59 protein-coding genes (2 of these 59 only partly in view) are annotated in these 55015 nt (G+C 71.1%); 25 read left to right on the top strand and 34 right to left on the bottom strand.

The window, feature by feature from the left end; all coding sequences use genetic code 11:
- On the top strand, window positions 1–899 hold the 3' portion of the coding sequence (locus ACFC0D_RS09565; RefSeq protein WP_376432902.1) for a CAP domain-containing protein. The gene continues 31 nt to the left of window position 1, outside the view; only the last 899 of its 930 coding nucleotides appear in the window; its start codon lies off the left edge, out of view; it ends in the stop codon at window positions 897–899.
- Between the two features lie 331 nt (window positions 900–1230).
- Here the strand turns inward: ACFC0D_RS09565 and ACFC0D_RS09560 are convergent, their stop codons facing one another.
- Window positions 1231–1815 carry a flavodoxin family protein gene (locus ACFC0D_RS09560; RefSeq protein ID WP_376432900.1) on the bottom strand — a complete coding sequence of 195 codons (585 nt, stop codon included), beginning with the start codon at window positions 1813–1815 and terminating at the stop codon, window positions 1231–1233.
- A 119-nt stretch (window positions 1816–1934) separates the two neighbouring features.
- Here ACFC0D_RS09560 and ACFC0D_RS09555 point away from each other — a divergent pair, with 119 nt between their 5' ends.
- Window positions 1935–2321, top strand: a complete 387-nt coding sequence (locus ACFC0D_RS09555; RefSeq protein WP_376432898.1) for a winged helix-turn-helix transcriptional regulator — start codon at window positions 1935–1937, stop codon at window positions 2319–2321.
- Between the two features lie 36 nt (window positions 2322–2357).
- Here ACFC0D_RS09555 and mutM read toward each other — a convergent pair whose 3' ends face one another.
- The 9 genes from mutM to ACFC0D_RS09510 all read right to left on the bottom strand — a co-directional run bounded on the left by mutM (window position 2358) and on the right by ACFC0D_RS09510 (window position 11437).
- The gene (gene mutM / locus ACFC0D_RS09550) at window positions 2358–3218 is read right to left on the bottom strand and encodes a bifunctional DNA-formamidopyrimidine glycosylase/DNA-(apurinic or apyrimidinic site) lyase (protein WP_376432896.1); all 861 of its coding nucleotides are present in this window, start codon (window positions 3216–3218) and stop codon (window positions 2358–2360) included.
- A 154-nt stretch (window positions 3219–3372) separates the two neighbouring features.
- On the bottom strand, window positions 3373–4185 hold the full coding sequence (gene rnc / locus ACFC0D_RS09545) for a ribonuclease III (RefSeq protein ID WP_376432894.1): 813 nt from the start codon (window positions 4183–4185) through the stop codon (window positions 3373–3375).
- Between the two features lie 19 nt (window positions 4186–4204).
- Window positions 4205–4378 (bottom strand): 50S ribosomal protein L32, encoded by a 174-nt coding sequence (rpmF, locus tag ACFC0D_RS09540; RefSeq protein WP_015036448.1) that lies wholly within the window; start codon window positions 4376–4378, stop codon window positions 4205–4207.
- 2 nt (window positions 4379–4380) lie between these two features.
- Window positions 4381–4986 (bottom strand): DUF177 domain-containing protein, encoded by a 606-nt coding sequence (locus ACFC0D_RS09535; RefSeq protein ID WP_376432891.1) that lies wholly within the window; start codon window positions 4984–4986, stop codon window positions 4381–4383.
- A 184-nt stretch (window positions 4987–5170) separates the two neighbouring features.
- A complete protein-coding gene (locus ACFC0D_RS09530) occupies window positions 5171–6211 on the bottom strand; it encodes a cell division initiation protein (protein ID WP_376432889.1) in 1041 nt (346 codons plus the stop codon).
- A 121-nt stretch (window positions 6212–6332) separates the two neighbouring features.
- Window positions 6333–6824 (bottom strand): pantetheine-phosphate adenylyltransferase, encoded by a 492-nt coding sequence (gene coaD / locus ACFC0D_RS09525; protein WP_329125343.1) that lies wholly within the window; start codon window positions 6822–6824, stop codon window positions 6333–6335.
- 26 nt (window positions 6825–6850) lie between these two features.
- Window positions 6851–7435 carry a 16S rRNA (guanine(966)-N(2))-methyltransferase RsmD gene (rsmD, locus tag ACFC0D_RS09520; RefSeq protein WP_376432887.1) on the bottom strand — a complete coding sequence of 195 codons (585 nt, stop codon included), beginning with the start codon at window positions 7433–7435 and terminating at the stop codon, window positions 6851–6853.
- 75 nt (window positions 7436–7510) lie between these two features.
- Entirely contained in the window at window positions 7511–9733 is a 2223-nt protein-coding gene (gene recG, locus ACFC0D_RS09515) for an ATP-dependent DNA helicase RecG (protein WP_376432885.1), read from the bottom strand.
- 111 nt (window positions 9734–9844) lie between these two features.
- Window positions 9845–11437 carry a DAK2 domain-containing protein gene (locus ACFC0D_RS09510; RefSeq protein WP_376432883.1) on the bottom strand — a complete coding sequence of 531 codons (1593 nt, stop codon included), beginning with the start codon at window positions 11435–11437 and terminating at the stop codon, window positions 9845–9847.
- Between the two features lie 239 nt (window positions 11438–11676).
- Here ACFC0D_RS09510 and rpmB point away from each other — a divergent pair, with 239 nt between their 5' ends.
- Window positions 11677–11862 (top strand): 50S ribosomal protein L28, encoded by a 186-nt coding sequence (gene rpmB / locus ACFC0D_RS09505; protein WP_003957616.1) that lies wholly within the window; start codon window positions 11677–11679, stop codon window positions 11860–11862.
- Window positions 11863–11969: 107 nt separating this feature from the next.
- Here rpmB and thiD read toward each other — a convergent pair whose 3' ends face one another.
- Entirely contained in the window at window positions 11970–12761 is a 792-nt protein-coding gene (gene thiD, locus ACFC0D_RS09500) for a bifunctional hydroxymethylpyrimidine kinase/phosphomethylpyrimidine kinase (protein ID WP_376432881.1), read from the bottom strand.
- Complete coding sequence (locus tag ACFC0D_RS09495; RefSeq protein ID WP_376432879.1) at window positions 12758–13720, bottom strand: thiamine-phosphate kinase; 963 nt, start codon at window positions 13718–13720, stop codon at window positions 12758–12760. Before ACFC0D_RS09495 ends, thiD begins: the two co-directional genes overlap by 4 nt.
- 230 nt (window positions 13721–13950) lie before the next feature.
- Between ACFC0D_RS09495 and ACFC0D_RS09490 the strand changes: the two genes are divergently transcribed.
- A complete protein-coding gene (locus ACFC0D_RS09490; RefSeq protein WP_028802415.1) occupies window positions 13951–14184 on the top strand; it encodes an Lrp/AsnC family transcriptional regulator in 234 nt (77 codons plus the stop codon).
- A gap of 20 nt (window positions 14185–14204) precedes the next feature.
- The gene (locus ACFC0D_RS09485; protein ID WP_376432875.1) at window positions 14205–14699 is read left to right on the top strand and encodes a DUF3515 domain-containing protein; all 495 of its coding nucleotides are present in this window, start codon (window positions 14205–14207) and stop codon (window positions 14697–14699) included.
- 10 nt (window positions 14700–14709) lie between these two features.
- Here the strand turns inward: ACFC0D_RS09485 and ACFC0D_RS09480 are convergent, their stop codons facing one another.
- From ACFC0D_RS09480 to ACFC0D_RS09470, 3 genes are all read right to left on the bottom strand, one after another.
- Complete coding sequence (locus ACFC0D_RS09480; protein ID WP_376432873.1) at window positions 14710–15849, bottom strand: D-alanine--D-alanine ligase family protein; 1140 nt, start codon at window positions 15847–15849, stop codon at window positions 14710–14712.
- A gap of 78 nt (window positions 15850–15927) precedes the next feature.
- Window positions 15928–16929: an NAD(P)H-dependent glycerol-3-phosphate dehydrogenase gene (locus tag ACFC0D_RS09475; protein WP_376432871.1), complete on the bottom strand. Its 1002-nt coding sequence runs from the start codon at window positions 16927–16929 to the stop codon at window positions 15928–15930.
- Complete coding sequence (locus tag ACFC0D_RS09470; protein WP_329115488.1) at window positions 16926–17678, bottom strand: lysophospholipid acyltransferase family protein; 753 nt, start codon at window positions 17676–17678, stop codon at window positions 16926–16928. Before ACFC0D_RS09470 ends, ACFC0D_RS09475 begins: the two co-directional genes overlap by 4 nt.
- 162 nt (window positions 17679–17840) lie before the next feature.
- Here ACFC0D_RS09470 and cofC point away from each other — a divergent pair, with 162 nt between their 5' ends.
- The 11 genes from cofC (at window position 17841) to ACFC0D_RS09415 (ending at window position 29171) form a co-directional block, all read left to right on the top strand.
- Window positions 17841–18488: a 2-phospho-L-lactate guanylyltransferase gene (cofC, locus tag ACFC0D_RS09465; protein ID WP_376432868.1), complete on the top strand. Its 648-nt coding sequence runs from the start codon at window positions 17841–17843 to the stop codon at window positions 18486–18488.
- Between the two features lie 10 nt (window positions 18489–18498).
- Window positions 18499–18711 carry a hypothetical protein gene (locus tag ACFC0D_RS09460; RefSeq protein ID WP_376432866.1) on the top strand — a complete coding sequence of 71 codons (213 nt, stop codon included), beginning with the start codon at window positions 18499–18501 and terminating at the stop codon, window positions 18709–18711.
- Window positions 18712–18781: 70 nt separating this feature from the next.
- Window positions 18782–19879 carry a hypothetical protein gene (locus ACFC0D_RS09455; RefSeq protein WP_376432864.1) on the top strand — a complete coding sequence of 366 codons (1098 nt, stop codon included), beginning with the start codon at window positions 18782–18784 and terminating at the stop codon, window positions 19877–19879.
- Between the two features lie 116 nt (window positions 19880–19995).
- Entirely contained in the window at window positions 19996–21216 is a 1221-nt protein-coding gene (locus ACFC0D_RS09450; RefSeq protein ID WP_376432862.1) for a M20 family metallopeptidase, read from the top strand.
- 266 nt (window positions 21217–21482) lie between these two features.
- Window positions 21483–22520 carry a BMP family protein gene (locus ACFC0D_RS09445; protein ID WP_376432860.1) on the top strand — a complete coding sequence of 346 codons (1038 nt, stop codon included), beginning with the start codon at window positions 21483–21485 and terminating at the stop codon, window positions 22518–22520.
- Between the two features lie 196 nt (window positions 22521–22716).
- Window positions 22717–24309: an ABC transporter ATP-binding protein gene (locus ACFC0D_RS09440; RefSeq protein ID WP_376432921.1), complete on the top strand. Its 1593-nt coding sequence runs from the start codon at window positions 22717–22719 to the stop codon at window positions 24307–24309.
- Entirely contained in the window at window positions 24306–25418 is a 1113-nt protein-coding gene (locus ACFC0D_RS09435) for an ABC transporter permease (RefSeq protein WP_376432858.1), read from the top strand. The genes ACFC0D_RS09440 and ACFC0D_RS09435 overlap by 4 nt, the downstream gene beginning before the upstream one ends.
- Window positions 25415–26704: an ABC transporter permease gene (locus ACFC0D_RS09430; protein ID WP_376432856.1), complete on the top strand. Its 1290-nt coding sequence runs from the start codon at window positions 25415–25417 to the stop codon at window positions 26702–26704. The genes ACFC0D_RS09435 and ACFC0D_RS09430 overlap by 4 nt, the downstream gene beginning before the upstream one ends.
- Window positions 26701–27105, top strand: a complete 405-nt coding sequence (locus ACFC0D_RS09425; protein ID WP_376432854.1) for a cytidine deaminase — start codon at window positions 26701–26703, stop codon at window positions 27103–27105. Before ACFC0D_RS09430 ends, ACFC0D_RS09425 begins: the two co-directional genes overlap by 4 nt.
- Window positions 27106–27186: 81 nt before the next feature.
- The gene (locus ACFC0D_RS09420; protein ID WP_376432852.1) at window positions 27187–28464 is read left to right on the top strand and encodes a thymidine phosphorylase; all 1278 of its coding nucleotides are present in this window, start codon (window positions 27187–27189) and stop codon (window positions 28462–28464) included.
- A gap of 116 nt (window positions 28465–28580) precedes the next feature.
- A complete protein-coding gene (locus tag ACFC0D_RS09415) occupies window positions 28581–29171 on the top strand; it encodes a Uma2 family endonuclease (RefSeq protein ID WP_376432849.1) in 591 nt (196 codons plus the stop codon).
- A gap of 43 nt (window positions 29172–29214) precedes the next feature.
- Here the strand turns inward: ACFC0D_RS09415 and ACFC0D_RS09410 are convergent, their stop codons facing one another.
- Complete coding sequence (locus ACFC0D_RS09410) at window positions 29215–29862, bottom strand: HAD family hydrolase (RefSeq protein WP_376432847.1); 648 nt, start codon at window positions 29860–29862, stop codon at window positions 29215–29217.
- A gap of 55 nt (window positions 29863–29917) precedes the next feature.
- On the opposite strand from ACFC0D_RS09410, the gene ACFC0D_RS09405 reads away from it, so the two are divergent.
- A complete protein-coding gene (locus ACFC0D_RS09405) occupies window positions 29918–30190 on the top strand; it encodes an STAS domain-containing protein (RefSeq protein WP_376432845.1) in 273 nt (90 codons plus the stop codon).
- Window positions 30191–30214: 24 nt separating this feature from the next.
- Here the strand turns inward: ACFC0D_RS09405 and ACFC0D_RS09400 are convergent, their stop codons facing one another.
- The 3 genes from ACFC0D_RS09400 to ACFC0D_RS09390 form a co-directional block, all read right to left on the bottom strand.
- Window positions 30215–31189, bottom strand: a complete 975-nt coding sequence (locus tag ACFC0D_RS09400) for a sigma-70 family RNA polymerase sigma factor (RefSeq protein WP_376432843.1) — start codon at window positions 31187–31189, stop codon at window positions 30215–30217.
- A gap of 82 nt (window positions 31190–31271) precedes the next feature.
- Window positions 31272–31919, bottom strand: a complete 648-nt coding sequence (locus ACFC0D_RS09395) for a L,D-transpeptidase family protein (RefSeq protein ID WP_376432919.1) — start codon at window positions 31917–31919, stop codon at window positions 31272–31274.
- A 125-nt stretch (window positions 31920–32044) separates the two neighbouring features.
- Window positions 32045–33319 (bottom strand): MFS transporter, encoded by a 1275-nt coding sequence (locus tag ACFC0D_RS09390; protein WP_376432840.1) that lies wholly within the window; start codon window positions 33317–33319, stop codon window positions 32045–32047.
- 62 nt (window positions 33320–33381) lie between these two features.
- On the opposite strand from ACFC0D_RS09390, the gene ACFC0D_RS09385 reads away from it, so the two are divergent.
- The gene (locus tag ACFC0D_RS09385; protein ID WP_329116829.1) at window positions 33382–34335 is read left to right on the top strand and encodes a LysR family transcriptional regulator; all 954 of its coding nucleotides are present in this window, start codon (window positions 33382–33384) and stop codon (window positions 34333–34335) included.
- Window positions 34336–34339: 4 nt separating this feature from the next.
- Here ACFC0D_RS09385 and ACFC0D_RS09380 read toward each other — a convergent pair whose 3' ends face one another.
- A complete protein-coding gene (locus ACFC0D_RS09380) occupies window positions 34340–35116 on the bottom strand; it encodes an alpha/beta hydrolase (RefSeq protein WP_376432836.1) in 777 nt (258 codons plus the stop codon).
- 115 nt (window positions 35117–35231) lie between these two features.
- Between ACFC0D_RS09380 and ACFC0D_RS09375 the strand changes: the two genes are divergently transcribed.
- Together ACFC0D_RS09375 and ACFC0D_RS09370 are read left to right on the top strand one after the other, a co-directional pair.
- Window positions 35232–36386: an adenosine deaminase gene (locus tag ACFC0D_RS09375; protein WP_376432834.1), complete on the top strand. Its 1155-nt coding sequence runs from the start codon at window positions 35232–35234 to the stop codon at window positions 36384–36386.
- Window positions 36387–36571: 185 nt separating this feature from the next.
- Complete coding sequence (locus tag ACFC0D_RS09370) at window positions 36572–36925, top strand: hypothetical protein (protein WP_376432832.1); 354 nt, start codon at window positions 36572–36574, stop codon at window positions 36923–36925.
- Window positions 36926–37007: 82 nt separating this feature from the next.
- Here ACFC0D_RS09370 and ACFC0D_RS09365 read toward each other — a convergent pair whose 3' ends face one another.
- The 5 genes from ACFC0D_RS09365 to afsQ1 all read right to left on the bottom strand — a co-directional run bounded on the left by ACFC0D_RS09365 (window position 37008) and on the right by afsQ1 (window position 40803).
- A complete protein-coding gene (locus ACFC0D_RS09365; RefSeq protein ID WP_329116821.1) occupies window positions 37008–37208 on the bottom strand; it encodes a PspC domain-containing protein in 201 nt (66 codons plus the stop codon).
- 93 nt (window positions 37209–37301) lie between these two features.
- Entirely contained in the window at window positions 37302–37850 is a 549-nt protein-coding gene (locus ACFC0D_RS09360) for a VanZ family protein (RefSeq protein WP_376432830.1), read from the bottom strand.
- 147 nt (window positions 37851–37997) lie between these two features.
- Window positions 37998–38612: a hypothetical protein gene (locus ACFC0D_RS09355; protein WP_376432828.1), complete on the bottom strand. Its 615-nt coding sequence runs from the start codon at window positions 38610–38612 to the stop codon at window positions 37998–38000.
- On the bottom strand, window positions 38609–40117 hold the full coding sequence (locus ACFC0D_RS09350) for an ATP-binding protein (protein WP_376432917.1): 1509 nt from the start codon (window positions 40115–40117) through the stop codon (window positions 38609–38611). The genes ACFC0D_RS09355 and ACFC0D_RS09350 overlap by 4 nt, the downstream gene beginning before the upstream one ends.
- Window positions 40118–40125: 8 nt before the next feature.
- A complete protein-coding gene (gene afsQ1 / locus ACFC0D_RS09345) occupies window positions 40126–40803 on the bottom strand; it encodes a two-component system response regulator AfsQ1 (protein WP_175439295.1) in 678 nt (225 codons plus the stop codon).
- 159 nt (window positions 40804–40962) lie between these two features.
- Here afsQ1 and ACFC0D_RS09340 point away from each other — a divergent pair, with 159 nt between their 5' ends.
- A complete protein-coding gene (locus ACFC0D_RS09340; RefSeq protein WP_329116813.1) occupies window positions 40963–41688 on the top strand; it encodes a SigE family RNA polymerase sigma factor in 726 nt (241 codons plus the stop codon).
- A 120-nt stretch (window positions 41689–41808) separates the two neighbouring features.
- On the opposite strand, the gene ACFC0D_RS09335 is transcribed toward ACFC0D_RS09340, so the two are convergent.
- Window positions 41809–42507, bottom strand: a complete 699-nt coding sequence (locus ACFC0D_RS09335) for a uridine kinase (protein WP_376432825.1) — start codon at window positions 42505–42507, stop codon at window positions 41809–41811.
- Between the two features lie 54 nt (window positions 42508–42561).
- Here ACFC0D_RS09335 and ACFC0D_RS09330 point away from each other — a divergent pair, with 54 nt between their 5' ends.
- Window positions 42562–42954 (top strand): hypothetical protein, encoded by a 393-nt coding sequence (locus ACFC0D_RS09330; RefSeq protein WP_376432823.1) that lies wholly within the window; start codon window positions 42562–42564, stop codon window positions 42952–42954.
- On the opposite strand, the gene ACFC0D_RS09325 is transcribed toward ACFC0D_RS09330, so the two are convergent.
- Together ACFC0D_RS09325 and ACFC0D_RS09320 are read right to left on the bottom strand one after the other, a co-directional pair.
- A complete protein-coding gene (locus tag ACFC0D_RS09325) occupies window positions 42884–44482 on the bottom strand; it encodes an MDR family MFS transporter (RefSeq protein ID WP_376432821.1) in 1599 nt (532 codons plus the stop codon). The genes ACFC0D_RS09330 and ACFC0D_RS09325 overlap by 71 nt on opposite strands.
- 3 nt (window positions 44483–44485) lie before the next feature.
- Window positions 44486–45073, bottom strand: coding sequence for an NADPH-dependent FMN reductase (locus ACFC0D_RS09320; RefSeq protein ID WP_376432817.1), 588 nt, complete (start codon window positions 45071–45073; stop codon window positions 44486–44488).
- Window positions 45074–45185: 112 nt separating this feature from the next.
- Between ACFC0D_RS09320 and ACFC0D_RS09315 the strand changes: the two genes are divergently transcribed.
- On the top strand, window positions 45186–45920 hold the full coding sequence (locus tag ACFC0D_RS09315) for a TetR/AcrR family transcriptional regulator (RefSeq protein WP_376432815.1): 735 nt from the start codon (window positions 45186–45188) through the stop codon (window positions 45918–45920).
- Window positions 45921–45974: 54 nt separating this feature from the next.
- Here ACFC0D_RS09315 and ACFC0D_RS09310 read toward each other — a convergent pair whose 3' ends face one another.
- From ACFC0D_RS09310 to deoC, 3 genes are read right to left on the bottom strand one after another with little or no spacing between them, the layout of a single operon-like run.
- On the bottom strand, window positions 45975–46859 hold the full coding sequence (locus ACFC0D_RS09310) for an aldehyde dehydrogenase family protein (RefSeq protein WP_376432813.1): 885 nt from the start codon (window positions 46857–46859) through the stop codon (window positions 45975–45977).
- On the bottom strand, window positions 46852–48288 hold the full coding sequence (locus ACFC0D_RS09305) for an aldehyde dehydrogenase family protein (protein ID WP_376432811.1): 1437 nt from the start codon (window positions 48286–48288) through the stop codon (window positions 46852–46854). Before ACFC0D_RS09305 ends, ACFC0D_RS09310 begins: the two co-directional genes overlap by 8 nt.
- Before the next feature lie 5 nt (window positions 48289–48293).
- The gene (gene deoC, locus ACFC0D_RS09300; protein ID WP_376432808.1) at window positions 48294–49250 is read right to left on the bottom strand and encodes a deoxyribose-phosphate aldolase; all 957 of its coding nucleotides are present in this window, start codon (window positions 49248–49250) and stop codon (window positions 48294–48296) included.
- A 204-nt stretch (window positions 49251–49454) separates the two neighbouring features.
- Between deoC and ACFC0D_RS09295 the strand changes: the two genes are divergently transcribed.
- Window positions 49455–50093 carry a PH domain-containing protein gene (locus ACFC0D_RS09295; protein ID WP_376432806.1) on the top strand — a complete coding sequence of 213 codons (639 nt, stop codon included), beginning with the start codon at window positions 49455–49457 and terminating at the stop codon, window positions 50091–50093.
- 115 nt (window positions 50094–50208) lie between these two features.
- Here the strand turns inward: ACFC0D_RS09295 and ACFC0D_RS09290 are convergent, their stop codons facing one another.
- From ACFC0D_RS09290 to ACFC0D_RS09280, 3 genes are all read right to left on the bottom strand, one after another.
- Window positions 50209–51912, bottom strand: a complete 1704-nt coding sequence (locus ACFC0D_RS09290; protein ID WP_376432804.1) for a phospho-sugar mutase — start codon at window positions 51910–51912, stop codon at window positions 50209–50211.
- Between the two features lie 386 nt (window positions 51913–52298).
- Window positions 52299–53102 carry a purine-nucleoside phosphorylase gene (locus ACFC0D_RS09285; RefSeq protein WP_260231530.1) on the bottom strand — a complete coding sequence of 268 codons (804 nt, stop codon included), beginning with the start codon at window positions 53100–53102 and terminating at the stop codon, window positions 52299–52301.
- A gap of 229 nt (window positions 53103–53331) precedes the next feature.
- Complete coding sequence (locus ACFC0D_RS09280) at window positions 53332–53769, bottom strand: gamma-glutamylcyclotransferase (protein WP_329116791.1); 438 nt, start codon at window positions 53767–53769, stop codon at window positions 53332–53334.
- A gap of 197 nt (window positions 53770–53966) precedes the next feature.
- On the opposite strand from ACFC0D_RS09280, the gene ACFC0D_RS09275 reads away from it, so the two are divergent.
- Window positions 53967–55015: the 5' portion of an NAD(P)H-quinone dehydrogenase gene (locus tag ACFC0D_RS09275; protein ID WP_329116789.1), read on the top strand. It continues 391 nt past the right edge of the window; only the first 1049 of its 1440 coding nucleotides appear in the window; the start codon lies at window positions 53967–53969; its stop codon lies off the right edge, out of view.

Genomic DNA, 55015 nt, shown 5'->3' with positions numbered 1-55015 from the left:
CCGCCGCAGAAGATTACGCGGCGGGTTCGGACCGCCGGCACCGGGGTGAACGCCGCAGGAAGCGCGGCATGCGTACGGGACTGATCGGCGCCTCGGCCGCGGTGGCCGTCGGCGCGGTCGCCGTCGCCTCGGGCCTTCTGCCCGGCGGGGACACCCTGACCGTGGGCAGTGCCGGCTCCGGAGAGCAGCAGACCACCCAGTCCCGGCAGACGCCGGAGCTGACGACGCAGGGCGGCTCGTCCGCGACCCCGTCGAGCCAGTCGTCGAGCCCGTCGACGGGTACGGGTACGGGCAAGGCCACCGGCAAGGCCACCGGCAACGCGACCGACAAGGCCTCGTCCTCCCCTTCCGCGACCCCGTCGCCGAAGCCGTCGAAGACCACCGCGTCCCCGGCGCCGAAGAAGCCGGCCCCGCAGCCGTCGAGGACGACGGCGAAGCCGAAGCCCAAGCCGGCGCCCACGACCGAGAAGCCCGTCGTGCGCACCCCGGCCCCGGCGCCGACCCCGTCCGTGCCCAGCCGCGCCGCGGCGGCCGAGGCGGAGGTCGTACGGCTGGTCAACGTGGAGCGGGCCAAGGTCGGCTGCACCCCGGTCCGGTCGGACGGCGCCCTCGCCGCACTGGCGGGAGCGTTCAGCCAGGACATGGCGCAGCGCAGCTTCTTCGACCACACGGACCCGGACGGCGACACCCCCTGGGACCGCGCCGACCAGGCGGGCGTCACGGGCATGGGCGGCGAGAACATCGCCCGCGGCCAAGTGGACGCGGCAGCCGTGATGGCGTCGTGGATGAACAGCGACGGCCACCGCGCGAACATCCTGAACTGCGACTACAAGACCCTGGGCGTCGGCGTGCACTTCGCGGACGGCGGCCCGTGGTGGACGCAGGACTTCGGCTTCTGACATTTCCGCAGGTCGGCCACCTGTGAGCTTTCGTGGGCCGTCTCGGTCGCCATCGGCGACGGGGGCGGCCCGCACTGCGTCTACCGTGGCAGGGGTACGAGCGGGGAATGTCCCCGCCCAAGCCCACGGTGCGGGTCCACGCCGCTCAGCTTCCGAACACGCCCAGCCATTGCCCGATGGCGAGCGCCTGTGGCGACCGGGCGTCGCACAGCACAAGGCCCCTGACTGTTTCGCCAAGTCAGGGGCCGTTCACATGCGGTGGGGGCGGGATCCGAACCGTTCGAAAGGCCCCGTCACCGAGTGGCGACGGGGCCTTTCGCGCGTTGCGCGGTCAGGCGGCGGCGCGGCCCGTTGCGAAGGTGCGGGCGGTCGTGGCGACGCGGCGGCCGAGGTGTTCGGCGGTGGCGAGGTCGGCCTTGTGGACGCCCTCGGGGCCCAGGTCGTTGTGGGTCTGGGCGGCGGCGCCGGAGAAGAAGCCGAGGCGGTTGATGTCGTTCTCCGACGCCTCGGTGGTGTTCCAGCCCGGCTTCAGGCCCAGGTTCACCCAGGTCATGCCGTGCTGGGCGGCGAGGATCTGGAAGAACTGCAGCGTGTGCAGCTTGTCGCCGCTCTTGGAGGCGGAGTTGGTGAAGCCCGCGGCCAGCTTGTCGATCCAGGCGTCCGTGAACCAGCGCTTCGAGCTGTCCTCGGCGAACTTGTGGAACGCGCCCGAGGCCGTACCCATGTACGTCGGCGAGCCGAAGACGATCGCGTCGGAGGCGTCCAGCAGCTCCCACTGGGCGTCGGTGATCTCGTCGACCTTGATCAGGTGGACGGTGGCCCCCGCGTCGAGGGCACCGGCACGGACGGCCTCGGCGACGACGGCGGTGTGGCCGTAGCCGGAGTGGTAGGCGATGGAGACGACGGGCGTGGACATGGTGGGACTCCTCATCGGCGGGGGGAACGACAAGAAGTAGAGCACTAACTTTCCGAAAGTGCAATCCATGAGTAAGCGCACTCCCTTGGTTAGCGCTGTGCGCGAGTATGGTAGAGGGCATGACTGACGACCTCGTGTTCAACGTGTTCGCCCGGGCCTGCACCTCGCGCGAGACGCTGGAGCATGTGACGGGCCGGTGGGGCACGCTCACGCTCGGCGCGCTCCACGAGGGCACGTTCCGGTTCAACGAGCTGCGCCGCCGGGTCGACGGGGTCAGCGAGAAGATGCTGGCGCAGACCCTGCACGCGCTGGAGCGCGACGGGCTCGTCCACCGCGAGGCGCAGCCGACCAACCCGCCGCGGGTGGACTACCGGCTGACGCCGCTGGGCCGCGAGATCGCGGAGCGGCTGCGTGCGCTGATCGACCTGGTCGAGGGCCGGATGCCGGACGTCCTCTCGGCGCGCGAGAGCTACGACGAGGAGCGCGCGGCCGCGGCGAGCGCCTGAGCGACCGCGGCGCGCGCGTGAGAGCGACCGCGAGCGTCAGGCCGTCGCGCGCGGCGGACGCTGGCAGCGCGGGCAGAAGTAGCTGGACCGGTTCATCCACGGCCGGCGCCGCATCGGCGTACCGCAGCGGCGGCACGGCTCGTCCTCACGCCCATAGGCGTCCAGCGACCGGTCGAAGTAGCCCGACTCCCCGTTCACATTGACGTAGAGGCTGTCGAAGCTGGTGCCTCCAGCGGCAAGAGCCGCGTTCATGACGTCCCGTACATGGCCGAGAAGCTCGGCGGAGCGCGGACGGGTCAGCGTCGCGGTGGGGCGTTCGTAGTGCAGCTTCGCGCGCCACAGCGCCTCGTCGGCATAGATGTTGCCGACCCCGCTGATCAGCGTCTGGTCGAGCAGCGCACGCTTGACGGTCGTACGGCGCAGGCGCAGCGCCGTCTGGAAGGCCGCGTCGTCGAACGCCGGGTCCAGCGGATCGCGGGCGATGTGCGCGATGACGTCGGGAAGGCCGTCCGCCGTGTTGTCGTGGATCGAGAGCCCGCCGAAGGTCCGCTGGTCGACGAAGCGCAGCTCGGTGCCGAGGCCGTCCTGGAAACGGACGCGGATCCGCAGGTGCTTCTCGTCGGAGGCGTCCTCGGGCTGGACGAGCAGCTGCCCGCTCATGCCGAGATGGCCAAGGACGGAGACGTCGGAGTCCGCGAGCGGAATCCACAGGTACTTGCCGCGCCGGCGCGCCGTCCCGAAGCGGTGCCCCTTGAGCCGGGCGGCGAAGTCCGCCCCGCCGGCCGGGTGCCGGCGCACGGCCCGCGGATGGAGCACCTCGACCTCGCCCACGGTGCGCCCGCCGACCCAGCGCTCAAGACCGCGTCGTACGACCTCGACCTCGGGCAACTCGGGCACGGGACTCCTCCGGAGGGGTACGGGACAGGCGACGCCCGAAGCCTACCGCCCGGACCGGGACGACCGAAGGGAAGCGGAAGACCCCGCCCGGAGACCCTCGCGGGGCCCCCGGGCGGGGTCGTCAAGAAGCAGTGCCGTCAGGAAGGGGAGGGCTTCAGGCCGAGGCCTGGTCCGCGGGGGAAGGGGTGTCGGCGACCTCTTCCGGCGTCGTTTCGGCCGCCTCGTCCGCCGCGGCCTTCGCCGCCGCGAGACGCTCGTCCGCCGCCGCGCGAATCGCGCGCCATGCGGACTCCGCCGCCTGCTGCTCCGCTTCCTTCTTGCTGCGGCCGGTGCCGGTGCCGTACGAGACACCACCGACGCGGGCGGCAGCAGTGAAGGTCTTCTCGTGGTCCGGACCCGTCTCCGTGACGAGGTACTCCGGAACACCCAGGCCCTCGGCCGCGGTCAGTTCCTGGAGGCTGGTCTTCCAGTCCAGTCCTGCACCGAGGTTCGAGGACTTCTCGATCAGCGGGTCGAAGAGCCGGTGCACCAGCTCCGAGGCCGCGTCGAGGCCCTGGTCGAGATAGACCGCACCGATCACCGCTTCAAGGGTGTCGGCGAGGATGGACGCCTTGTCCCGGCCACCCGTGCCCTCTTCGCCCCGGCCGAGCCGGATGAAGGAGCCGAGTTCGAGGCCGCGACCGACCTCCGCCAGCGCACGCGAATTGACCACCGCGGCCCGCAGCTTGGCCAGCTGGCCTTCGGGCAGGTCGGGGTGGGTACGGTACAGCGTGTCCGTGACGACCAGACCGAGCACGGAGTCCCCGAGGAACTCGAGGCGCTCGTTGGTGGGCAGACCGCCGTTCTCGTACGCGTACGAGCGGTGCGTCAGCGCACGCACCAGAAGGGCGGACTCGAGCTGATACCCGAGCCGCCCTTCCAGAAGCGTGTGGGACGAGGCATTGTCCGTCTTGTTGGACTCAGACATTGCGCCTCTCACCAGCCACTCAGACCGAGAGGACCTGGCGCTTGTTGTAGGTGCCGCAGCTCGGGCACGCGATGTGCTGCAGCTTCGGCTCCTGGCAACGCTCACACGAAACCAGGGTGGGGACCGCAGCCTTCCACTGCGACCGGCGGTGGCGCGTGTTGCTGCGCGACATCTTCCGCTTCGGAACAGCCACGGCTACTTCTCCTGCTTCTCGTCGACGCCAGCTTCGGCGCCGCTCATGTTGTCCTTCTCATCGGTTCCCAGCGAACCGGCGAGTCCCTGCAGTGCCGCCCAACGAATGTCGACGGCGTCATGGTGGTGGTCCGGGTTGTCGTTCAGGTTGGTTCCGCATTCGGAACACAGACCCGCACAGTCCTCCCGGCACACCGGCTGCATCGGCAGTGCGAGCACCACCGCATCACGCAGCACGGGTTCGAGGTCGAACATGCCGTCCTCGAGGGGGATCATGTCCTCGTCGTCCTCGGCTTCGTCGTCCGCGGCCGCCTTGGAGCGGCCCCGGTCGTCGGAGTCGGGGTACGAGAACATCTCCTGGAAGTCCACGTCGAGCTCGAGCTCGACGGGCTCCAGACACCTTACGCACTCCCCCTCGGCCGATGCACGGGCGGTGCCTGTGACGAGCACCCCTTCCATGACCGACTCGAGACGGAGCTCGATTTCCACGGGCGAGCCTTCCGGCACCCCGATGACCCCTTCGACACCGAAGTCCTTGGGGGCCGAGGCCGAGCGGGAGATCCTCTGGAGGGCACCAGGACGCCGCCCCAGCTCGTGCGTGTCGAACACGAGGGGGTTGCGGTGGTCAAGGCGCGTGCTCAGGGTTCTGCCTGCTTTCGGATCGTGAGAGGGCTGCCGTGTTCGAATCGAGAGACGAAGCGGGCAGCAAGGATCGCGGGCATACGCGCGACCGAAGAGCCAGGATACTGGACGCTTCGCTCAGGGCCCAATCCGGCCTTGGCCGACGCTCGGCTCAGTGCCCCTGACCATGCCCCTGGCCGTGTCCCTGCTCGTACTGACGCAGCTGCTCCAGGTCGATCATGCTCGTGTCGAAGAAGCTGGTCTCGTCGAGCGCGGCGGCCTGCGGCTGCTGATAGTCGTAGACCGGCTGCTGCGGCTGCTGATACGCGTAGGGGTCCTGGGTCTGGTACCCGTACGGGTCCTGGGTCTGGGCCTGGTAGGCGTAGGCGTCCTGGTGCTGCGGCTGCTGGTAGCCGTACGGGTCCGGCTGCTGCGCCGGGATCTGCGGGGCCTGCTGGTGGACGGGCTGCTGGACCGGCTCGGGGTCGGCCAGCTCCGCGAGCCCCGCCAGGTAGTCCGCGTCGCTGGTGTGCACCCCGCCGCCAGCCGCGTCCTGGGCCGCCATGTGGGCGCCGAGGTCGTCGGTGGCGATCCGGCCGTGCAGCTTCTGCCGGCCGCGGCCGACCGCCTCCAGCGTCTTCGACAGCACGGCCTCGAAGGCGCCCAGCTTGGCGTCCACGTACTCGTCGGCCCGGTGGATCAGGGTCTGCGGGTCCGCGCTGTACTCGGGGGCGTCCTCGTCGGCGTAGCCCTGCGCGTCCAGGCCCGGGCCGCGGCCGAGGAGCTTCTCGCGGCCACGGTCGACGGAGCCGATGGTCTTGTTGAGGACGACCTCGAAGTTGGCGAGCTTGGAGTCGACGTAGTCGTCGGCCTCCGCCCGGATCTCCTCGGCCTCCCGGCGTGCCTCGGAGAGGATCCGGTCCGCCTCGTCCTGGGACTGGCGGGCGACCTGGGTGTCGGAGATCAGCGAGCCGCGCTCGGCGTGGGCGGCCTCGATGATCCGCTCCGCCTCCTGCCGGGCGTGCTCCACCATCTGCTCCCGGCCCCCGAGGAGCTCCTGCGCCTGGGCCAGGGAGCCCGGCAGGGCCTCCCGTACCTCTTCGAGCATGGCGAGCAGCTCGGCGCGGTTGACCACGCAGGACGCCGACATGGGCATGGAGCGGGCGTTTGTGACCGTCGAAACGATCTCGTCGAGCTTCTTCTGCACGTCCACCGGGTGCTCGCCACTCTCTACAGCTGGATGGAGACGGACGGGACGACTTTAAGGGCAGTCGTCCCCCGCCCGACACCGGATGACGGACCGTCAGCGGTGGTCGCTCGCGGTCACGTCCGGGTCACTGCCCGCCGCGCTGTTCGGCGAGCCGGTCGGTGAGCCTGCCGAGGACGGCCGGCGGCACCAGGTGGGAGACGTCGCCGCCCCAGGCCGCGACCTCCTTGACCAGGGACGACGACAGGAAGCTGTACGTGGGGTTCGTGGGGACGAACAGGGTCTCGACGCCCGAGAGCCCGTTGTTCATCTGCGCCATCTGCAGCTCGTAGTCGAAGTCGCTGACCGCGCGCAGGCCCTTCACGATCGCCGGGATGTCGCGCTGCTTGCAGAAGTCGACGAGGAGGCCGTGGAAGGCCTCCACCTCGACGTTTCCGAAGTCGGCGGTGACCTCGCGGATCAGCTCGATCCGCTCGTCGACCGTGAACAGTCCCTTCTTGGACTGGTTGATCATCACCGCGACATGTACGACGTCGTACAGCTTGGAGGCGCGGGCGATGATGTCGAGATGTCCGTTGGTGATGGGGTCGAATGACCCCGGACAGACGGCGCGGCGCAACTTGGGTCCCTCGCTCTCCGGTCCGGTCATCGTGCGTCTTCGCACGTAGAGGCGGCGCGACCGTACCAAAACGTTCCCTCGCCGTAACGACGGGCCCGCAGTGGCTCGAATCCGGCCGGCCAGCCGAATTCCCCGCCTCGGGTGCTGCGCTCCACGGTGACGAGGGCGTCCTCCGTGAGCCAGCCCCCTGAGCGGAGTGTGAGCAGGATCTCGCGAAGATCGTCGTCGGAGACGGCGTACGGCGGGTCGAGGAAGACCAGGTCGTAGGGGACGGCGGGGGCCGGTCCCGTCACGATCTGTTCCGCTTTGCCCGTGCGGAGTTCCGCGCCGGGCAGTCCGAGCGTCCGGACGTTCTCGCGGACGGTCCGGGCGGCGCGGGCATCGGCCTCGACGAGGAGGGCGTGGGAGGCACCCCGGGAGAGCGCCTCCAGGCCGACAGCGCCCGAACCCGCGTACAGGTCGGCCACCCGGGTGCCGTCGAGGGTGCCGAGGAGCGACTCCCAGGTGGAGAAGAGGCCCTCGCGCGCCCGGTCGGAGGTGGGGCGGGTGCCGTTGCCGGGGGGCACGGCCAGTCGGCGTCCGCCGGCGGTACCGGCGATCACGCGGGTCATCTGAGGTCCTTGTCCTTTTCGGGGGCGCTCCGTGGTCTGTGCCTCCACGATATGGCGGGTGGGGCGGCTGTGGCGTCACCCCTTCTCCAGGTACTCCTCCCGCTCCTTGTCCAGGAGGGCGTCCAGGGCGGTGCGCAGCTCGGGGTGGTCGCTGAGGTCCGGGTCGGCGAGGACGACGGCGGTCGCCTCCTCGCGGGCCGCGGCGATGACCTCCTCGTCGTCGATGACCGTGAGCATCCGCAGCGAGGAGCGGACGCCGGACTGGGCCTGGCCGAGGACGTCGCCCTCGCGGCGCTGTTCGAGGTCGATGCGGGAGAGCTCGAAGCCGTCGAGGGTGGAGGCGACGGCGCCGAGGCGCTGCCGGGCGGGACTGGCCTCGGGCATCTCGGTGACGAGGAGACACAGGCCGGGGGCGGTGCCTCGGCCGACGCGGCCGCGGAGCTGGTGGAGCTGGGAGACGCCGAAGCGGTCGGCGTCCATGATCACCATGGCGGTGGCGTTGGGGACGTTGACGCCGACCTCGATGACCGTCGTGGCGACCAGGACGTCGACCTCGCCGGCGGCGAAGCGGCGCATGACGTCGTCCTTGTCGTCCGGGTGCATCCGGCCGTGCAGGACCTCGATACGGAGCCCGGCGAGAGGTCCCCCGGTGAGCTGCTCGGCGATCTCGACGACGGCGAGCGGCGGGCGCTTCTCGGCCTCGTCCTCGGGGGACGGCTTCTTCTTCGCCCCCTTGCCGTTCTCGTCCTCGTCGTCGCCGATGCGGGGGCAGACGACGTACGCCTGGTGCCCGTTCTCCACCTCCTCGCGCACCCGCTCCCACGCGCGCGTGAGGAAGTGCGGCTTGTCGGCGGCCGGCACGACGTGGCTGGCGATCGGGGAGCGTCCGGCGGGCAGTTGGTCCAGGACGGAGGTCTCCAGGTCGCCGAAGACGGTCATGGCGACCGTCCGCGGGATGGGGGTGGCCGTCATCACGAGCAGGTGGGGCGGCTGCTTGCCCTTCCCGCGCAGGGCGTCGCGCTGCTCGACGCCGAAGCGGTGCTGCTCGTCGACCACGACCAGGCCGAGGTCGTGGAACTGCACCTTGTCCTCGATGAGCGCGTGCGTACCGATCACGATCCCGGCCTCGCCGGTGACGAGGTCGAGCAGGGCCTTTCGGCGCGCGGCGGCGCCCATCGAGCCGGTGAGCAGGACGACCTTGGTGGCGTGCTCGGCCCCTCCGAGCATCCCTCCCTCCGCGAGCTCGCCCATCATCTCGGTGATCGAGCGGTGGTGCTGCTGGGCGAGGACCTCGGTGGGGGCGAGCATCGCGGCCTGTCCCCCGGCGTCGACGACGGCGAGCATGGCCCGCAGGGCCACCATCGTCTTTCCGGAGCCGACCTCTCCCTGGAGGAGGCGGTGCATGGGGTGCTCGGTGGCGAGGTCGTCGAAGATCTCCTTGGAGACCTTCTGCTGGCCGTCGGTGAGGGTGAACGGCAGCTTGGCGTCGAAGGCGTCGAGAAGGCCGTCGGGGGCGGGTCTGCGGGCGACGGCGGGCAGTTGGGTGTCGGCGAACCTGCGGCGGGCGAGGGCGACCTGGAGGACGAAGGCCTCGTCCCACTTCAGCCGCTGCCGGGCGTCCTCGATGTCCGCCTTGGTGCGGGGGCGGTGGACCTTCAGGAGCGCCTCGGGCAGATCGGTGAGGCCGCGGTCCTCGCGCAGGGCGGGCGGCAGCGGGTCGGCGAGCCCGGCCCAGCCGGTGGCGACCAGGGAGTCGAGCGCGATGGAGACGGACTGCTCGATGGTCCAGGACTCCAGCTGCTTGCAGGCGGGGTAGATCGGCAGCAGCTCGTTCGCGAACGCCTTGACCGTCTCGTCGCTGCTCTCCGCGTCGAGGAGTTTGTACTCGGGGTGGGTGAGCTGGAGTTTGCGGTTGAAGACCCCGACCTTGCCGGCGAACATCCCGCGGCGGCCCGGCAGTAGCTCCTTCTGGTGGAAGTGCACGGCCCGGCCGAAGAAGACCAGCTGCATCCGGCCGCTGCCGTCGGTGATGGTGACCTCGAGGCGCTGGCCCTTGCCCCGGCCGCCCTTGTTGAAGGTCAGCACGCGGGCGTCGGCCACCTGCGCGACCACCGTGACGTGCTCGTCCAGCGGCAGGTCGGCGAGGGCGGTGAGCTCGCCGCGCTCGGCGTACCGCCGGGGGTAGTGGTGGAGGAGGTCCCCGACCGTCCGCAGGTCGAGGTGCTCGGCCATCACCTTCGCGGTGGCGGCGCCGAGGAGGTTCTTGAGGGGTTCGTCGAGCACTGGCACGCGTTCCATTGCACACCACTCCACTGACACCCGTCCCGCAGGCCGTGGATATCGCCGGGTCACGTCGGCGAGGTGCGGTGCCGGGGAGTGGTACCGGGGACGGGACGAGCCGCCGGCCCGCTACTCGACCCCGATCAGGAGCGGCGGCGCCCCCACTCCCCCGCGGTACGTCGCCGTGTCGACCGCCAGGTACGTCTCGCGGACGTGGCGTTCGAGCGCTGTCGCCAGGGCCGGCGGGGTCTCGTCGGCCACGATCAGAGTGACCAGTTCGCCGCCCGCCGAGAGCATCCGGTCCAGGACCGTGCGAGCCGTTGTCGTCAGGTCCTGGCCGATGACGGCCACGTCGCCCTCGATCAGGCCCAGGACGTCTCCGGCCTGGCAGACGCCTGCCGAGGTGAAGGACTGCCGTTCGGCGACGGCGAGTTCGGCGTACCGGGTCGCGCCCGCCGCCGCCGTCATCGCCACCACGTCCTCGTCGAAGCGCCGGTCCGGTTCGTGGACGGCGAGCGCCGCGATGCCCTGGACGGCGGCCCGGGTCGGGATCAGGGCGACCCGGATGCCCTCCGCGCGGGCCTGTTCGGCGGCGGCGCCGGCCGTGTGCCGCAGATCGGTGTCGTTGGGCAGGAGCACGACCTCGCGCGCGTGGGCCCTCCGGACGGCGTCGAGGAGTTCACCGGCGGCCGGCGGCTCGCCCGGCCTGGCCAGCACCGTCGTCGCCCCGGCCTCCGCGCACAGGCCCGCGAGCCCTTCGCCCGGCACGACCGCCACGACCGCCCGCTGCATCCGCTCCCGGGTCTCGGTGACGCCCGAGAAGTGCGTGATACGGATCCGGTACGGCCGTCCCGCCTCCACGCCGGCCTCCACGGCCGCCCCCGCGTCGTCGACATGGACGTGGACGTTCCACAGGCCGTCGCCGCCGACCACGACCAGCGAGTCCCCCAGCGCGTCCAGCCGGGCCCGCAGCCGCTCCACGGCCGCGTCCTCCGCCTCCAGGAGGTAGATCACCTCGAAGGCGGGTCCGGCGGGTCCGTCTTCGGGTCCGCACGCCTCGTCGGCGGCGATCGGCCGGTGCGCCGTCCCGGTCGGCCGTACCTGCGCCTCTCCCGACACGACCTCCACCAGGGCCCCGAGGACAGCCACCAGACCCCGTCCGCCCGCGTCCACGACCCCGGCGCGTTCGAGGACGGCCAGTTGTCCGGGAGTGGCCTCGAGGGCGGTCCTGGCCCCCTCGTACGCCCCTCTGGCCACCGTCACGAGGCTTCCGCCGCTGTCGCAGGCGTCCGCGGCCGCGGTGGCCACACTCAGGATCGTTCCTTCGACGGGGTGCGCCACGGCTTCCCGGGCCGCGCGGGCCGCCGCCGCCAGGGACCGGGCGAGGTGCTCGCCGTCACGCCCGTCCGTGAGGACGGACGCCATGCCGCGCAGGAGCTGCGAGAGAATCGTTCCGGAGTTGCCCCGGGCCCCGATCAGGGCGCCGTGGGCCATGGCCTTTATGGCGGCGCCCGCGTCCGGGGCGTCCTTCGTGAAGAGCGCCTCGACGGCCCGGGCGGCGGATTCCACCGTCAGATACAGATTCGTGCCGGTGTCCCCGTCGGCGATCGGATAGACGTTGATCGCGTCGATCTCCTCGCGCTCCCTGCCGAGCGCGTCCAGCGCCCTTGCGCACCAGGAGCGGACCGCTGCGGCGTCGAGGGTCTGCGCGGTCTGCGGCAACGGGTGATCCTCCTGCTAGGCGGCGTCTGCGGTGGGCTCACCGCAGGGTAGACCCGCTCGTGACCTGCACCCGGGGCGGGGGCCGCCGTCGCCATGGTAGTTTCGTTCCACGGGAGCAGTCGTTGTATGCTGCTTCGGTTGCCCGGCGAGAGTCGGGCCATTCCCCCGGCAAGCCACTTCAGAACTCTGATTCCGGTGCGCCGGATTTCACTGTAAATCTGAAGTCTTTGGAGTGACCCGTGGCTGCCAACTGCGACGTCTGCGGCAAGGGGCCGGGCTTCGGCAACAACATTTCGCACTCGCACCGCCGTACGTCTCGTCGCTGGAACCCGAACATCCAGCGTGTGCGTGCCGTGGTCGGTCGGACGCCGAAGCGGCTCAACGTCTGCACCTCGTGCATCAAGGCCGGCAAGGTCTCGCGCTAACGCCGACGTTTCGTCGTAGCGCAGCCCCTGCGGTTGCCTTGAAAGGCCGGTTCACCTAGGTGAACCGGCCTTTTGCCATGCCCGGAGACGAAACGTGCAAGACACCCCTAGGCGCGGAATCGCCAGCCGTGGTCCACGGGCCCGATCCCCTCGCCCAGCGCGAAGCCGGCCGCGATCGCTCCCGTCACATACGTCTTCGCCTCCCGGACCGCCTCCGGCACGGTGAGCCCCTTCGCGAGGCCCGACGCCACCGCCGAGGCCAGCGTGCAGCCCGTGCCGTGCGTGTGCCGGTTGTCGTGCCGGGGAGCGCGCAGCCAGTGCTCCTCGGTCCCGTCCGTGAGCAGATCGACCGCGTCCCCTTCGAGATGGCCGCCCTTGATGAGCGCCCAGCGGGGCCCGTACGACAGGATCGCCGCCGCGGCCTGCCGCAGATCGGCCTCCCGTTCGACGACGACTCCCGTGAGCTGCGCCACCTCGTCGAGGTTGGGCGTGGCCACCGTCGCCACCGGCAGCAGCTTCGTCCGTACGGAATCCAGCGCCGAGGCGGCGAGCAGCGGATCTCCGTGCTTGGAGACCCCGACCGGGTCGACGACCACGGGCACGTCCTGCGTGCCCGCGAGCAGCTCGGCCACGGTCTCCACGAGCGCGGCGGAGGACAGCATGCCGGTCTTCACGGCCTGGACACCGATGTCGTCGACGACGGCCCGGTACTGGGCCCGTACGGCCTCCTCGGGCAGTTCCCACGCGCCCTGGACGCCCAGCGAGTTCTGGGCGGTGACGGCGGTGATCACGCTCATGCCGTGGACGCCGAGGGCGAGCATCGTCTTCAGGTCGGCCTGGATGCCGGCGCCGCCGCCGGAGTCGGATCCGGCGACGGTGAGGACCAGGGGCAGGCTCACTCGGTCCCCCCGAAGTGGTCCCAGCCGCCCATGCTGTGCCAGGGCGCCCCGTCCACCGTCACCTGGGGCAGCGCGGAGGGGTTGAGGACCTCGCCGATGACCTTCCAGCGGGCCGGCAGCTTCACGTCGGGCGGGAAGGTGGCGACGATCGCGTGGTCCTCTCCCCCGGTGAGCACCCACTGCAGCGGGTCCACGCCCACCGCCTGGCCGATGTCGTGCATCTGGGTCGGGATGTCGATGAGCCCGGAACGCAGGTCGATGCGGACCTTGCTGGCCTCGGCGATGTGGCCGAGGTCGGCGATGAGCCCGTCGCTGACGTCGCACATGGCGGTGGCGCCGAGCCCGGCGGCCGCGGGGCCCGCGTGGTACGGCGGCTCGGGCCGCCGGTGGGCCTCGACGAAGGCGCGCGGGGAGCGGAAGCCGCGGGACAGCACCGCGTATCCGGCGGCGGACCAGCCGAGCCAGCCGGTGTACGCGACGACGTCGCCGGGCTGTGCCCCGCCGCGGGTCACCGGGTCGTGGTTGCGCAGGTCGCCGAGGGCGGTGATGGCGATGGTGATGGTGTCGCCGCGGACGACGTCGCCGCCGACGACGGCCGCGCCGGCGACCTGGCACTCGTCGCGCAGGCCGTCCATGAGTTCCACGGGCCAGGTGGCGGGAAGTTCGGCGGGGACGACGAGGCCGAGCAGCAGCGCGGTGGGGACGGCGCCCATGGCCGCGATGTCGGCGAGGTTCTGTGCGGCCGCCTTGCGGCCGACGTCGTACGCCGTCGACCAGTCGCGGCGGAAGTGACGTCCTTCGAGCAGGATGTCCGTACTGGCCACCACGCGCCGGTCGGGTGCGGAGACGACCGCGGCGTCGTCGCCGGGTCCGATCCGTACCGCCGGGGTGGAGGTGAGCCGGGAGGTGAGCTCTCTGATGAGCCCGAACTCGCCCAGCTCTCCTACTGTGCCCTTCACCGCGTATCACCTCGTGTTGTCGTGCCGGCCGTGCGCGTCGCCCGCCGCTCGTTCTGCGGGTCGCGAGCCGTCACGGCGCTGGGTACCGTCAAGTAGACCGTCAACTTCTGTCGTGCGTACGCCACACTGTGGGCGCCTCGGGGCGCGCAGGTCTCCCCGCGGCCCTCGGCGACGCGGTACCGTGGCGTCCCTTTCTCCCACAAGATCCTCGTGGTCGCCCTGGAGGTTCCGTGGTACAGGCGTACATCCTTATTCAGACCGAGGTGGGCAAGGCGTCGACCGTCGCCGAGACCATCTCCAAGATCCCGGGGGTGATCCAGGCGGAAGACGTGACGGGCCCGTACGACGTGATCGTCCGCGCCCAGGCAGACACGGTCGATGAACTGGGCCGCATGGTGGTCGCCAAGGTCCAGCAAGTGGACGGCATCACGCGGACCCTCACCTGCCCGGTCGTGCATCTGTAGCCCCCGTCTACCCTTGGCCGGTGAAGTCTTCCCACCGGCCCTTCGGCCTGCCCACCGCCGCCGCAGCGCTTCTGCTGCTGACCGCCGCGGGCTGCTCCTCCACGGACGCGAAGGCATCGGTCCCGGTTCCCAGCCCTTCGGCGGAGGAGGCCGTCCTCTGCCAGGCGTTGGCGAAGGAGCTTCCGGACACCGTGGCGGGGCTGGGACGGACCGATCCGAAGCCCGAGTCCGAGCTGACCGCCGGGTGGGGGGATGCGGCGATCGTACTGCGCTGCGGCGTTCCCCGGCCCGAAAAGATGACCGATCCCCAGTCCCAGGGCATCTCGGTCAACGGCGTGCGCTGGATGCTGGAACGACCGGAGGGCGGCGGACCCCGCTTCACCTCGGTGTACCGGAAGACGTACGTCGAGGTGACGCTGGACGAGCGGTACGCGCACGACGCCGCACCGCTCGTGGATCTCGCCGCCCCCGTGGAGCAGACCGTTCCGTGTGCTCTGGAACCCGAATGCGACTAGGGGGTCTCCCCTAGCGCAGGCCCGTGGAGCGGGTCAGCGCGGCCTGGATCAGCCGGTCGACCAGCTCCGGGTAGCTGACGCCGCTCTCCTGCCACATGCGCGGGTACATGGAGATCGGGGTGAAGCCCGGCATGGTGTTGATCTCGTTGATCACGAACTCGCCGTCCTCGGTGAGGAAGAAGTCCGCGCGGACCAGCCCTTCGCAGGACACGGCCTCGTACGCGGCGACCGCGAGCCGCTGGACCTCGGCGGTGGCCTCGTCGCCGATCGGCGCGGGCACGATCCCGGACGCCGAGTCGATGTACTTGGCCTCGAAGTCGTAGAAGTCGTGGTCGGTGACGGGCGGGATCTCGGCCGGCACGCTGGCGCGCGGGCCGTCCTCGAACTCCAGGACGCCGCACTCGATCTCGCGGCCTCGCAGCAGCGACTCGACGAGGATCTTGGGGTCGTGGCGCCGGGCCTCCTCGATGGCCTCGTCCAGGCCGGAGAGGTCGTCGACCTTGGTGATGCCCATGGAGGAGCCGCCGCGGGCGGGCTTCACGAAGAGCGGCCAGCCGTGCTCGGCGGCGAACTCGACGATCTTCTTGCGGGCGGCGGCGGGGCTCTGCTCCCACTCGCGGGGGCGGATGACCTCGTACGGGCCGACGGGCAGCCCGAAGGAGGTGAACACCCGCTTCATGTACTCCTTGTCCTGGCCGACGGCGGAGGCGAGGACGCCCGCGCCGACGTAGGGGACGCCGGAGAGCTCGAGGAGGCCCTGGAGGGTGCCGTCCTCGCCGTACGGGCCGTGCAGCATCGGGAAGACGACATCGACCTCGCCGAGGGCCTTCGGCACGGAGCCGGGCTCGGTGTACACGACCTCGCGGTTGGCCGGGTCGACGGAGAGGACGACGCCACCGTGCTCGGACTCGGTGAGGTCGGTGACGTTCGGCAGCGCGCGGTCGGCGATGGCCATCCGCTCCGGGGCGTCGGCGGTCAGCGCCCAGCGCCCGTCCGTCGTGATGCCGATGGGCAGCACGTCGTACTTGGTCCGGTCGATGGCGCGCAGGACGGCGCCGGCCGTGACGACGGAGATGGCGTGCTCGGAGCTGCGTCCGCCGAAGACGACGGCCACGCGCGGCTTGCGGGGGCTCTGGGTGTTCTCGCTCATAACGCGTTGAGCGTACCTTGCGTGTTCGATCCGCTTAAGAGCCCCGGCCCGCCGCGCGCGTACGGCGTAGCGGGTGCCTCAGCGGCGCTCGGACTTGGCGCTGCGCGACATCAGTTCCTTGAGGGCGACGATCGGCGGCTTGCCCTCGTGGACGATGGAGACGACCGTCTCGGTGATCGGCATGTCGACGCCGTGGCGGCGGGCCAGATCGAGCACGGACTCGCAGGACTTGACGCCCTCGGCGGTCTGCTTGGTCGCCGCGATGGTCTCCTGGAGCGTCATGCCACGGCCCAGGTTGGTGCCGAAGGTGTGGTTCCGGGAGAGCGGCGAGGAGCAGGTGGCCACCAGGTCACCGAGGCCGGCGAGGCCGGAGAAGGTGAGCGGGTCGGCGCCCATGGCGAGGCCGAGGCGGGTGGTCTCGGCGAGGCCGCGGGTGATGAGCGTGGCCTTGGAGTTGTCGCCGAGCCCCATGCCGTCGGCGATGCCGACGGCGAGCCCGATGACGTTCTTGACCGCGCCGCCCAGTTCGCAGCCGACGACGTCGGTGTTGGTGTACGGGCGGAAGTACGGGGTCATGCAGGCGGTCTGGAGCCGCCGGGCGACCGATTCGTCGGCGCAGGCGACGACCGCGGCGGCGGGCTGCCGGGCAGCGATCTCCGCGGCCAGGTTGGGGCCGGTGACGACGGCCACGCGCGCGGCGGGCACGTCGGCGACCTCGGCGATGACCTCGCTCATGCGCTTGGCGGTGCCGAGTTCGACGCCCTTCATCAGGGAGACGAGGACGGTGCCGGGGGCCAGTTTCGGCGCCCAGTCGGCGAGGTTCGCGCGCAGGGTCTGCGAGGGGACGGCGAGGACGGTGAACTCGGCGTCGCGGGCGGCCTCGGCGGGGTCGGTGGTGGCCCGGATACCCGAAGGGAGCGCGACGCCGGGGAAGTAGTCGGGGTTGATACGGGTGGTGTTGATGGCCTCGACGAGTTCGGCGCGGCGGCCCCAGAGGGTCACCTCGCAGCCCGCGTCGGCGAGCACCATCGCGAAGGCGGTGCCCCACGATCCCGTACCGAAGACGGCTACCTTGGTCACTTCGTACCTTCCCCGGCGGCCTTGCGCCGCTGTTCCAGACGGGCCTTGCGGTGGTCGTACGGCTCGGCCGGTGCCTTCTCGCCGCGTACGTCCTCAAGGATCGCGGTGATCGCGGCCATGATGACCTCGGTCGCCTCGCGCAGTACCTCGGGCGTCGGCTCCTGGCCGTAGAAGCGCGAGAGGTCGACGGGCGGGCCTGCCTGCACGATCAGCGTCTTGCGCGGGAACAGGTTGAGCTTGTTCTCCTTGGCGTACGGCGGCATCGCGAGGTTGGCGCCCCACTGGGCGACGGGGATGACAGGGGCCTTGGTGAGCAGCGCGACGCGGGCGGCGCCGGTCTTGCCGGCCATGGGCCACATGTCGGGGTCGCGGGTGAGGGTGCCCTCCGGGTAGAAGGCGACGCATTCGCCGCGCTCGATGGCCTCGACGGCGGCGCGGAAGGCGTCCAGCGCGTTGGTCGTCTCGCGGTAGACGGGGATCTGTCCGGTGCCGCGCAGCATCGTGCCGACGAACGAGCCCTTGAAGAGGCCGGCCTTGGCGAGGAAGCGCGGGACGCGTCCGGTGTTGTACTGGAAGTGCGCGTACGACAGCGGGTCCAGATATGAGTTGTGATTGACGGCGGTGATGAATCCGCCGTCGGCCGGAATGTGTTCCGCTCCGCGCCAGTCCCGCTTGAACAGAACCACCAGCGGCGGTTTAGCGATGACCGCCGCCAGGCGGTACCAGAAGCCGATTCTGCGGCGGGACACTCGTGCACCTTCCTCTGGGACTGGCGTGCAGGGGGTCAAGTGTCGCCCCATGCTCCTGGTCTGTCGAGAACACCGTACGCCCCGGGATCACGCCTCCGCCGGGCACCGGCCCCTACGGCCCGTCGATCACACGTGGCGGGTGTCGGGACAGAATGGGCCCCGATGAACACCGATCCGGACGGCGGCTGGTCCCTGGTCGTCCCCCTGAAGCCCCTTGCGCGGGCGAAGAGCAGGCTCGCGACGGCCGCCGGGGCGCTGCTGCGCCCTCGGCTCGCGCTGGCGTTCGCGCAGGACACGGTGGCTGCGGCGCTGGAATGCGGGCGGGTGCGGGATGTGGCGGTCGTCACGGACGATCCGGTGGCCGCGGTGGCGCTGGCGGCGCTCGGTGCGCGGATCGTGCCCGACTCCCCGTCCGCCGGACTCAACGCGGCGCTGGCGCACGGGGCGCGGACGGTACGGGTGTCCCGGCCGGAGGCGGGGGTGGCGGCGCTCAACGCGGACCTGCCGGCGCTGCGCCCCGGCGAACTGGCCCGGGTCCTGGACGCCGCCGGTGAATTCCCTCGGACATTTCTCGCAGATGCCGCCGAAATCGGTACGACATTCCTCTCGGCGGGTCCGGGAGTGGAATTGGCACCTGCATTCGGGGGCGCTTCGCGCCGGCGGCATTTGTCTTCGGGGGCGGTGGAAATCCGGCTGACCGGGGTGGATTCCGTGCGCCGGGACGTGGACACCGGCGAGGATCTGGCGGCCGCGTGGGCGCTGGGTGTCGGCCCGCGGACGGCGGCCCATCGGTTCCACGCGGCCGGATAGGCTGCGGACCATGCAGGCGACCGCGTACACGTACGACCCCGAGACCCGCAGCGGCAGTGTGCTGCTCGACGACGGCACCCCGGTGGAGTTCGGGGCCGATGCCTTCGACGCGGGCGGGTTGCTGCTGCTGCGCCCGGGGCAGCGGGTGCGGATCGAGACGGAGACGGGGCCGGCGGAGAACGCGGGGCTGCGGATCACGCTGGTGACGCTGCAGACCCTCTGATCGGACCGGCTCGACGAGCCGAATCGGCCGAAGACACCGAAGAGATCGGCCCGACTGGGCCGAAGGGGGCGTGAACGCGCCGCGGGGCGGGGGCCCCCCGGGGGGCCCCCCCCCGCGGGGGGGGGGGGTCTGTGGCGCGGGCGCGCCCCACCCCCCCCCCGCAACGGGGGGTGGGGAGGTCGCGGCCGGCCTCACCCTCGTCGTCCTCTCGCCGACCGACCCCATGTCGCGCGGCCAGCTGCGCCGGATGGCCCAGCTGGCCCGCGACGACGGGTTCACCGTCCGCTGGCAGGAGGCCCGCGACGGCCGCGGCTCGCTGGCCCGTACGCTGCGGGACCTCGCCCCGCTGCTGCGGACGGCGGAGCGGGTGATCGTCGGGGACCCCTTCTCCCGCTACGTCCAGCTGCTGCTCACCCTCTTCGCCCCGAAGCAGCTGACCGTCGTCGACGACGGAACCGCCACCATGGAGTACGCCGCCCAACTGGCCCGTGGCGAGAGGCTGGTGCGCTGGCACCGACGCGGCAGCAGCCGGGGACCGCGCGAACTCGTGCTCGCCCCGGTCTCCGCCGCGGCCCGGCGCAAACTGGCCCCGACGCGTCGCCGTGAGGTCGAGATCTTCACCTCGCTCCCCGTCGACCCGCCGCCGGGCACCACCGTCACCCCGAACACCTTCGCCTGGACCCGGGCCCGCTTCGGCCCGCCCCGTCTGACACGGGGCTCGGACCTGGTCGGGACCTCGCTGGTCGAGACGGGAGTCGTCGACGCCGACCAGTACACACGGGCCGTCACCGACCTCGCCGCCACCCACGGCGCCACCCGCTACTTCGCGCACCGCCGCGAGAGCGCGGAGAAACTGCACCGGATCGCGGTGGAGACCGGCCTGGAGATCGTCCGGCCCGACCTCCCCCTGGAACTGATCGCCCGACGCGGCCCGATCGGCCGCACGGTGGTCAGCTTCCCCTCGACGGTCGTCCACACCCTGCCCCTGGCCCTGGCGGGCACGGGCGTGAAGGTGGCGGTCTGCGAGATCGCCCCGGAGTGGCTCAAGGCCAACGTCTCCCCCCGCGCCCAGGGCTTCCTGGCGGGAGTCGCGGGCACGGCGGCCTTCGAGGTGGACCGACTCACGGCGCGCGCCACCCCTACGGCGGAACGGTTCGAATTCGGATGAGCTTACCCACAAGGGGTGGTTGTCATGCCTCGTGAACCCGCTTTCTTTCCCCTAACGGGCTGAAGTTTTCGTGATCAACGGGCAGTTGATCTCTGAAGGGGCCTACCCTTCAAAAGGTGAACCAGTTGAAGTCCCGTGAGCCCGGCTCCGTCGCTCTGCCCGGAACGCTGTCCGAACCCCTGCGCACCGAACTGATCGTGTTCCGCAGGGACTTGCACATGCACCCCGAGCTCGGCAACCAGGAGTTCCGTACCACCGCTGCGCTCAAGGCCCGCCTGGAGGCGGCCGGACTCGCGCCTCAGGTGCTGGCCACCGGTACCGGGCTCATCTGTGACATCGGCACCTGGGACGGAGGACGTCCCATGCTGGCCATTCGCGCGGACATCGACGCGCTGCCCATCCCGGACGTCAAGACCGTCTCGTACCGCTCCACCGTGCCCAACCGCGCCCACGCATGTGGCCACGACGTCCACACCACCACCGTCCTCGGCGCGGGGCTCGTGCTCGCCGAGCTGGACCGGCAGGGGCTGCTTCCGCAGGCCGTGCGGCTGATCTTCCAGCCCGCCGAGGAGGTGCTGCCCGGCGGCGCCGCCGACACCATCGAGTCCGGCGTCCTGGACGGCGTCGGCCGGATCATCGCCGTCCACTGCGACCCGAAGGTGGACGCCGGCCGGATCGGGCTGCGCCCCGGCCCCATCACCTCCGCCTGCGACCGGCTCGAGGTCACCCTCGACGGCCCCGGCGGCCACACGGCCCGCCCGCACCTCACCACCGACCTGGTCACCGCCGCCGCCCGGATCGCCACCGACGTCCCGGCCCTGCTGGCACGCAGGGTCGACGCCCGTTCCGGGCTCGCGGTCACCTGGGGCCGTATCGAGGCCGGACACGCCTGCAACGTCATCCCGCAGCACGCCGAGCTCTCCGGCACCGTCCGCTGCCTCGACCTGCCCGGCTGGCGCGAGGCCCCCGACCTGGTGCACGCGGCGATCGACGAGATCGCCACGCTCCATCGGGCCAAGTCGACCATCAACTACGTCCGAGGCGTCCCCCCGGTCGTCAACGACCCGGTGATCACCGAACTGCTCCGTGACGCGATGACCGCCCGCCGCGGACCGTATGCGATCGAGGACACCGAGCAGAGCCTCGGCGGCGAGGACTTCTCCTGGTACCTGGAGCACGTCCCGGGCGCCATGGCGCGCCTCGGCACCCGCATTCCGGGCGACACGACACGCCGTGACCTCCACGCGGGCGACTTCGACGTGGACGAGCGGGCCATCGCGGTGGGCGTCGAGCTCTTCACGGCCGCCGCCCTGATCGACGGAACCCCGAAGCGCTGACGGCGGAGGGAGGGGGTGCCCGCGCCCCCTCCGCCGTTCGGACCAACTCGGCGCGGAGTGTCGCGATACCACCGCTCCGCGTGACGTCCCGAGGTGTATAACCGGTCGTGCCGACGCGGCCGGTCCCGATCGTTCCCTTGGCTCGTTCGCGACGATCCGATAACGACTCATGAACGGGTCTTTAACTGACATCTACGCGCGTTACGATCCACGCGAAACCAGCGCCGGAAGAGGCGCTTTCGGTCAGTCTCGAAGGGACCCTCCTCTTGCGCCGGGTATCCAAGATCGTTTCCGCGTCCGCAGTGACCGCGGCCCTCGCTCTCACCGCCACCGCTTGTGGTGAGTCGTCCACCGAGTCCGGTTCCGACTCGGGCACCATCAAGGTCGGCATGGCCTACGACGTCGGCGGCCGTGGCGACAACTCGTTCAACGACTCCGCCGCCCGTGGCCTCGACAAGGCCAAGGCCGACCTCGGTGTCGAGACCAAGGAGCTCACCGCCAAGACCGGTGAGACCCCGGCCGACCGCGAGCAGCGCCTCACGTCCCTCGCCGAGGGTGGCTTCAACCCCGTCATCGGTGTCGGCTTCGCCTACAAGGACGCCATCGACCAGGTCGCCGCGAAGTTCCCGAAGACCACCTTCGGTCTGGTCGACTCGGTCTCCGACGTGAAGAACGTCGACTCGATCGTCTTCACCGAGGAGCAGGGCTCCTACCTCGCCGGTGTCGCGGCCGCCCTCAAGTCCAAGGACGGCAAGATCGGCTTCATCGGTGGTGTCGACACCCCGCTGATCAAGAAGTTCGCCGCCGGCTTCCAGCAGGGCGTCAAGGACACCAACCCGGACGCCTCGGTCACGATCCAGTACCTGTCCACCGGTACGGACTTCTCCGGCTTCGGCGCCCCGGACAAGGGCAAGGCCGCCGCCAAGGGCATGCTCGACAAGGGCATCGACGTCATCTACGCCGCCGCGGGCGGCTCGGGTGCCGGTGCCATCGAGGCCGTCGCCGCCAAGCCGGGCACCTGGGCGATCGGTGTCGACTCGGACCAGGCCAAGGACCCGGCCCTGTCCAAGTACGCCGGCTCGATCCTGACCTCGATGGTCAAGAACGTCGACACCGGTGTCTTCGAGCTCATCAAGTCCGTCCAGGACGGTAAGCCGGCGACCGGCACGCACGTCTACTCGCTGGCCGAGAACGGTGTCTCGCTGACCACCACCGGTGGCCACCTCGCCGACATCCAGGCCAAGCTGGACGAGGCCAAGAAGAAGATCATCGACGGTCAGATCAAGGTCAACACGACCCTCTGACGTACGTCGGAGGGGGCCCGGAGTGTGGCTTCGGCCGACACTCCGGGCCCCCTTCACACGTCTGCCCGCGGGCAGTTGAACGATTTTCCAAATGCTACGCGCGTAGCGTGCGCCGTACAGGGTATTTTTCGCCACCGACAGCGCCTGCGCACCGGCCTCTTCCCCTCCTCACGCTCCCTGCCTAGGAGAGTGCGTCATCAAAGCCTCCAGCCCCAGCAGTCCCAACGCCGTAGAACTCCGCGGCATCACCAAGCGTTTCCCGGGAGTCGTGGCCAACCACGACATCGACATCACCGTGCGCCGCGGCACCGTGCACGCCCTCGTGGGCGAGAACGGCGCGGGCAAGTCGACCCTGATGAAGATCCTCTACGGCATGCAGAAGCCGGACGAGGGCACCATCACGGTCGACGGCGAGCTGGTGACGTTCCACAACCCCGGAGACGCCATCGCCCGCGGTGTCGGCATGGTGCACCAGCACTTCATGCTCGCGGACAACCTCACCGTCCTCGAGAACGTCGTCCTCGGCTCCGAGAAGCTGTACGGCATCGGCGACAAGGCCCGCGCCAGGATCAAGGAGATCTCCGACGCGTACGGCCTCGGCGTCCGCCCGAACGCCCTCATGGAGGACCTCGGTGTGGCCGACCGTCAGCGCGTGGAGATCCTCAAGGTCCTCTACCGCGGCGCCCGCACCCTGATTCTCGACGAGCCGACCGCCGTGCTCGTCCCGCAGGAGGTCGACGCGCTCTTCGACAACCTGCGCGAGCTCAAGGCCGAGGGCCTGACGGTCATCTTCATCTCGCACAAGCTGGGCGAGGTCCTGTCGGTCGCCGACGAGATCACCGTCATCCGGCGCGGCACCACGGTCGGCACCGCCGACCCGAAGCACACCACCACCAAGCAGCTCGCCGAGCTGATGGTCGGCGCCGAGCTGCCCTCGCCGGAGACCCGCGAGTCGACGGTCACGGACGTGCCGATGCTGACGGTCCAGGACCTGTCGCTGAGCGCCGTCGACCCCGACGGCGTGGTCCGTGCGGTCCTCGGCGGCATCACCTTCACCATCCACAAGGGCGAGGTGCTCGGCATCGCCGGCGTCGAGGGCAACGGCCAGTCCGAGCTCGTCGACACGATCATGGGCATGCGCAACGCCGACCGGGGTGTCGTGACCCTCGACGGCGCGGACATCTCCGCCGCTCCGACGCGCAAGCGTCGCGAGGACGGCATCGGCTGCATCCCCGAGGACCGCCATCGGCACGGTCTGCTCCTGGAGGCCCCCCTCTGGGAGAACCGCATCCTCGGCCACGTCACCGAGAAGCCCAACTCCAAGGGCGCCATCCTCGACCTCAAGGCCGCCCGCAAGGACACCGAGCGGATCGTCCGCGAGTACGACGTCCGTACCCCCGGCATCGAGGTCACCGCGGCCTCCCTCTCCGGCGGAAACCAGCAGAAGCTGATCGTCGGCCGCGAGATGAGCCACGACCCCAAGCTGCTGATCGCCGCGCACCCCACCCGGGGTGTGGACGTCGGCGCGCAGGCACAGATCTGGGACCAGATCCGTGCGGCTCGCCGCGAGGGCCTGGCGGTCCTGCTGATCTCCGCCGACCTGGACGAGCTGATCGGCCTCTCCGACACCCTGCGCGTGATGTACCGCGGCCGGCTCGTCGCGGACGCCGACCCGGCGACCATCACCCCGGAGGAGTTGGGCTCGGCCATGACCGGCGCCGCCGCCGGCCACCTTGAGCACCCTGAGAGCCCTGAGGGCACCGACGGCCCGGAGGACGAGGCCCGATGAAGAAGTTCGACAAGGAGCGGCTGCTCCTCGGCATCGCGGCACCGCTGCTCGCGATCGTCGCCGCCTTCCTGATCACCGCCCTGGTGCTCGCGGCCACCGGCAAGGAGCCGTTCAGCGCCTTCGGCATCATGTTCGACTACGGCATCAAGTCGGACAGCCAGGTCTACATCATCAACAAGGCGACGACGTACTACCTGGCGGGCATCGCGGTGGCCATCGGCTTCCGCATGAACCTGTTCAACATCGGCGTCGACGGCCAGTACCGTCTCGCGGCCTTCTTCGCCGCCGCCGTCGGTGGGGCGCTGACCCTGCCGGGCATCGTCCAGATCCCGCTGATCATCATCACCGCGATGATCGTCGGCGCCATGTGGGCGGGCATCGCCGGTGTCCTGAAGACCACGCGGGGCGTCAGCGAGGTCGTCTCGACGATCATGCTGAACTTCATCGCGACCGCGATCATCGGCTACCTGCTCCAGCCCGGCCGCCTCGGCCACCTGGACGCGGCCGGCACCAAGGTCGCCACGACCCCGCTGCCGGAGTCCTCGCGCTTCTTCGAGTTCCCGACCACGCCGACCCCGATCTACGGCTTCGTCGTCGTCGCGGCCATCGCGGGCGTCGCCTACTGGTTCACGCTCTCCCGCACCCGCTTCGGCTTCGACCTGCGCACCGTCGGCCAGTCCGACACGGCCGCCGCGGCCAGCGGTGTCAACGTGAAGAAGATGGTCGTCACCTCCATGCTGATCTCCGGCGCCATGGCCGGTCTGATCGGTATGCCGACCCTGCTCAACGACTCGTACGAGTTCGGCGGCGACTTCCCCGTCGGCATCGGTTTCACCGGTATCGCCATCGCCCTCCTCGGCCGCAACCACCCGATCGGCATCGCGCTCGCCGCGATCCTCTGGGGCTTCCTGGAGCGCGGCGGCCAGCAGCTGGAGTTCGAGGACTACGACCGGGAGATCGTCGGCGTCATGCAGGGCGTCATCGTCCTCTGCGTCGTCATCGCCTACGAGGTCGTCCGCCGCTACGGCGTCAAGCGCCAGCAGCGTCAGGTCGGCGAGAAGCTCGCGGCCCAGGCCCGTTCCAACAACACGACGGAGGTGTCGGCGTGACCGCCACGGCGACTTCCACCCCGCCGCCCGCCGCGCCCAAGGCGGCCGGCGGCAAGGGCGGCCGCACCCGCCTCTCGCTCCCCTGGATCCTGCTGATCGTCGCGGGCGGGCTCATCGCCCTCTCCGCCGTCCGGGCCATCACCGGCGCGCAGGACCTCACCTCGGCCGGCCAGGTCGGCGCCGCGCTCTCGCTCGCCGTGCCGATCGGTCTCGCCGGTCTCGGTGGCCTGTGGGCCGAGCGTGCGGGCGTGGTCAACATCGGCCTCGAGGGCATGATGATCCTCGGCACCTTCTTCGGTGCCTGGGCCGGCTGGCAGACCAGCCCCTGGCTCGGCATCCTCGCCGGCATCGTGGGCGGCATGCTCGGCGGTCTGCTGCACGCGGTCGCCACCGTCACCTTCGGTGTCGACCACATCATCTCCGGTATCGCGATCAACATCCTGGCGGTCGGTTTCACCACCTACTTCGCCAAGCTGTGGTTCAACAGCGGCGAGGCCGCGGCCAAGGGCGGCAGCCCGAAGCAGTCCCCGCCGGCCGAGGAGATCACCTCGGTCACGATCCCCGGTCTGTCCGACTGGCTGGCCGACATCGAGAAGCACCACTGGTTCCTGATCTCGGACATCGCCGGCATCCTCGGCGGCCTCGTCACCAACGTCTCGGTGGTCACGATCATCGCCGTGCTGCTGGTGATCGGTACGTTCTTCGTGCTGTGGAAGACCGCGTTCGGTCTGCGCCTGCGCTCCTGCGGTGAGAACCCGATCGCCGCCGAGTCCCTCGGCGTCAACGTCTACAAGTACAAGTACATCGCCGTGATCGTCTCCGGCGGTCTCGCCGGTCTCGGTGGCGCGTTCCTGTCGCTGGTCACCTCGCACATCTACAACGAGGGCCAGACCGGTGGCCGCGGCTACATCGGCCTCGCGGCGATGATCTTCGGCAACTGGCGGCCGGGCGGCCTGGCCATGGGCGCGGGCCTGTTCGGCTTCGCCGACGCTCTCCAGCTGCGCAGCGGCGGCGAGTCCGTGCACGCGCTGCTCCTGCTGCTGTTCGCCGTCCTCGTCGCGATCGCGGCCTGGAAGGCGTACAAGAAGCGCTGGATCACCTCCTCGATCGCCATCGTCATCGGTGTCGGCGTGTTCATCTGGTACCTGGGCACGGAGACGGTCCCGGTCGAGTTCGTCAGCGCCACGCCGTACGTGGTCACGCTGCTGGTGCTGTCGCTGTCGGCGCAGCGTCTGCGGATGCCCAAGGCGGACGGCATGCGCTACCGCAAGGGCGAGGGCAAGTGACGTCCAGCGCCCAGGTGCCGGACTGGGAGGCCCTCCGGGAGGTCGCGCGGGATGCCATGTCCCGGGCGTACGCCCCGTACTCGGGCTACCCGGTCGGCGCCGCCGCGCTCGTCGACGACGGGCGGGTGGTCTCCGGCTGCAACGTGGAGAACGCCTCGTACGGCCTCGGGCTGTGCGCGGAGTGCGGGCTCGTCTCGCAGCTCCAGGCGACCGGCGGCGGCCGGCTGACCCACTTCGTCTGCGTGGACGGCCTGGGCGGCCCGCTGGTGCCGTGCGGACGGTGCCGGCAGCTGCTGTACGAGTTCGGCGGCCCCGAGCTCGTGCTGGAGACCCCGGAGGGGCTCCTGACGCTGGCGGAGATGCTGCCGCAGGCGTTCGGCCCCGGCCACCTCGCCAAGTAGGACCTCGGAGCGGCCCTTCCGGCACGATGGGAGGGCCGCTCCTCCTTTCCCCCTCTATGCGCGTAGAAAGAGGCACCACACATGGACGTCATCTCCGTCATCCGCACCAAGCGGGACAAGGGTGAGCTGAGCCCCGAGCAGATCGACTGGGTCATCGACGCCTACACCCGCGGCGAGGTCGCGGACGAGCAGATGTCGGCCCTGGCCATGGCGATCCTGCTCAACGGCATGAACCGTGGCGAGATCGCGCGCTGGACCGCGGCGATGATCGCCAGCGGCGAGCGCATGGACTTCTCGTCCCTCTCCCGCCCGACCTCCGACAAGCACTCCACCGGTGGCGTCGGCGACAAGATCACTCTTCCGCTCGCCCCGCTCGTCGCCGCCTGCGGCGCGGCCGTGCCGCAGCTGTCGGGCCGGGGCCTCGGTCACACCGGTGGCACGCTCGACAAGCTGGAGGCCATTCCGGGCTGGCGCGCGCTGCTCTCCAACGAGGAGATGCTGCACGTCCTCGACACGACCGGCGCGGTCATCTGCGCGGCGGGCGACGGGCTCGCCCCCGCCGACAAGAAGCTCTACGCCCTGCGTGACGTGACGGGCACGGTCGAGGCGATCCCGCTGATCGCCTCCTCGATCATGTCGAAGAAGATCGCCGAGGGCACCGGTTCGCTCGTCCTGGACGTCAAGGTCGGCACCGGCGCCTTCATGAAGAACCTCGCGGACGCGCAGGAGCTGGCCCACACGATGGTCGGCCTCGGTACGGACAGCGGCGTGAAGACGGTCGCCCTGCTCACCGACATGTCCACCCCGCTCGGCCTCACGGCCGGCAACGCCCTGGAGATCCGCGAGTCCGTCGAGGTCCTGGCGGGCGGCGGCCCGGCGGACGTCGTCGAGCTGACGATCGCGCTGGCCCGCGAGATGCTCGACGCGGCCGGGATCAGGGACGCGGACCCGGCGAAGGCGCTGGCGGACGGCTCGGCGATGGACGTCTGGCGTCGCATGATCGCGGCCCAGGGCGGCGACCCGGACGCGGCCCTTCCGGTGGCCCGTGAGAAGCAGGTCGTCACGGCTCCGTCCTCGGGTGTCCTCACCCGCCTCGACGCGTACGACATCGGCATCGCGGCCTGGCGTCTCGGTGCCGGCCGCGCCCGCAAGGAGGACCCGGTCCAGGCCGGCGCCGGCGTCGAGCTCCACGCCAAGCCGGGCGACACGGTCACGGCGGGCCAGCCGCTGGTGACCCTGCACACGGACACCCCGGAGAAGTTCGACTACGCCCTGAAGTCGCTGGACGGCGCGTGGGACATCGCCCCGGAGGGCACGGCGTTCACCCCGAACCCGATCGTCCTGGACCGCATCGCCTGATCATTTGATCGCTATCGGCATGTGCCGAGGGCACTTTCGGGTGAACGGGACCGGTGGACCTCCACCGGTCCCGTTCGGCATGCTGGGATCGGTGACGACCGATCGAGGAGCACACCATGAGCGCACTCGCCGTCGAGCCCGAGCCCTCTGTGGGCGAGGGCTGGGACGAGCTTGTCCGGATCCGGGAGGAGACGGGCACCCCTGAGGGCTGCCGGGTGGAGATCATCAGGGGGATCATCACCGTGGCGCCTACCCCGTCGTGGGAGCACAGCGACACCGTCGACGAGGTACAGCGACTGCTCTACTCCGTCATCCCCCGGGACTGGGGCGTCTACCAGTCCGTCAGTGTCACCATCCCCGAGCGACTCGGCCTGTACGTGCCTGACATCGCGGTCATTCCCAAATCCGCGCCCCGGAACGCCAGCGGTCACGTGGCGGCAGGGGAGTCCCGTCTCGTGGTCGAGGTGACGTCCCGGAACAACGCGAACCACGATCGGATCCACAAGCTGCACGGCTATGCCACCGCAGGCGTCCCGCTCTATCTGCTCGTGGACCGCTGGCACTCGGGCAAGGCCACGGCAACGCTCTACGGGGAGCCGAAGAACAGCCTGTACCGCGTGCTGGCCTCCGTCGAATTCGGCGAGGACCTGCACCTTCCCGCCCCCTTCGACCTCGTGATCGACACCGGCCTGTTCCCCATCGACTAGCCGCTCGTCCGGTGTCACGGCGCCGGGGAACGCCCCCCCGCCCTCACACCACAGGCACCCCGAGCAGCCCCGGCAGCTCGCGCATGTCGTCGAAGACCACCGTCTCCGCGCCCGTCAGCCGGTCCGCCCGGGTCAGACCCCCGCAGTAGCCGAAGGCCCGCATCCCCGCGGCGCGGGCGGCCTGGACTCCGTACGGGCTGTCCTCGACCACCGCGCAGCGCTCCGGCGGGACGCCCATGGAGGCCGCCGCGTGGAGGAAGAGATCAGGGGCGGGCTTGCCACGCGGGACGTCGCGCGCGCTGAAGATCCGGCCCTCGAAACGGTCCAGCAGGCCCACCCGCGTCAGGTTCCTGCGGATCGAGGCGTGGCTGCCGTTCGACGCCAGGCAGAAGGGCACGTTCAGCGCGTCGAGTACGTCCGTCACGCCGTCGACCACCGTCAGTTCCGCGTCCAGGGCCTCGTCGTACAGGTGCTTGTAGGCGCGGTGCCAGTCCGGCTCCAGGGGGCGTCCGAGACGCTCCTCGAGGATCGCCGTGAGCATCTCGGTCGACGAGCCGACGAACCGATCGACGACCTCGGCCTCGGTGAACTCCGCTCCGAGGAGTGCGAAGACCTCTCGGTCCACCCGGCAGTAGATGCGCTCGCTGTCCACGAGGACGCCGTCACAGTCGAAGATCACCAATTCCGTCATGGGCCGCACCCTAGGCGCTCCGATGAGTTCCGACCGTGGCGGGGGTCTCCCAGATGTGGACACCAGTCAACCGCTCGTTCTGACCCTTGCCGCCCGGGCCACCCCGGACGAGATCGCCCGGCTGTGCGCCGTACTGGAACGGTGGCCGCCCACCGACGTGGTCTGTGACGTCGGCGGGCTCACCCATGCCGATCTCGCGGCCGTGAACGCCCTGGCGCGGCTGAAGCTGGCCGCCGGGCGCCTCGGGCACCGGCTCCGGTTCCAGGGCGCCGGTGCCGAGCTCCGGCTGCTCCTCGGGCTCGTCGGTCTCGCGGACACGCTGCTGTGAGCCACTTCGGCCGTAGGGGTGTCCCTACGCCTCCAGCCGCTCCGGCAGGTCGAAGAGCGGGAACCACCGCTTGGTGTCCAGGAAGAAGTCCATCCCGCCGACCTTGCCGTCCCTCAGCTCCAGGACGATCAGCGCCCACGGGCTGTAACCGCCCTCCGGGTCCGGGTGGTACTGCGCGAACGCCGGCGAGCCGTTCGCCACGGTCGGCACCAGCTTCGAGCCCGAGCAGACCTCGCCGACCCCGAGCATCCAGCCCACGATGTCGTCGTGTCCCCGCAGCCACAGGTCGTACGGCGGCATGGACATCGTCGCGTCCTCGTGCAGGAGCGCCGTGAGTGCCTTCATGTCGTACCCCTCGAAGGCGGCGACATAGCGCTCCAGGAGCTCCTTCTGCTCCTCGTCCAACGGGTTCGCGGTGTCCGAGACGGTCGGCTCGTTCTCCGCGATCGTGGCGCGCGCCCGCTGGAGGGCGCTGTTCACCGAGGCGACCGTGGTGTCGAGCAGCTCCGCGACCTCGCTCGCCTTCCAGGCCAGCACCTCGCGCAGGATCAGCACGGCGCGCTGCTTCGGCGGCAGGTGCTGCAGCGCGGCGACGAAAGCGAGCCGTACGGTCTCGCGGGACACCGCCGTGTCCGCCGGGTCGGCCACCGACGGAAGCACCCGACCGTCCGGCACCGGCTCCAGCCAGGTGATCTCCGGCCGGGCGTTCAGCTGCGCCTGCGCGACCGGGGTGGCGGCGGTCAGATCCATCGGCCGGGCCCGCCTGTTGCCCGCGTTCAGCGAGTCGAGGCAGACGTTGGTCGCGATGCGGTACAGCCAGGAGCGCAGCGACGATCGCCCCTCGAAGGAGTCGAGGGACCGCCAGGCGCGGACCATCGTGTCCTGCACGGCGTCCTCGGCCTCGAACGAGGAGCCGAGCATCCGGTAGCAGTAACCGGTCAGCTCCGTGCGGTACTTCTCCAGTTCGGAGTTCCGGTCCGCGGTCGCCAGGTCACTCATGCAGGTCCACCCCACTCGCCCCTCACCGGCACCGGTGCTGTGCCGATGAGGGGAAGCTACCGCAGCCCACTGACAGCCGGGGTCAGGTTCCGGGCTTCCGTCCGTAGACGTACACGTCGTCGCCGTTCCTCAGCAGGTTCCAGTACGCCTTCGCATCGGCCGGACGCATGTTCACGCAGCCGCCCGAACCCGGCGGGTTCCACATGGACTTGGTGGTGGAGTGGAACGCCTGCCCGCCGTCGAAGAACTGCGAGTACGGCATGGACACGTGGTAGATCGTCGACCAGTGGTTGATGTTGCGCCAGTAGATCCTCTTGAGGCCGGTACGGGTCTCGGTCCCGTCCTTGCCCGTACGGACGGGCACCGGGCCGTACTTCAGCTTCGCGCCGTCCTGGATCCAGGTCAGCTGCCGCGTCAGGTCGACACAGGCGATCCGGCCCTTGTTGGTCGGGCACTTCTTGGCCGCGTTCGGGTTCTTCCCGGCCGCCTTCTGCGCCAGCATCGTGGACATCGTCCGCCAGGTCAGCGGACCGGCGTACCCCTGTGTCGGGGTGATGCCGTGCGTGCGCTGGAACGCCTGGATCGCCTTGCAGTCGGCGAGCGACTGCCGCCCGTCCACCGTCCGCCCCAGGAACTTCTCCACCTGCTTCTGGTACGGCCCCGTCGTCACGTTGCACGAGGCCGCCTGCGCCGGTGCCGCGCCGAGAGCGACCGTCAACGGCACCACCATGGAGGTGATGCCGAGGGCGGCCAGGGCACGCGCTTGAATCCGGTTCATGATCACCAACTCCCCCTAGAGTCCTAAGATTTAGGACGATCGGGGGAGCGCGGCGGTTGTACGGATCCGGGACGGATTCAGTGAGCTGTACGGAGCCGGGGGCAGCGGGCCTCGGTGCGCGCCGCCACCCGCGCGCTGTGGCTGCCGTAGAGCGTGATCGACACGACGCCGAGGACCGCGACCAGGCCGAGGAGGACCGTGCCGGCCCAGCCGCCGGAGTGGAAGGCGATCGCGCCGAGCGTGCCGCCCGCGCTGCTGCCCAGGTAGTACGCGGACTGGTAGAGCGCCGACGCCTGCGCGCGGCCGGTCTTGGCCGTACGGCTCACCGAGGAGGAGGCGACCGCGTGTCCGGCGAAGAAGCCGGCCGTGATCAGGACCAGACCGAGCAGGACGGCGGCGAGGTCGTCGGCGAGCGAGAGCAGCAGGCCCGCCGCGGTCGTGCCGACGGCCAGGTAGAGCGCCCCGCGCCGGCCGAGGCGGCCGACCAGCTTCCCGGCGGCGGCCGAGGAGACCGTACCGACGAGGTAGACCAGGAAGATCGAGCCGACCACGCCCTGCGGGAGCGAGAACGGGGCCTCGACCAGGCGGTAGCCGATCACGGTGTACACCGCGCCGAACACCGTCATGAACAGCGCGCCGATCGCGTACAGGCGCATCAGCAGCGGGTCGGCGAGGTGGGTGCGGACCGTCTTCGCCAGTGCCTTCGGGTTCAGTGAACCGGGCGTGAAGTGACGGGCCTTGGGGAGCAGCAGACGGAACACGACCGCGCAGGCCACCGCCATCAGACCGACCGCGAGGAGCCCCGCGCGCCAGCCCCACATCTGGGACGCCCAGCCGGTGACGATCCGGCCGCTCATGCCACCGATCGAGTTGCCCGCGACGAAGAGACCGATCGCGGCGACCAGCGCCTTCGGCCGCACCTCCTCGGCGAGGAACGCCATGGCGGAGGCGGGCAGACCCGCGAGCGCCGCGCCCTGGACCGCGCGCAGGGCGATCAGCCACTCGAGGTTCGGGGCGAAGGGGACGAGGAGTCCGACGATCACCGCGACGGCGAGCGACCACGTCATCATCGTGCGTCGTCCGAGGCGCTCGGAGAGGGCGCTCAGCGGGAGGACGAGAAGGGCGAGCGCGCCGGTGGCGGCGGAGACCGTCCAGGAGGCCGCGGAGGCGGTGGCGCCGAACTCCGCCGAGATCGCGGGGAGGAGGGCCTGGGTGGAGTAGAGGAGAGCGAAGGTGGCGAGTCCGGCGGCGAAGAGGGCGAAGCTCATGCGGCGGTAGCCGGAGGCACCGGGAGTGAGGCGGGTGTCGGCGGCCGTGCTGGTGGCGGCCGCCTTGGTACTGGCGGAAGGCATGTCTCGAACGTAGGACGATTCATTTCATGCGTCCAATGCACGGAACTGCTGTAATCGTTCCCATGGTGCATGAGTACAGGTCACAGGGTCGACTGTCACCGAGTAGTTACGAAGAAGACATGGGGCTGCTGCTCGCGCCTCGGCTCGCGTACTTCGCGGCGGTGGCCCGGCACGAGCATGTGACCAGGGCGGCGGCCGAGATGGGAGTGCCGCAGTCGACGCTGTCACGGGCGATGGTCCGGCTGGAGCAGGACCTCGGGGTGGCGCTCTTCGCCCGCAAGGGCCGCACGGTCTCGCTCACCCCGGCCGGACGCACCTTCTACGCTTCGGCCGAGCGGGCGCTCGCCGAGGTGGAACGGGCGGCCGACTCCGTACGGGCGGACGCGGACCCGGCGGCGGGGCGGGTCGCCTTCGGGTTCCTGCACACCATGGGCTCGGAGACCGTTCCCGGACTCATCCGCGCCTTCCGTGTCGACCACCCCCGGATCCGCTTCACCCTCGTCCAGAACTACGGCGAGGCGATGATCGAGCGGCTGCGGGCCGGGGACCTGGACCTGTGCCTGACCTCGCCCGTGCCCGACGCCCCGGATCTGGTCGCCCGTCGCATCGACGAGCAGCGCCTGCGACTCGTGGTCCCCGACGACCACCGGCTCGCCTCGCGCAAGCGGGTACGGCTCGCGGAGGCCGCCGAGGAGACCTTCGTGACCCTGGAGCCCGGCTACGGGCTGCGCCGCATCACCGACGATCTGTGCGCCGAGGCCGGGTTCACCCCGCGCGTCGCCTTCGAGGGCGAGGAGGCCGAGACCCTGCGCGGCCTGGTCGCGGCCGGCCTCGGCGTCGCCCTGCTGCCGCCGCCTGCCGTTCCGCGTCCCGGCGTCGTCGAACTCACGGTGACGGCCCCGCGCGCCGTCCGCGAGATCGGCGTCGCCTGGCTCGACGGCCACCCGGACACGGCGCCGGTGGCGGCCTTCAAGAAGTTCCTGCTGAGCAAACGGGGCAGCCTGCTGCCGGAGTGACCCCCTACCGGCGCGGCCCGCGGCCGAAGCCCGCCGCCAGGGGCATCCGCAGACCCAGCGGAGGCGGGGCCGCCAGGGCGTCGGCGACCGGGCGGGCATAGGGGTGGGTGAAGAGCGAGCCGAGGACGAAGTCCGCGGCCAGGGCCCGGATTTCGTCGTGGTACTGGCGCAGCGCATGGCCGTCCGAGTGCACCTCGAAGCGGCAGGTGTCGCGGTTCGACTTCTTCGCCCGCTCCGCGAGCCGGTACGACAGCTCCGGATCCGTCCGGGCGTCGTTCGTTCCGTGCGCGATCAGCACCCGGCGACCCACCAACTGGCGCACCGGCTCCGGCTCCGCCGCCACGTCGTCCTCCGGCAGCCAGGGCGCCAGCGCGAGCACCGCGTCGACCGCCGTGTGCCCGGCCGCCCGCAGCGCGGCTCGGGCTCCCATCCCGTGGCCCGCGAGACAGACCGGGACGTCGCCGTAGCGCCGTACCGCCTCCGCCACCGCCCAGGACGCGTCCCCGGCCAACTGGGCGTCCGTACCGTTCCAGCCGCGCCCCCGGTAGCGCACCACGTGCACCACGAGACCGTCGGCGCGCCCCGCCGCGGCCAGTCGCCGCCCCAGCGGCAGCAGCGCCGCATGGGCCCGCACCGAGGCCCCCCGCGCGGAGGTCACCTCCCCGTCCGGGAGAAGCAGGACCACACCGCCCACCGCCGAACCGGGGTGCGATGCGCCGACGGGCCGTCCGAGCCGGGGTGTCCGGCTGCCGGCAGTCCCTACGAGTGCGGAGTGCGCCATGGCAGAACAGTCTCAGAAGCCGAGGTGTACGCCATCCGTACGCGCGGTCACTGTTACGTATCGACAAGCGGGTTGAGGAGGGGCGCTCTACGCGCGTAGGGGCTAGAGTGCGGCAATGACGAGCCAGATCCCCAACGTCCCCACCGCGGACCAGATCCGCCGCGCCCCGAAGGTGCTCCTCCACGATCACCTCGACGGCGGACTGCGCCCCGGCACGATCATCGACCTCGCCCTCGAGCAGGGCTACGACAACCTCCCCGAGACCGAACCCGACAAGCTCGGCATCTGGTTCCGTGAGGCCGCCGACTCCGGCTCGCTGGAGCGGTATCTGGAGACCTTCGCGCACACCTGCGCCGTCATGCAGACCCGCGATGCCCTCTTCAGGGTCGCCGCCGAGTGCGCGGTCGACCTCGCCGAGGACGGCGTCGTCTACGCCGAGGTGCGCTACGCCCCCGAGCAGCATCTGGAGGCCGGGCTCACCCTGGAGGAGGTCGTCGAGGCCGTCAACGAGGGCTTCCGCGAAGGCGAGCGGCGGGCCAGGGCCGGCGGCCACCGCATCCGCGTCGGCGCCCTGCTCACCGCCATGCGGCACGCCGCCCGTGCCCTGGAGATCGCCGAACTCGCCAACCGCTACCGCGACTCCGGTGTCGTCGGCTTCGACATCGCGGGCGCCGAGGCCGGTTACCCGCCCACCCGGCACCTCGACGCCTTCGAGTATCTGAAGCGCGAGAACAACCACTTCACCATCCACGCCGGTGAGGCCTTCGGTCTGCCGTCCATCTGGCAGGCCCTGCAGTGGTGCGGCGCCGACCGGCTGGGGCACGGCGTCCGCATCATCGACGACATCGAGGTCGCCGAGGACGGCTCGGTGGCGCTCGGCCGGCTCGCCGCGTACGTACGGGACAAGCGGATCCCGCTGGAGATGTGCCCGACCTCCAACCTCCAGACCGGAGCCGCGGACTCCATCGCGGAGCACCCCATCGGTCTGCTCCGCAAGCTGCACTTCCGGGCGACCGTCAACACCGACAACCGCCTCATGAGCGGGACGAGCATGAGCCGGGAATTCGAGCTGCTGGTCGAGGCGTTCGGATACACGCTCGACGACATGGCGTGGTTCTCGGTCAATGCGATGAAATCAGCGTTCATTCCTTTCGATGAACGCCTCGCGATGATCAATGACGTGATCAAGCCCGGATATGCCGAGTTGAAGTCCGAATGGCTGTTCCAGCAGACCGCTGCGACCAGTGGTTCTTCCGCTCAGGCGGAGTGAGGACGGGTCGAGGGAGGGCTCCGGACGAGGAGTCGGGGCGACCGGAGGCGTGACCTCCGGTCGCATTTCGGTGTTTGTCGAGTGTCATGTGAATGGCTGGTTCGCAAAGCCGCTCTGCAGTCCCCGCAAAACCCTGCTTGTCCCGAAGCTCCAAGATCCCCAAGATCCTCAAGGATGATTCTCTGATGAAGCAGTCTGCCGCCAAGACGCTCGGTGTCGCCGCTCTCGGTGCCGCTTTCGCCGCTGCCGCCGCCGGCACGGCCGCCGCCGCATCGCCGCTGCCCGCCGCCCCCGACGCGCTCGGTCTGGTCACCCAGACCGTGCCGCTGGGCGAGGGCCTCACCGAGCTCCCCGACGGCGCCGGCGAGTCCCTCCTGGGCGGCCAGGCCTCCCTCGGCGAGGGCGCCAAGACCCTCCCGGCCGCTGCCGGCCAGGCCGTCGAGCACGCCCCGCTCGACAGCGCCACCGGCGCGCTCGGCAACACCCCGGTCGGTGGCCTGCTCGGCGGCCTGCCGCTGAACGGCCTGCCGATCGGCTGATCACACACACCACCCCACACGCCGATGGGGCGCGCACCCGGACCGGGTACGCGCCCCATCGGCGTCTGTGCGTCCTGTGCCCCTACCAGGCCGTGCTCGCCGACTTCTCCTCCGGCAGCAGCAGCCACAGCGCCAGGTACAGCAGGAACTGCGGACCGGGCAGCAGACACGAGACGAGGAAGATGACCCGCATGGTGGTGGCCGAGGTGCCGAAGCGCCGTGCCAGCGCTGCGCACACTCCGCCGATCATGCGTCCGTCACGGGGGCGGGCAAGTGCGGCCATGGTGGGCTCCTTCGAGAGGCATCTCCCGGGAGCCGCTCCGTCGGGCTCCCGATGACTCCATACTCGCGCCGGACGGGGGGACAAAGCGTCGGTCTACGGGGCGATCCCGACCCTGGGAATCGTCGGGGTAGCCCCCTGAGAACCCTCATCCCGCAGCAGGGCCGAACCCCGGTTCCGCCTGGTCCCGGAGGGGGACCGGCCCGCCCGGGGGGCCCTCCTGCGACGCAGCCGCGCCCGGCCCGCCGGCACCACGAGCAGATGGGCCACCGCCACCCCGACGGTGTTCAGGAGCAGGGAGTCCACGTCCACGACCTGCCCCGGCACGGCGGTCTGGAGCAGTTCGACGGCGAGGGAGATCAGCGCTCCGGCGGCGACGGTACGGGCCAGGGAGGCCAGCGGCGACACATGGAGCCGTCCGTCCGCCATCGGGAGCAGGACACCGAGCGGGGCCAGGAGCAGCAGTCCCTCGCCGATCCGCCGGGCCGCCTCGGCCGGGCCGAACGCCAGATCCGCCTTGATCCCGGCGAGTGGGGTCAGGTTCGGCGCGGTCACCCAGGCCACGTCGCGTGGGCGGAGTGTCACCCAGGCGACGAGGAGCAGATGCGCGAGGAGGAAGGCGAACCCCGCCACGCGTACGACCATGGCGGCACTGCCGCCCGAACCTTGACGCTGCACGCCCCCCAAGACGCGCCCCGTGCCGGAATCGGTTCCGCCGCCCACGCGACGGCTCACTTCAGGAGACGAGCGAGTCCCGGCCCGCGAGGTCCGGAGCCTCCGCGGCGTCCCGCCTCAGGACGCCGACGGCTCCGGCGCCGCCACCGTCGGGGCGGCCGACTCGGGGCGTTCCCTCAGCTCGGGGGTGCACCGATAGCGGTGCGGCGGATAGCCGCCGGGTCCGCCGAGGACCACCGTGTCCCCGCCCGCGCCTGCCGAGCTCCGGGCGAAGGTGCAGACGATCTGCGCGAGGGCCGTCGGCGTCAGGTCCTCCGGCTGCCTGCTCAGCCGCAGCGTGTCCGTGGGATCGCCCTTGTGACCGCCGCTGACGACCAGCGGCCCCTTCACCGCCGTGGAGAACCCGGCCTCCCGCTCGCTGTCCGACGGCTCACTGACCAGCTGCGTGAGCAGCGTCGACGCGGTCCGCACCGGGTCCCCGTCGGCCTTCTCCTCGGGCAGCGGCGACCTGCGGTCCACCGCCTCCAGCTGCGAACCGCACAGCAGGAAGACCTGGACCGGAATCCCCGTGGACTGCATGGCGACCTCGTCGCCCGACACGCTGCACGGCACCCGTGAAGGCGCCGGCCCCGCGTCCACGGGCACCGATGTCGTCCTGATCCCGCATCCGGAGGCGAGCACGACGGCCACGACGGCCGCCGCCAGGAATCCCGTACGGCGAAGACGGCTCAACTCTCCTCCACCTCGCCCTGCTCGCCGCCGTCGGTCGCGTCGGCGTCCGCGTCGGCATCGGCGTCCTGCGGAAGGCGCAGGACGAACACGGCGCCGTCGCCGTCCGGTGAGTTCGCGGCGGTGATCGAACCGCCGTGGATCAGCGCGTTCTCCATGGCGATCGACAGACCCAGACCGCTGCCCTCCGAGCGCGGCCGGGACGCGCTCGCCTTGTAGAAGCGGTCGAAGACATGCGGCAGGACCTCCTCAGGGATGCCCGGACCGTGGTCCCGTACCTCGATCACCAGCTCCCCGTCCTCCGTACGGATCGCGACCCGCACCGGCGATCCGCCGTGCTTGAGCGCGTTGCCGATGAGGTTCGCCAGGATCACGTCGAGCCGGCGCGGGTCGAGCCGCGCCACGATCCCGCGCTCGGCGTCCAGCTCGACGGCGTCCAGCCAGGCCCGGGCGTCGATGCACGCGGTGACCTGGTCGGCCACATCGACGTCGTCGAGGACGAGCCGCGCGGTGCCCGCGTCGAAGCGGGTCACCTCCATCAGGTTCTCCACCAGGTCGTTCAGCCGCCGCGTCTCGCTGACCACGAGCGCCACGGCCGGCGCGATCATCGGGTCGAGGGAGTCCTGCTCGTCCTCCAGGACCTCGGTGACGGCGGTCAGCGCGGTCAGAGGGGTGCGCAGTTCGTGGGACATGTCCGCGACGAAGCGCCGGCTGGACTCCTCCCGTGCGCTCATGTCGTCGACCTTCTTCTGCAGGGACTCCGCGGCGCCGTTGAACGTCCGTGACAGATCGGCCAGTTCGTCCGTGCCCGAGACCCGCAGCCGCGTGTCGAGCTTGCCCTCGCCCAGCTGCCGGGCCGCCTCTCCGAGCCGGTGCACCGGCCGCAGGACGGTCGTGGCGGCGGCCTGCGCGAGCAGCGCGGAGCCGACCAGCGCGAGAGCGGTCGCGATCCCCAGCGACCAGGCCAGCGAGTTCAGGTCCGCCCGCTCGGCGTCCAGCGACTTGTACATGTAGCCGGTGGGCCCGCCGCCGTCGACCTTCGCCCCGCCGACCAGGTACGGCGTCTGACCTCGCTGTGTGCGCTGCCAGAACAGGTGGTACGGAAAGGCGTTGCCGTCCGTGAGGGGCTGCTCGGTCTCCACCTGGTCCCGCAGCGCGTCCGGTACGTCGGCCAGCGTGAAGGTGTCCGGGTTCGAGGCCCCGATGATCGGCTTGCCCGCCGCCCGCTCCCCGAGCAGCAGCACGCTGTAGCCCGAGCTGCCGCCCGCCATCTGCTCGGCCGTGCGCCGCAGGTCCTCCTCGGTGGGCTGCAGCGGCAGCGTCGCCGCCCGGTTCTGCATCTCCTGCCGGAAGTCGTTCAGCGCGCCGTCCTGGGTGCGGGTCAGGACCGCCTCGCGATTCAGCCAGTACGCGATCCCGGAGGCGGAGACGGCGGCCGTCAGCGCCACGAGGGCGAAGACGACGACCAGCCGCAGCCGCAGGCTGGTGAAGCGCAGCCCCGCGAACATCCCTCTTCTCACGCAGGGACGTCCAGTCTGTAGCCGACGCCGCGTACGGTACGGATCAGGGTCGGCGAGGACGGGACGTCCTCCACCTTGGCACGCAGCCGCTGCACGCAGGCGTCGACCAGACGCGAATCGCCCAGGTAGTCGTGCTCCCAGACCAGGCGCAGCAACTGCTGGCGCGACAGGGCCTGTCCGGGCCGCCGGCTCAGCTCCAGCAGCAGTCGCAGTTCGGTCGGCGTGAGCTGGAGATCCTCGCCGTTCTTCGTCACCGTCATCGCCGAACGGTCGATGACGAGCGAGCCGAACGTCGCCGAGTCCGTGGACTCCCGCTCCCCGCGCCGCAGTACGGCCCGGATCCGGGCGTCGAGGACCCGCCCCTGGACCGGCTTGACGACATAGTCGTCCGCTCCGGACTCCAGGCCGACGACCACGTCGATGTCGTCGCTCCGGGCGGTCAGCAGGATGATCGGCAGCTGGTCGGTGCGCCGGATGCGCCGGCACACCTCGAAGCCGTCGATCCCGGGCAGCATGACGTCCAGGACGACCAGGTCCGGACGCTGCTCGCGGAGCAGTTTCAGGCCGTCCTCGCCCGTCGCCGCGGTGGCCACTCGGTGGCCCTGGCGTGACAGGGAGAGCTCGAGGGCCGTGCGGATGGCGTCGTCGTCCTCGATCAGCAACAGGAAAGGCACGGACGCCATTCTGTCCCATGAGCCATCGGAGTTCGACTGTGCGGCGGCATCGGCCCCTGTGACACGGCTGTGACAGTCGGCGGACACCGCGATGAACTGGGCCGGGCAAGCTTCTTGGCACACGGACAGAAACCCACTCCAACCGACGGGGGGCGCGAGATGAACGCACTGCACAGCACCACCTCGAGCGCAGTAGTCACGCGTCTCCACGATGTCGTCGTGCGGAGCCCGGAGAAGTCCGGCGCGGTGAACGGGCGGGGGTGCGTTCGCAGCGTCGGGCGTCAGCACAAGGCGCCGTACATGGTCGCCGTGGCTGACGGGGGAGCGGCGTACGGGGAGGTCACGGGGGAGCGACAGTCTCTGTCGGAGGCGGAGTTCACCGCCTACGTCCAGGAGCGTCGCGCCTCCCTGTACGCCACCGCCTACCACCTGACCGGTGACCGTTTCGAGGCGGAGGACCTGCTCCAGAGCGCGCTGTTCTCGACGTACCGCGCCTGGGACCGGATCAGCGACAAGGCGGCGGTGGGCGGCTATCTGCGTCGCACCATGACGAATCTGCACATCAGCGCCTGGCGCCGGCGCAAGCTCAACGAGTACCCCACCGAGGAGCTGCCGGAGACGGCGGGCGACACGGACGCGATGCGGGGGACCGAGCTGCGGGCGGTGCTGTGGCAGGCCCTGGCCCGGCTGCCCGAGCTCCAGCGCACGATGCTGGTGCTGCGCTACTACGAGGGCCGTACGGATCCGGAGATCGCGGAGATCCTGGACATCAGTGTCGGCACGGTGAAGTCGAGCATCTGGCGCTCCCTGCGCCGGCTGCGCGAGGACGAGGTCCTGAGCTTCGGCCGTGACGAGGAGGAGTCCTTCGGCGAGCTGGTGGCCTGAAGGCAGCGGGGGGCAACGGGGGAAACACGGGGAGACGTACGGGGGTACGGGGGAAACAGCGCGGGTCGGACAAGCCGGGGGGGCTTGTACGACCCGCGTTTCTCGTTGTCCCGACCGGCGTTACGAACGTGCCGCCGGTGTCCTGTGACGGCCGGCCGCTGCCGCCGCCAGGCGGCCCAGGGCCTCGTCCTTGGCGCAGGGGTGGGCGCCCAGCTCCGTCTGGCGGGCCACGATGGCGCGCTCGGAGCGCATCAGGCGCCAGCCGCGGCGCAGCAGGAACGGGACCGACTTGCGGCCCTCCTTGAGGTCCCGGAGGAGCCGGCGGCGGAACGTCGTCGAGGGGCGGCCGCGCAGACACAGCGCGTCGGCGAGGACTCCGAGGTCCTGGCAGCGCTCCACGATGTCCGCGGCGAAGATCCCCTCCGCGACGAACAGCGGTGTCCGGCCGATGTCGAGGGCTTCGCGGTCCACGCGCGAGCTGGTGGCGAGGTCGTACACGGGGACGTCCGTACGGCCCGTACGGCACAGTTCCGCGATCGCCTCGACGGCGGCGTCGGCGTCCCAGGATCGCGGGGAGTCCCAGTCGATGTCGGCGCTGCCCGCGACCAGCGGGAGCGTCGGGTCGTCGGCCTCCTTGTAGAAGTCGTCGAGGCGCAGGACCGGGAGGCCGGTGACGGCGGCGAGGGACGACTTGCCGGAGCCTGAGGGGCCCGCGAGCAGGACGACACGGGTCGGGATCGGTAGGGAACTCACGGGACACCAGTGTGAAGCATTCCCCCGGGCAGGGGACCCCCGAGGGCGAGGGTTGGTATCGAGCATCACACCTCAACTACGCTCGGTGCCTCCGCGATTACCCAACGCTGAAGGACTCTCATGGCGCGTCACAAGCAATCCAGGACCTCCCGCCGCGGCGCCCTGCTGAAGGCCGGGCTGACCGCGACGGCGGCCGGGGCGGCGGTGCTCGGCCTGGGCGCCGGGGGCGCCCAGGCGGCTGCCCCGCTGCCGCTGCCGGTCGACTCGCTCGTCGGCAGCGACGCGGTCGCGGCCCTCGGGGCCACCGGCCACGCCGTCGGCCCGCTGACGAGCCTCCAGCTCGACCCGCTGGCGAACACCGGCGTCGACCCGCTGGACAACGGGGTCGGCACCCAGGTCGCCGACTTCAAGCCCGTGGGCACCAACCTGGTGACGGACCACGTCACGAAGGGCGGGGGGCTGGACGATCTGCCGTTGGTCGGTGAGGTGACGGGGGCGCTTCCGGCGACGTAGCGGTGGCGGGGGCCGCCTCGGAACCCGTGTCGGGAGCGGCTCCCGGCGCGGTCCGCCGGGGGTCCCCCGACGCTCCCTGGCGTGTGGGGAGAGGGATCTCCCGTACGAACCACGACGCGGCGAGGGCGAGCGCGGCCAGCGCGGCCGTGCCCAGGAGCACCCCGTGCAGCCCGTTCGTCACCGCCGCCGCGAACCCCTCCCGTACGGGCGTGGGAAGCTCCTTCAGCTGCGCCGGGGTCAGCCGGGTGTCCGCGCCGGCGAGGCGGGCGGTGAAGACCGCGCCCAGCATCGCGACGCCGAGCGAGCCGCCGATCGTACGGACGAGGGTGACCGTCCCGCCGGCCGCGCCCATGTCGCGCGGATCGGCGCTGCTCATGGTGATCAGCAGCGTCGACTGCATCAGGAACCCCATACCCGCCCCGATGACGAGCGTGAGCGCGGAGGCGACGGCGGTCGGGGTGTCGACGTCGAGCGTGAGCAGGGCGAGCGCGCCGACGGTCATCAGCGCGCCGCCGAGGATCGGATAGGCGCGGTAGCGGCCGGTGCGGCCGATGGCGCGGCCGGTCGCCAGTTGTACGACGAGCATCCCCAGCATCAGCGGCAGCAGGAGCATCCCGCTCGCCGTGGACGACTGGCCGCGCGCGAACTGCAGGTACTGCGGCAGATAGTTCATCGCCGCGAGCATCCCCGCGCCGACGAGGAAGCCGAGGAGCTGGGCGAGGGCGAAGTTGCGGCTGCGGAAGAGGCGGGGCGGGATGACCGGCTCCTCGGCCCGCCGCTCGACCCGTACGAACAGGGCGAGGGCGGCGGCCGAGACGACAGCCAGGCCGAGGATCTGCGGGGAGGTCCAGGCGTAGGTGGTGCCGGCCCAGCTCGCGAGGAGGGTCAGGGCGAGGATGGCGAGGGTGAGCAGCAGGGCGCCGGGCCAGTCGACGCGGGCGCGGATCCGCTCGGTGCGCACGTGGATGCCGATTCCGACGATGAGCAGGGCGGCGAGGCCGACGGGCACGTTGACGTAGAAGGCCCAGCGCCAGTCGAGGTGGTCGGTGAGGAGGCCGCCGAGCAGCGGGCCGCCGACGAACGCGACCGGCAGCATCGCGGCGCTGATCGACTGCACCTTGGCGCTGTCGCGGGGTGCCACGAGCACTCCGATGAGCGCGAAGGCGCCCACCATCAGACCGCCCGCGCCGATGCCCTGGAGCGCCCGGAACGCGATGAGCTGCCCCATGCTCTGGGCGAGCCCGGAGAGCACCGAGCCGAGGAGGAAGACGGCGACGGAGGCGAGGTAGCTGCCCTTACGGCCGTACAGATCGCCGATCTTGCCCCAGAGAGGGGTCGCGACGGCGGTGGTGAGGAGGTAGGAGGTGACCACCCAGGAGAGGTGGTCGAGGCCGCCGAGCTCGCCGACGATCGTGGGCAGCGCGGTGCCGACGATGGTGCCGTCGAGGGTGGCGAGGACGATGCCGAGCATCAGCCCGGTGATCCCCAGGTAGGGGATGCGCGCTTCGGTCTCGTGGGGTGTCGTCATGGTTCAGGCCGCGTAGGGCTTCTTGGCGCGGGCCTCGCGCAGGGCCTCGGCCCACCAGGCGAGTTGGTCGAGCATCGAGGTGGCGGCGGCGTCGGCCGCGGGGTCGGTGGCCTTGCCTTCCTGGTCGAACTGCCCCCAGACGCCCTGGAGTCCGACGGCCTCGCGGATGGTGACGGCGTGCAGCTCGGCGAAGACTCCCCGCAGATGCTCGACCGCGCGCAGGCCGCCGGAGAAGCCGCCGTACGCGACGAAGCCGACGGGCTTGGCGTGCCACTCCCTGTTGTGCCAGTCGATGGCGTTCTTCAGGGAGGCGGGATAGCTGTGGTTGTACTCGGGCGTGACGACGACGAAGGCGTCGGCGGCGGCGAGGCGCGGGGAGACGGCGGCGAGGAGCGCGCGGTCCTCCGCGGCGGCCGGGGCCTGGCCGAGCTGTGGGAAGACGGCGGGCAGCGGGGTCTCGGCGAGGTCGATGAGGTCGACGGTCATGTCGGGGCGGTTCGCGGCGTGCGAGAGCAGCCAGTTCGCGACGACGGGGCCGAGGCGGCCGTCGCGGGTGGAGCCCTGGACGACGGCGACGTGGAGCGGGTGCATGGGTCCCCCGATGGGTGAATGTGTACGGCGTATCTTCTGGGTGTACAACGTACACGCGAGTGTGTACGCCGTCTACCAGGCATACGCTGTACGCGAGGAGAGGGAGGCCGTCGTGGCGAAAGAGAACGAGACGGAAGAGGTCTCGCTGTGGGAGCGGCTGGAACGGCCGCAGGCCGCGCCGCGCGCGTCCCTGACTCCGCAGCGGATCGCCGAGGTCGCCGTCGACCTGGCCGATCGCGAGGGGTTCGCGGCCGTCACCATGCGGCGGATCGCGACCGAGCTGGGTGTGGCGCCCATGGCGGCCTACCGGCATGTCTCCGGCAAGGACGACCTGTGGGCGCTGATGGTCGACCGGGTGTCGGCCGAGATGGAGCCGGCGGAGCAGCCCGAGAGCTGGCGGGAGACCCTGCGCGCGTACGCGGTGCGGACCCGCACGATGATGGTGCGGCATCCCTGGCTGGCCCAGCTGCCCATGCCGCTCTTCGCGCTCACGCCGAACCGTATGGCCGCGGCGGAACGCCAACTGGCCTCACTGGACGGGCAGGGCCTCGACGTCGACACGATGATGGCCGCGTTCCGCGCGGTCAGCAGCTACGTGCAGGGGGCGACGCAGGCCGAGGTGGCCCTGGCGCAGTACATGCGGGAACAGGGCTGGGAGAGCCCCGACGAGACACGGCGGGCGCTCGCGCCGCAGATGTCGTACCTGATGGAGACGGGGAGGTACCCGACGTACCGGCGCTACACGCGGGGCGCCGCGCGCAAGGACGACGCGGCGTGGCAGTTCGAGACGGGCCTGGAGTGCGTACTGGACGGGGTGGCCGGGCTGGTGGAGCGCGGCGGGGATTGACGGGCGGGCATGACGAACGGCCCCCGGGTACCCCGGGGGCCGTTCGTCATGGTGCTAGTACGCCGAGCCGCTCGCGCCCAGGGAACCCGTGGGGTGCCAGACGGTCTTCGTCTCCAGGAAGGCCGTCAGGCGGTCCGTGCCCGGGGACTCCGTGAAGTCCACCGCGCGCGGGCGCAGGACGCGCTTGAGGTTGTCCGCCGCCGCGATCTCCAGCTCGCGCGCCAGATCCGCGTCCGCGCCCGTCAGGTCGATCGCGTTGACGTCCTGGTGGGACGCCAGGTGCGGGCCCATCTCCGAGGCCTTGCCGGACAGGATGTTGACGACACCGCCCGGCAGGTCGGAGGTGGCCAGCACCTCGCCCAGGGACAGGGCCGGCAGCGGCGCCTTCTCCGAGGCGATCACCACGACCGTGTTGCCCGTCGCGATCACCGGGGCGATGACGGAGATCAGGCCGAGGAAGGACGAGTCCTGCGGGGCCACGACCGTCACGACGCCCGTGGGCTCGGGGGTCGACAGATTGAAGTACGGGCCCGCGACCGGGTTCGCACCGCCCACGATCTGGGCGATCTTGTCGGTCCAGCCCGCGTACCAGACCCAGCGGTCGATCGCCGCGTCCACGACCGCGGCGGCCTTGGACTTCGACAGGCCCTCCGCGTCCGCCACCTCGGCCACGAACTGGTCCCGGCGGCCCTCCAGCATCTCCGCGATGCGGTAGAGGATCTGACCGCGGTTGTACGCCGTGGCGCCCGCCCAGCCGCCGAACGCCTTGCGCGCGGCGACGACCGCGTCACGGGCGTCCTTGCGGGAGGAGAGGGGAGCGTTGGCCAGCCACTTGCCCTTGCTGTCCTGCACTTCGTACACCCGACCGCTCTCGGAACGCGGGAACTTCCCGCCCACGTACAGCTTGTAGGTCTTGAAGACGGAAAGACGGTCAGACATCGAGGTACGCCTCCAGGCCGTGGCGACCGCCCTCGCGGCCGAAGCCCGACTCCTTGTAGCCGCCGAAGGGCGAGGTCGGGTCGAACTTGTTGAACGTGTTGGCCCAGACGACACCGGCCCGGAGCTTGTTGGCCACGGCGAGGATCCGCGAGCCCTTCTCCGTCCAGATGCCGGCCGACAGGCCGTACTGGCTGTTGTTGGCCTTGGCGACCGCCTCGTCCGGCGTACGGAAGGTCAGCACGGACAGGACCGGGCCGAAGATCTCGTCGCGGGCGACGGTGTGCGCCTGCGTGACGTTCGTGAAGAGCGTCGGGGCGAACCAGTAGCCGGCGGACGGCAGCTCGCAGGCCGGGGACCAGCGCTCGGCGCCCTCCGACTCGCCCTTCTCCACCAGCGCGTGGATACGGGACAGCTGCTCGGCCGAGTTGATGGCGCCGATGTCCGTGTTCTTGTCCAGTGGGTCGCCGAGGCGGAGGGTGGAGAGCCGCCGCTTCAGACTGTCGAGCAGCTCGTCCTGGACCGACTCCTGGACCAGGAGGCGCGAGCCCGCGCAGCAGACCTGGCCCTGGTTGAAGAAGATGCCGTTGACGATGCCCTCGACGGCCTGGTCGATGGGGGCGTCGTCGAAGACGATGTTGGCGCCCTTGCCGCCCAGCTCCAGGGTGACCTTCTTGTCGGTGCCGGCGATCGAGCGGGCGATGGCCTTGCCGACCGCGGTCGAGCCGGTGAAGGCGACCTTGTTCACGTCGGGGTGTTCGACCAGAGCGGCGCCCGTCTCCCCGTAACCGGGAAGGATGTTGACGACACCCTTCGGCAGCCCGGCCTGGCGGCAGATGTCCGCGAAGAACAGGGCGGAGAGCGGGGTCGTCTCGGCGGGCTTCAGAACGACCGTGTTGCCGGTCGCGAGCGCCGGGGCGATCTTCCACGCCAGCATGAGCAGCGGGAAGTTCCACGGGATGACCTGGCCGGCCACGCCGAGCGGGCGCGGGTTCGCGCCGTAGCCCGCGTGGTCGAGCTTGTCGGCCCAGCCCGCGTAGTAGAAGAAGTGCGCGGCGACCAGCGGGAGGTCCGCGTCGCGGGTCTCCTTGATCGGCTTTCCGTTGTCCAGGGTCTCCAGGACGGCCAGCTCGCGGCTGCGCTCCTGGATGATCCGGGCGATGCGGAAGAGGTACTTGGCGCGCTCGGAGCCGGGCAGCGCCGACCACTTCTCGAAGGCCTTGCGGGCCGCCTTCACCGCGCGGTCGACGTCCTCCGCGCCCGCCTGGGCGACCTCGGCGAGGACCTCCTCGGTGGCGGGGGAGACGGTCTTGAAGACCTTGCCGTCGGCGGCGTCGACGAACTCGCCGTCGATGAACAGGCCGTACGAGGGGGCGATGTCGACGACGGACCGGGACTCGGGCGCCGGTGCGTACTCGAATACAGATGCCATGATGATCAGTCCACCGTCACGTAATCGGGGCCGGAGTAGCGGCCGGTCGCCAGCTTCTGACGCTGCATGAGCAGGTCGTTGAGCAGGCTGGAGGCACCGAAGCGGAACCAGTGGTTGTCCAGCCAGTCCTCGCCGACGGTCTCGTTGACCAGGACCAGGAACTTGATGGCTTCCTTGGTGTTGCGGATGCCGCCCGCCGGCTTCACACCGATCTGGACACCGGTCTGCTCGCGGAAGTCGCGCACGGCCTCCAGCATCAGGAGCGTGTTGGCCGGGGTGGCGTTGACCGCGACCTTGCCGGTCGAGGTCTTGATGAAGTCCGCGCCCGCCATCATGCCGAGCCAGGAGGCGCGGCGGATGTTGTCGTACGTGGACAGCTCGCCGGTCTCGAAGATGACCTTGAGGCGGGCCTCGCCGGAGGCCTCCTTCACCGCCCGGATCTCTTCGTAGACCTTCATGTAGTTCCCCGCCAGGAACGCGCCGCGGTCGATCACCATGTCGATCTCGTCGGCGCCCGCCGCGACGGCGTCACGGGTGTCCGCGAGCTTCACGGGGAGGGCGGCGCGGCCGGCCGGGAAGGCCGTGGCGACGGAGGCGACCTTGACGCCGGAGCCCTTCAGGGCCTCCTTCGCCGTGGCCACCATGTCGGGGTAGACACAGACCGCGGCGGTCGTCGGGGTCGTGCGGTCGGACGGGTCGGGGTTGACGGCCTTGGCGGCGAGCGCCCGGACCTTGCCCGGGGTGTCCGCGCCTTCGAGCGTCGTCAGGTCGATCATGGAGATGGCCAGGTCGATGGCGTACGCCTTCGCCGTGGTCTTGATCGAGCGGGTACCGAGGGACGCGGCGCGCGCCTCCAGGCCGACGGCGTCGACGCCGGGCAGCCCGTGGAGGAAGCGGCGCAGCGCACTGTCGGACGTCGTTACGTCGGCAAATGCGGGTGCTGCGGATGCAGTGGTGGGCATGGTCACCAGTCGAGCATATCTACGCGCGTAGCGACCTGTACAGCCCCGCGGTTTCCGAAGGGGTCCGCCGGTGCCTCCGGAAGGGGTCCGCCGGGGCTTCCGGAAGGGGTGCGCCCGCGCTCCCGGACGGGGCTCGCCGGGGGGTGTGCGGGGCCGCTCCCTCCGCCCGAGCCCGCCCGCACCCGGTGAGGCAGAATCGGCACCATGACGACCCAGCCCCCGCAGCAGCCCGCCGAGCCGACCTACGCCGACCGGGTCTACCGGTCGTCCATGGGCATCGCGGGCGGAGTCCTGCTGCTCGGGCTGACCGGATGGTTCTGTGTGGACGCGATGATCCGCGGCGAGGGGCGCGCGCCCTGGGTCGCCCTGGCGGGCCTGCTGTTCGTCGTGCCGCTCGTCGTGGCGTTCACGATCCGGCCCGTGGTGAACGCGAACGAGGACCGCCTCCGGGTCCGTAACCCCTTCCGCTCCATCGTCCTGCCCTGGGCCGCGGTGGCCGACGTCCGCGCCGGGTACTCCAGCGAGGTGCTGACCCGGTCCGGGACGAAGTACCAGCTCTGGGCCGTCCCCGTCTCGCTGCGCCAGCGCAAGCGGATGGCCCGCCGTCAGACGCGCGCCGCCCAGGACGACCCGCACAACCGCACCTCCGTCCACGCGCACGTGGACGACAAGGACCGTCTGGCCCCGGCCGACCGGACCGTCGCCGACCTGCGCGATCTCGCCGAGCGCTGCGCCACCCGCCCCGGCGCCCAGGGGGAGCCGCAGGTGCGTTGGGCGTACGAGATCATCGCGCCGGCCGTCGCGGGCCTCGTGCTGCTGATCGTCCTGCTCGCCACCGGCTGAGCGCCGGGGGCGGCCGGCGCACCGAATTCACCCGTACGGGAATCGCGCGGTGGGCCGAACGGGAAGGCGGGGCCCGTACGGAACCGATTCCGTACGAGCCCCGCCCACGTGACGCTCAGAGACCGGCCGCGTCCGACAGGTCCCGCTTGATCGCGGAGAGGACCTCGGTGCCCTTCGCGCGGGCGGCCCCCAGCTCGCTCGCGTCGGCGACCGGGACCACGACCTCCAGGTAGCACTTCAGCTTGGGCTCGGTGCCTGAGGGGCGGACGATGACCCGGGCCTTGTAGTCGCCCTCCAGGTAGTAGCGCAGACCGTCCGTCGGGGGCAGCGACTCCGTGCCCTTCGTCAGGTCCTCCGCCGTCGTTACCGTCAGGCCCGCGAGGTGGACCGGCGGCCGCGAGCGCAGCGCGCTCATCGCGTTCGCGATGACGCTCAGGTCCTCCACCCGCACCGACAGCTGGTCCGTGGCGTGCAGGCCGTGGGCCACCGCCAGATCGTCGAGCAGGTCCGTCAGCGTACGGTCCTGCTCCTTGAGCTCCGAGGCCAGCTCGGCGACGAGCAGCGCCGCCGTGATGCCGTCCTTGTCGCGGACGCCCTCGGGGTCGACGCAGTAGCCCAGCGCCTCCTCGTAGCCGTACCGCAGACCGTCCACGCGGGCGATCCACTTGAAGCCGGTCAGCGTCTCCTCGTGACCGACGCCCGCCGCCTCGGCGATCCGGCCGAGCAGCGAGGAGGAGACGATCGACTCGGCGAACACGCCCCGCGCGCCCTTGTGCACCAGGTGCGCGGCGAGCAGCGAGCCCACCTCGTCACCGCGCAGCATCCGCCAGCCGCCCTCGACCGTCGCGTCCGGCACGGCCACGGCGCAGCGGTCGGCGTCCGGGTCGTTGGCGATCACGATGTCCGGGTCCACGGCGCGGGCCGCCTCGAAGGCGAGGTCCATCGCGCCCGGCTCCTCCGGATTCGGGAAGGCGACGGTCGGGAACGCCGGGTCCGGCTCGGCCTGCTCGGCGACGAGCGCCGGCGGCGGGAAGCCCGCGCGGGCGAAGGCGGCCGTCAGGACGTCCTTGCCGACGCCGTGCATGGCCGTGTAGACGGTCCGCACGGTACGGGGGGAGCCGGCGGTCAGGACGGCGTCCGTACGGGCCAGATACGCGTCCAGGACCTCGTCGCCGAGCACCTCCCAGCCCTCGGTCGCCCGGGGGACGTCGTTCAGCGAACGCACCGCGTCGATCTCGGCGGCGATCTCCGCGTCCGCAGGCGGCACGATCTGCGAGCCGTCCCCCAGGTAGACCTTGTAGCCGTTGTCGCGCGGCGGGTTGTGGCTCGCGGTGACCTCGACACCCGCGGCGGCGCCCAGATGCCTTATGGCGTAAGCGAGGACGGGCGTCGGCAGCGGGCGGGGGAGCAGGGCGGCGCGCAGTCCGGCGCCGATCATCACGGCGGCGGTGTCACGGGCGAAGTCGGCCGACTTGTAGCGGGCGTCGTAGCCGATCACGACCAGGCCCGCCCGTCGCCCACCACCACCCTCATCCGAGAGCGCTGCGCGCTCGCCCACTTGATCCTGGCCCTTGGCCTTGAGGTACGCGGCAAGTCCAGCGGCGGCCCTGATGACCACCGAGCGGTTCATCCGCATCGGGCCCGCGCCCAGCTCGCCGCGGAGTCCGGCGGTGCCGAACTGCAGCGTGCCGGCGAAGCGGGCGGCGAGCTCGTCCGTTTCACCGGCCTCGATGAGCTTGGCGAGCTCCTCGCGGGTCTCGCTGTCGGGGTCCTCGGCGAGCCAGGTCTGGGCCCGGGCCAGGAGGTCGTCCTGCGTCACGGTGTGCCTTTCGGGGTGCGTGTGGGCGGGGTGGTGGCGTGAGCCGCTGCGCGAAGCCTTTCCCCACCTCGCTCCTTCCCGAACTGGGGGCAGGCGCCCAGCCCCCGTACGGCCTGCGGCCGTGCCCTCGAACGCCGGGCGGGCGGGCCGAAATTCAGCCCCGCCGGCGCCGCAGGGGCGCGGGTCCGGGGCGGAGCCCCGGTCACGGGAAGTGGGGGTCCCCCCACGCCGCCAGGCGTAGGGGGAGGGGTGGGGGAGAGGGCCCCGCGCAGCGGCACCGGCCTCCGGAGGGTCGGGACCGATCCGGCGGTCGGAGGCGCCGCCGCGGCGCTCCGAAGCCCGCTCGGCCCCCTGGGGCCGAGCGGTGCGAGGGGCGCGGTGAGAGATCAGATCCGGTCGAGGACCCGCGTGAGCAGCTCGCCCATCCGCGCCGCCGAGTCGCGGCCCGCCTGGAGGACCTCTTCGTGGTTCAGCGGCTCGCCCGAGAGCCCCGCCGCCAGGTTGGTGACCAGGGAGATGCCCAGGACCTCGGCGCCCGCCTCGCGGGCCGCGATGGCCTCCAGGACGGTGGACATGCCGACCAGGTCGCCGCCCATGACGCGAACCATGTTGATCTCGGCCGGGGTCTCGTAGTGCGGCCCGGGGAACTGCACGTAGACGCCCTCTTCGAGGGTCTCGTCGACCTCCTTGCACAGTGCGCGCAGCCGCGGCGAGTACAGGTCGGTGAGGTCCACGAAGTTCGCGCCGACGATCGGGGAGGCGGCCGTCAGGTTGATGTGGTCGCTGATCAGGACCGGCTGGCCGGGGCGCATGCCCTCACGCAGACCGCCACAGCCGTTGGTCAGCACGACGGTCTTGCAGCCGGCGGCGACGGCGGTGCGCACACCATGGGCGACGGAGGCGACGCCCCGGCCCTCGTAGAAGTGCGTACGGCCCAGGAAGACCAGGACGTGCTTGGCGCCGATCTTGTACGAGCGGACCTTGCCGCCGTGTCCCTCGACGGCCGGCGGCGGGAAGCCGGGAAGCTCGGTCACGGGGAACTCGGCCTCCGGGGCGCCGAGCGCGTCGACGGCCGGCGCCCAGCCGGAGCCCATGACGAGGGCCACGTCGTGGGTCTCGATTCCGGTCAGCTCGCGAAGACGAGCGGCAGCGGCCTCGGCGGCCTCGTACGGGGTGGCAGTTGCGTTCACTGACTCTCTCGCCTCGGGGAGGGGGGTCCGAGGGAGGAGCCCCGGACGGATTTCATACGCGCAGAAGCGTAGCCCGAGAATTCCTACGCGCGTAGATGACGATGCTGACGGACATGCGATCGTTGTCTTGTCGTTTCCGACGAACGGCGTAGCGGGGGCCACACAAACCTTCCGCCAGGCGGATACCGCCATGAACCGGGACCGGCCGCTCACACGGCCCGAGCCGTGCCTAGCAAGGCCGCTTGCGCAGCTCCATCACATAGTCGTGCGGCGCGCCCGCCGACTCGGCCGCGTCGGCGATCTCGCCGAGGTAGCGCGCCGACGGCAGCCCGCCCTCGTACGCGTTCAGGACGTACAGCCAGGTCGGCTCCTCGCCGTCCAGGGTGTGCACGCGGACCCGCATCCGGCGGTAGATGTCGAGGCCGACGCCCTCCCAGCGGTCCATCGAGTCCTCGTCCATCGGCGCGATGTCGTAGAGCGCGACGAAAACCTGGGAACGCGGCGCCTCGACGATCGTGGCCAGTGCGCCCTCCCAGCCCATCTGCTCGCCGCCGAAGGTCAGCCGCCAGCCGTTGAGCCAGCCGGTGCCGCGCAGCGGGGAGTGCGGGGCGCGGCGCGTCATGAGCCGCGCGTCGAGGTTGCCGGCGTACGCGGCGTAGAGCGACATGGGATCGAGGGTACGGGAGGGGAGAGGGTGCACACGGAAGTCCGAGGTGGGGGCCGTATGGAGGCCCCGGCGCGAGACCACCCCCGGCGTACGGGACAATGGGGTACGCACTTGAAGCGTGCGGGACAATGGCGTACGCACTGCAGCCCCAGCGGGGGGACCCCCCGGCAGAACGAGAGCGCGAGGCGTAGATCCCTGTGACCCGGATCGTGATCATCGGCGGCGGACCCGGCGGATACGAGGCTGCCCTGGTGGGCGCCCAACTCGGCGCGGAGGTGACCGTCGTCGACTGCGACGGCCTCGGCGGCGCGTCCGTCCTGACCGACTGCGTCCCCTCGAAGACCCTCATCGCGACGGCCGAGGTGATGACCACCTTCGACTCCTCCTACGAGGAGCTGGGCATCATCGTCGCCGACGACACCCCGCACGTGGAGCAGGCCGCCCGCGTCGTCGGTGTCGACCTCGGCAAGGTCAACCGACGGGTGAAGCGCCTCGCGCTCGCCCAGTCCCACGACATCACCGCCTCCGTCACCCGCGCCGGCGCCCGCGTCCTGCGCGGCCGCGGCCGGCTCTCGGGCCGCCAGGCCGTGGACGGCTCCCGCCAGGTGATCGTGACCTCGGCCGACGGCTCGGAGGAGGCGCTGACCGCCGACGCCGTGCTGATCGCGACCGGCGGCCACCCGCGCGAGCTGCCCGACGCCCAGCCCGACGGCGAGCGGATCCTGAACTGGACCCAGGTCTACGACCTCAAGGAGCTCCCCGAGGAGCTCATCGTCGTCGGTTCGGGTGTGACGGGTGCCGAGTTCGCCGGCGCCTACCAGGCGCTGGGCTCGCGGGTGACCCTGGTGTCGAGCCGCGACCGCGTTCTGCCCGGCGAGGACCCGGACGCCGCCGCCGTCCTGGAGGACGTCTTCCGCCGCCGCGGCATGAACGTCATGGCCCGCTCGCGCGCCGAGTCCGTCAAGCGTGTCGGCGACCGCGTCGAGGTCACCCTGGCCGACGGCCGGGTCATCTCCGGCTCCCACTGCCTCATGGCCGTCGGTGCCATCCCGAACTCGGCCGGAATGGGTCTGGAGGAGGCCGGGGTCAGGCTCAAGGACTCGGGCCACATCTGGACCGACCGGGTCTCCCGTACCTCCGCGCCGGGCGTGTACGCCGCCGGTGACGTCACCGGCGTCTTCGCGCTCGCCTCCGTGGCGGCGATGCAGGGCCGGATCGCGATGTACCACTTCCTCGGCGACGCGGT

The organism is Streptomyces sp. NPDC056222, assembly GCF_042264065.1.
In the GTDB taxonomy this organism is placed as follows: domain Bacteria; phylum Actinomycetota; class Actinomycetes; order Streptomycetales; family Streptomycetaceae; genus Streptomyces.
The sequence above is the reverse complement of the archived record's forward strand: the minus strand, read 5'-3'. Positions and strand labels throughout refer to the sequence as shown.

What these genes read in the sequence shown, in the direction of transcription:
- ACFC0D_RS09310 (WP_376432813.1), bottom strand. Translation starts at nt 46,859, where the DNA reads ATGTCTGACCGTCTTTCCGTCTTCAAGACCTACAAGCTGTACGTGGGC.
- ACFC0D_RS09350 (WP_376432917.1), bottom strand. Translation starts at nt 40,117, where the DNA reads ATGTTCGCGGGGCTGCGCTTCACCAGCCTGCGGCTGCGGCTGGTCGTC.
- ACFC0D_RS09390 (WP_376432840.1), bottom strand. Translation starts at nt 33,319, where the DNA reads ATGCCTTCCGCCAGTACCAAGGCGGCCGCCACCAGCACGGCCGCCGAC.
- ACFC0D_RS09340 (WP_329116813.1), top strand. Translation starts at nt 40,963, where the DNA reads ATGAACGCACTGCACAGCACCACCTCGAGCGCAGTAGTCACGCGTCTC.
- recG (WP_376432885.1), bottom strand. Translation starts at nt 9,733, where the DNA reads ATGGAACGCGTGCCAGTGCTCGACGAACCCCTCAAGAACCTCCTCGGC.
- ACFC0D_RS09395 (WP_376432919.1), bottom strand. Translation starts at nt 31,919, where the DNA reads ATGGTGGTGCCGTTGACGGTCGCTCTCGGCGCGGCACCGGCGCAGGCG.
- ACFC0D_RS09365 (WP_329116821.1), bottom strand. Translation starts at nt 37,208, where the DNA reads ATGGCCGCACTTGCCCGCCCCCGTGACGGACGCATGATCGGCGGAGTG.
- ACFC0D_RS09335 (WP_376432825.1), bottom strand. Translation starts at nt 42,507, where the DNA reads ATGCTCGATACCAACCCTCGCCCTCGGGGGTCCCCTGCCCGGGGGAAT.
- ACFC0D_RS09480 (WP_376432873.1), bottom strand. Translation starts at nt 15,849, where the DNA reads ATGAGCGAGAACACCCAGAGCCCCCGCAAGCCGCGCGTGGCCGTCGTC.
- ACFC0D_RS09460 (WP_376432866.1), top strand. Translation starts at nt 18,499, where the DNA reads ATGCAGGCGACCGCGTACACGTACGACCCCGAGACCCGCAGCGGCAGT.
- ACFC0D_RS09360 (WP_376432830.1), bottom strand. Translation starts at nt 37,850, where the DNA reads ATGGTCGTACGCGTGGCGGGGTTCGCCTTCCTCCTCGCGCATCTGCTC.
- ACFC0D_RS09295 (WP_376432806.1), top strand. Translation starts at nt 49,455, where the DNA reads ATGACGACCCAGCCCCCGCAGCAGCCCGCCGAGCCGACCTACGCCGAC.
- ACFC0D_RS09325 (WP_376432821.1), bottom strand. Translation starts at nt 44,482, where the DNA reads ATGACGACACCCCACGAGACCGAAGCGCGCATCCCCTACCTGGGGATC.
- cofC (WP_376432868.1), top strand. Translation starts at nt 17,841, where the DNA reads ATGAACACCGATCCGGACGGCGGCTGGTCCCTGGTCGTCCCCCTGAAG.
- ACFC0D_RS09415 (WP_376432849.1), top strand. Translation starts at nt 28,581, where the DNA reads ATGAGCGCACTCGCCGTCGAGCCCGAGCCCTCTGTGGGCGAGGGCTGG.
- ACFC0D_RS09305 (WP_376432811.1), bottom strand. Translation starts at nt 48,288, where the DNA reads ATGGCATCTGTATTCGAGTACGCACCGGCGCCCGAGTCCCGGTCCGTC.
- ACFC0D_RS09435 (WP_376432858.1), top strand. Translation starts at nt 24,306, where the DNA reads ATGAAGAAGTTCGACAAGGAGCGGCTGCTCCTCGGCATCGCGGCACCG.
- ACFC0D_RS09385 (WP_329116829.1), top strand. Translation starts at nt 33,382, where the DNA reads ATGGTGCATGAGTACAGGTCACAGGGTCGACTGTCACCGAGTAGTTAC.
- rnc (WP_376432894.1), bottom strand. Translation starts at nt 4,185, where the DNA reads ATGTCTGAGTCCAACAAGACGGACAATGCCTCGTCCCACACGCTTCTG.
- ACFC0D_RS09410 (WP_376432847.1), bottom strand. Translation starts at nt 29,862, where the DNA reads ATGACGGAATTGGTGATCTTCGACTGTGACGGCGTCCTCGTGGACAGC.
- rsmD (WP_376432887.1), bottom strand. Translation starts at nt 7,435, where the DNA reads ATGACCCGCGTGATCGCCGGTACCGCCGGCGGACGCCGACTGGCCGTG.
- deoC (WP_376432808.1), bottom strand. Translation starts at nt 49,250, where the DNA reads ATGCCCACCACTGCATCCGCAGCACCCGCATTTGCCGACGTAACGACG.
- ACFC0D_RS09330 (WP_376432823.1), top strand. Translation starts at nt 42,562, where the DNA reads ATGGCGCGTCACAAGCAATCCAGGACCTCCCGCCGCGGCGCCCTGCTG.
- ACFC0D_RS09320 (WP_376432817.1), bottom strand. Translation starts at nt 45,073, where the DNA reads ATGCACCCGCTCCACGTCGCCGTCGTCCAGGGCTCCACCCGCGACGGC.
- ACFC0D_RS09280 (WP_329116791.1), bottom strand. Translation starts at nt 53,769, where the DNA reads ATGTCGCTCTACGCCGCGTACGCCGGCAACCTCGACGCGCGGCTCATG.
- ACFC0D_RS09375 (WP_376432834.1), top strand. Translation starts at nt 35,232, where the DNA reads ATGACGAGCCAGATCCCCAACGTCCCCACCGCGGACCAGATCCGCCGC.
- ACFC0D_RS09555 (WP_376432898.1), top strand. Translation starts at nt 1,935, where the DNA reads ATGACTGACGACCTCGTGTTCAACGTGTTCGCCCGGGCCTGCACCTCG.
- ACFC0D_RS09370 (WP_376432832.1), top strand. Translation starts at nt 36,572, where the DNA reads ATGAAGCAGTCTGCCGCCAAGACGCTCGGTGTCGCCGCTCTCGGTGCC.
- ACFC0D_RS09420 (WP_376432852.1), top strand. Translation starts at nt 27,187, where the DNA reads ATGGACGTCATCTCCGTCATCCGCACCAAGCGGGACAAGGGTGAGCTG.
- ACFC0D_RS09380 (WP_376432836.1), bottom strand. Translation starts at nt 35,116, where the DNA reads ATGGCGCACTCCGCACTCGTAGGGACTGCCGGCAGCCGGACACCCCGG.
- ACFC0D_RS09400 (WP_376432843.1), bottom strand. Translation starts at nt 31,189, where the DNA reads ATGAGTGACCTGGCGACCGCGGACCGGAACTCCGAACTGGAGAAGTAC.
- ACFC0D_RS09560 (WP_376432900.1), bottom strand. Translation starts at nt 1,815, where the DNA reads ATGTCCACGCCCGTCGTCTCCATCGCCTACCACTCCGGCTACGGCCAC.